This window comes from Paracoccus fontiphilus, assembly GCF_017356265.1.
GTDB lineage: Bacteria > Pseudomonadota > Alphaproteobacteria > Rhodobacterales > Rhodobacteraceae > Paracoccus > Paracoccus fontiphilus.
Window position 1 is genome coordinate 1 of sequence record NZ_JAFNAW010000041.1, and the last position, 55,767, is coordinate 55,767.

Genomic DNA, 55,767 nt, shown 5'->3' on the forward strand with positions numbered 1-55,767 from the left:
TCGACGATCATGTGCCGCTCTACAGGCAGAACGAGATCTTTGCCCGGATGGGCGCCGATATCGCCGATACGACGCTCGTGGACTGGTGTGGTGGGGCGATGAAAGCCCTGGCACCGCTGATCGAAAAGATCGAGGCCGAGATCATGGCCAGCGATCTGCTCCATGCCGATGACACGCCCATCCGGGTCCTCGATCGCAGCAAGAGCGACAAGGGGCTCGGCAAGGGTGTCAGGAAGGGCAGAATTTGGGCTTACGTCCGCGATCAGCGTCCTTGGGCAGGCAAGGCCCCGCCCGGCGCGGTCTATCAGTTCGCCCCGGACTGGAAGGAAGACCATGTCCTCGGCCATCTGAGCCAGGCCGGCGGCATTCTTCAAGCCGACGGCTACAAGGGCTATGCCAAGCTTTATGCCACCGATCTGGAGGGCAAGAGCCAGTTCCGAGAGGCCGCCTGCTGGGCGCATCTGCGCCGTGACTTCCATGATGTCTGGACCTCGACGAAATCCGAAATCGCGCGCGAGGCGCTCGACCGGATCGGCAAGCTCTACGATATCGAGCGCGCCATCAGCGGCAAGCCTGCCGAGCTGCGGCTGGCGGTTCGACAGAAGGAAACCAGGCCCAAGATCGACGCTTTCCGGAACTGGGCCGAAAAGCAGCTGACGCGCATCCCGGGAAAAAGCGATCTGGCCAAGGCCTTCCGCTATGGGCTGAGCCGCTGGTCTGCCCTCACGCTGTTCCTCGAGGACGGACGCATTGCGATTGACAACAATGCGGCCGAGCGTGCCCTGAGACCAATTGGTGTCGGCAGACGAAACTGGTTATTTGCAGGCTCGGACGCGGGTGGCGAAACGCTCGCGCGAGCCCTGACCGTCATTGAAACGGCAAAGATGAACGGCCTGGATCCGCAAGCCTACCTTGCCGATGTCCTGGAACGCATCCACGATCACATGAACAACCGTCTCGGCGAATTGCTGCCCTGGAACTGGGCGCCAGTAGGCACCGTCAAGATCGAGGCCGCGTAAACAGCGCCCGGAAGAGTTCTTCGGACTGCCTCAGACCCTCATCGGTCAGGACAACCGACTTTGCCTTGCTGACCGGATCGGCGATCAGGCCCCGGGCGTGCAGCCGCTCCAGGGCGTCCCAATCAAAGCCTTTCCACGCCCGCCGCTCGTCATGCAGCGTCAACCACATCAGCGCCAGAACGGCCTCGTCGATCTTGTCCCGATCAATCTCCATGGACTGAGCCTACCACGGAGAGCCGTGGTGCGAGACACGACATCATCAACGCCTGTCAATGCAACATGCCCGCGGTGCAAACCGGGTGGTTACGTTCTGTCCCCGACGCCCGTGACATTGCCGACAAGCTGGCCGCGCGTGGGATCAAGCTTCAGCTTGGCACCTCAATCCATGATCCCACCGACCCAATGGGCAAGCTGTTCTTCAACATCCTGGCGACCTTTGCCGAGTTCGAAGCAGACCTCATTCGGATGCGGACCCGCGAGGGCATGGCTGTGGCCCGCGCCAAGGGTAAGCTGCGCGGTAAAAAGCCGAAGCTGTCAGAGCGCCAGCAGCAGGAGCTGCGGCGCATGTATGACACCGGGGAGTATTCCATCAGTGATCTGGCGGAGGTGTTCTCGATTTCGCGGCCGACCGTGTATCGCACCTTGGGCCGGCAAGCAGCGGCGGCGTGATGACGGATGATCCAAAGCCTCCGCGCCCCCCGTCGCTGAAAAGCGAGACTCGCCAGACGAACTGGCGCCGCACCAACCTGCCGAAGTCTCAGGCCCATCTCGCGGTTCAGCGGGCGCTCATGTCCGGCGCACTGGAAAAGCAGGGCTGCGAGGTCTGTGGCGCGGCAAGGGTCGATGCCCACCACGACCGATACGACGAACCCTTGAACGTGCGGTGGCTCTGCCGCAGCCATCACGTCAAGCTGCACCACTACGGCGAGGATATGTTTCCGATTGGCCGACCGCAGGCGGGATTAGAGGGCGAGTGAGAGCAGAATGACGGCACGACCTGTCGATTGGGAGGCACTGCGCGATCAATGCGCAGAGGTGCTGTGGCGTGAGGTTTCAGCGCCCCAACTTCCAAACGTCTGCCGCCGTATCGGCCTTGATCCTGAAAAAACACAGGCAGAGCCAATCAACAGCAAGCGAGCCTATGTAAAATCGCTTCTAGGTGCCGTGGATAACAAGGCTACTCTGGCTGTCGCACGCAAAATCGTAGAAAATTACGACGATTTTCAGCTTCGAGAAGCGGTCAACAAAATTGACGAAGCTAGCGGAAGTATCGGCGCAACGGAAGAGCGTCGCTGCATCTTCTGATTGCGGGTTCAGTGAGAGCAATCAGGCTCTAGCGTAGTGCTGCGTCGTTGCAGATCGTACTCTGTCGTAGAATATCGTGCAAAATCGTAGAAATGGTTGCGGGGGCGCGCAACCTACGAGACCGACACTCGATCCAAGCGGCCATCTGACCGACCGTATATAGCCGCCTGAAAGCACCTGAGGCGTCCGATCAATCGTGTTGAAATCTCCGCACGAAACGCGGAAATCCCAACATAACTTATGGGCACCTCGATTTTTGACCGCTTGCGCTGTTCTTTGGCCAGTTCGACGGCTTGAGGAACACATGACGTGTCTGGGCAGGGTGTGGCGTGTTGGCTTCGCGGGCTTTACGGGCGGAGGACAGCGCCGCCTTTCGGCCCTTACGGGCTGACTTCGGCGCCCCGGATCACGCTGGGCAGGGGTTCAGGCGGCGCAGCTGGACGAGGCGACGCATGTTGTAGGCGAGGTTCTTCATCCCAATCTTGGCCTTCGCCCGCACCAGGCCGATGGTGCGCAACAGCGTGCCGCCCATGTCGTTGGTCTGCGCGCCGAAGACATGCTCGACCCGTGCGCGCACTGCGGATTTCGTGCGGTTGCTGCCTTTAGCCTGTTCGGTAAGCGGCTTGCCTCGCTTGCCCTTGCGGTGGATGTGGCTCTTCAGCTTGCACGCGCGCAGCCTGGCTTCCATCTCTACGGACCGATACGCCGGATCAGCCCAGACCCCTGCGCCAGTGTTGCCCCGCATCAGCAGATGATCCACTGCCTGGCTGTCATGCAGGGCCGCATCGCTGACGTGGTAACGGCGCACCAGCTTGTGCTGGCGGTCCACGTTAACGTGGTTTTTGTAGCCGTAGTGGGATTTCCCGTGCTTCTTGGTCCAGCGGGCATCCACGTCCTTCTGCGATCGCTTGGCGGGCTTTTCGGCCCAGCCCTCGGGCTCCTCGCCGGCCTTGATCGCCCGGTTTTCATCTCGCGTGTTGTGGTTCTTCGGCACCGGCACGATGGAGGCATCCAAGATCTGGCCGCCCCGCGCGATGTAGCCTTGCCGCGCCAGATAGCCGTCGAACTGCTGAAACAGCGCCTCGACCATGCCCGCCTGTGCCAGCCCCTCGCGATAAAGCCAGACGGTCTTTGCATCGGGCACGCGGTCCTCCAGCCCCAGACCAAGGAACCGCATGAAGGACAGCCGGTCGCGGACCTGATACTCGATCTGGTCGTCGGACAGGTTGTAGAGGGCACCCAACACCAGCGTCTTGAACATCACCACCGCGTCCATGGGCTTGCGCCCCGCCCGCGATTTGCGCTCCGCCTCCGGCTTGCGCCAGACCCGCTCCAGCGTCGGTCGGAACTCCTCCCAGGGCACAATGGCGTCGATCTCGACCAGCGGGTCCTTCTTGGCGTCTAGGCTCACGTAGCGGTCCGAAAGATCAAAGAAACCCATCTGCGCCATCGTCACGCTCCAGCAGCCGAATGCCCCGTGCGTCCTACCCCGGCGGCCCGGTTAGCGCAATTTTTCGAGGTGCCCTTATACAGGATCGCAGTTGGCAAGCTGACTTGGATAGTGGTCTAGATGGGACGCCAGCCGAATACCCCATCTGAACAACCAGGCAGCATTGCGTTCATCAGGGCGGTTTGCAGCATCTGTCGCTGATCCGCCTCGGGGATAGCCAGCAAATCCGCAGGCCCGAAAATCGCACGATGGGTCACGAAACCGCTGAGAAGGCTAAGCGCGAAATGCGCCCGTCCCGGATCCGCATGGCCAAACGCCCTGCTTAGAGGCAGGGCTAGTGACGTGCCAAAGAATTGCGCAATGATCGCCCGCGCCTCGCTGCAGAGGCTGGACTGTGTCAGTAAATGAAGCGGCCTGACATCTTCTACCTTGCGCGGATCACGCAGGAAGGCCAGATCGCAGATCCGGTTGATCATGGTCGCGCCATCGGGGCCCCCTGCGGCGATGTCATCGAGGGGCGCAAGCGCCAGCAAGGCCTGACGGAATATCTCGGCCTTCGACCCGAAGGCGCGATGGACATAGGCCACATCGACCCCAGCCGCGGCGGCGATGTCGCGCAGGCTGGTGTCGGAATAGGGCATCCGCGCGAAAAGCAGCATCGCCGATGCAAGAATGCGTTCTTTCCCGGTTGCCTGCCCCGGCATGCGGTCGGTCGAGTTGGCTGAGTTGAGCGTCCTTGGCATGGGTGGCTTGTGTTCGTCCGGTGGCTTCGACGCGAAGAAACTGAAAATGCTGCCCCGGAGCAGAGGTGCGGCAAGGTGCAGCCCACACCGGGTCGTGTTGTTTAGCTGGTTTTTCAACAGCAAACAACCAGCAGCCGCTTTTGCGCGACAATACAGGGTTTTACCCTGTCATTGAGCGTTGACAACAGGGGAGCGTAGGGCGAAAACCGCATCGGGACATGCGCGAAGCATCCATCAGCACAGCAATCAGAGGCAGATCATGGCAAAGCCCGGCAGAAACACCATTATTCTGGGCGGCCTGGCCGTTGTCGCCGTGCTTGGCTGGCTGGCCTGGGACCGGCTGCAACCCGCCGGTCTGCCGGCGGGTTTTGCCAGCGCCAATGGCCGGATCGAGGCGACCGAGGTGGATATCGCGGCGCTCACCGGCGGCCGAATCGCCGAAATCACCGCTGCCGAAGGTGACATGGTCAGCGCAGGCGATGTGCTGGTGCAGATGGACGTGGTGCAGCTGAACGCACAAAAACGTCAGGCCGAAGCGCAGCTTGCCCGCGCCGAAATCGGCGTCGAGACAGCAAGGGCGCTGGTCGCTCAGGCCGAGGCACAAGAGCGCGCGGCCCGGGCCGCGGTTGATCAGGCAGGCTCGGTTGCCGATGCCGCGTCGCGCAGGCTTGAACGCTCTGAGCAGCTTGCAAAGACCAGTGCGATCTCGCAGCAGGTGCTGGATGATGACCGCGCCCGGGACGCCCAGGCCCGCGCCGGTGTGGCCTCGGCCGAAGCCAGCCATGCGGCAGCGCTGGCGGGGGTCAGCAGCGCGCAGGCGCAGGTGGTCGATGCAAGTGCGGCCGTCGAGGCGGCAAAGGCGTCGATTGATGCGATCCAGGCCTCTCTGGACGACGCCACGCTGAAAGCGCCGCGCACGGGCCGGATCCAGTATCGCATCGCACAAGAGGGCGAGATTGTCGGCTCTGGCGGGCGGATCCTCAGCCTTGTCGATCTGGGCGATGTCTATATGACGGTTTTTCTGCCGACATCGCAGGTCGGCCGGGTGCAGGTCGGATCAGAGGTGCGCCTTGTCATGGATGCGGCGCGGGAATTCGTGATCCCGGCCACGGTTTCCTATGTTGCCGATGTGGCGCAGTTCACGCCAAAGACGGTCGAGACCGCCGATGAGCGCGAAAAGCTGATGTTCCGCGTCCGTGCCCGCATCGACCCCGAGCTGCTGTCGCGGCATATCGAGGATGTCAAAACCGGCCTGCCGGGCATGGCCTATCTGCGGCTTGATCCGGATGCCGCCTGGCCTGACTTTCTTTCCAATGTCGTGAAATGACCGGCTCAGTTGCCGGGGTCTCCGGCCTGACGCTGCGCTATGGCAAGGTCACGGCGCTTGACAATGTGACGCTGGAGATCCCTGAGGGGCGCATGGTCGGGCTGATCGGGCCAGACGGGGTCGGAAAGTCCAGCCTTCTGTCGCTGCTGGCCGGGGCACGTGTGATCCAGCAGGGCAAGGTCGAGGTTCTGGGCGGCGATATGCGCGATGTGGCGCATCGCAACCGCGTCTGCCCCCGCACCGCCTATATGCCGCAGGGTCTGGGCAAGAACCTCTACCCGACGCTTTCGGTCGAAGAGAACCTTGATTTCTTCGGCTCGCTTTTCGGTCATGACAAGGCCGAACGCGAGCGGCGGATTACCGATCTGCTGGCTGCGACCGGCATGACGCCGTTCCGGTCGCGCCCGGCGTCAAAGCTGTCGGGCGGCATGAAGCAAAAGCTGGGTCTGTGCTGCGCGCTGATCCATGATCCCGATTTCCTGATTCTTGACGAGCCGACCACCGGCGTCGATCCGCTGTCGCGCCGCCAGTTCTGGGATCTGATCGACCGCATCCGCGCGACACGGCCGGGGATGAGCGTGATCACCGCCACCGCCTATATGGAAGAGGCCGCGCGCTTCGACTGGCTGGTTGCGATGAATGCGGGCCGGGTGCTGGCCACCGGCACCACCAACGATCTGCTGTCGCGGACCGGGGCCGACACGCTTGATGCAGCCTTCATCGAGCTTTTGCCCGAAGAAGACCGGGGCGAAGACAGTGCCGTGGTGATCCCGCCGCGGACCACCGATGACAGCGATATCGCCATCGAGGCCGAGGGGCTGACGCAGCGCTTTGGCGATTTCGTGGCGGTCGACAATGTTTCCTTCCGCATCCCCAGGGGTGAGATTTTCGGCTTTCTGGGTTCGAACGGCTGCGGCAAGACGACGACGATGAAGATGCTCACCGGGCTTCTGGAGCCGAGTGAGGGCCGGGCAAAGCTTTTCGGCCATGAGGTCGATGCAAGCGATCTGTCGGTGCGCCGCCGGGTCGGGTTCATGTCGCAGGCCTTCTCGCTCTATTCCGAGCTGACGGTGCGTCAGAACCTTGATCTGCACGCGCGGCTTTTCGATATGGCGGCCGAGAAGATCCCCGCCAGGGTTGACGAGATGATCGCCCGGTTCGATCTGGGCGACGTGACCGACAGCCTGCCCGAGGCGTTGCCGCTGGGTATCCGCCAGCGGCTTTCGCTGGCGGTGGCGATGATCCATGCGCCCGAGATCCTGATCCTTGACGAGCCGACCTCGGGGGTGGACCCGGTGGCGCGCAACGGCTTCTGGCGTATTCTGGCGGAACTTTCGCGCAAGGATGGCGTGACGATCTTTGTCTCGACCCATTTCATGAACGAGGCGGAATGGTGCGACCGCATCAGCCTGATGCATGCGGGCAAGGTGCTGGTCTCGGACACCGCCGAGGGGATCACGAAAGCCAAAGGTTGCGCCACGCTGGAAGACGCGTTCATCGCCTATCTTGAAGAGGCGATTGGCGAGACGGCACCCGCCCCCGCCGCTGCGCCCGAGGCCGCGCCCGAGGCCCCCGCAGCCGGGGTGACCCATCACGCGCAGCAATCCGGCTTCAGCCTGCGGCGACTGCTTAGCTATTCGCAGCTGGAAAGCCTGCAATTGCAGCGCGATCCGATCCGGCTGACCATGGCGTTGGTCGGCAGCCTTCTTCTGATGATCGTGGTGGGGCTGGGCATCAACATGGATGTCGAGGATCTGACCTTCGCCACCCTTGACCGCGACCAGACCACCACCAGCCGCAATTATATCGCCGATATTGCGGGATCGCGCTATTTCATCGAACAGCCGGCCCTGACAAGTTACGACGAGATCGACGCAAGAATGCGCTCGGGCGAGCTGGCGCTGGCGATCGAGATCCCGCCCGGCTTTGCCGCCGATATCGCGGCAGGCAGGGATGTGCAGGTCGGGGCCTGGTTCGACGGCGCCAACCCCAGCCGCGCCAATACGGTGCAGGGCTATGTGCAGGGCATGCATGCCGACTGGATCACACGTCAGGCGCGTCAGCTTTACGGTGACAAGGCGAGCGGCGGCAGTTTCGAACTGGTGACCCGATACCGCTACAACCCCGACGTGCGCAGCCTGAATGCGATGGTCCCGGCGATCATCCCGCTGCTTTTGCTGATGATCCCGGCGATCCTGACCACGCTTTCGGTCGCGCGTGAACGCGAACTGGGCTCGATCATCAATTTCTACGTCACGCCGGTGACGCGGCTGGAATTTCTGCTTGGCAAACAGCTGCCCTATATCGCGCTGGCCATGCTGAATTTCTTCCTGATGATGGCCATGGCGGTCACATTCTTCGCAGTGCCCTTCAACGGCAGTTTTCTGGGCTTTACCCTTTCGGCGCTGATCTATGTCACCGCGACCACGGCGCTTGGTTTTCTGGTGTCGGTCTTCATCGCAAGTCAGGTCGCGGCGCTGTTCGCGACCGCCATGCTGACGATGATCCCGGCGGTCAGCTATTCGGGTTTGATCTACCCGGTCTCTTCGCTGTCGGGTTTTGGCCGGGTTCTGGGCGAGATCTACCCCTCGACCTGGTTTATCACCGCCGCGCGGGGGGCTTTCTCCAAGGCCTTCGGAATGGCGGAACTGGCCGGGCCGATGCTGGCCATGGGCATCGCCATTCCGGTGATTATCGGGCTGGCGGCGGCCTTCCTGGAAAAACAGGCGAAGTGAGGGGCGGATGAACCTGCGCAACACCTTCAATCTGGGCGTCAAGGAATTGCGCGGGCTCTGGCGCGATCCGGTGATGCTGGTGCTGATCGTCTATTCCTTTTCGCTCTCGATCTGGACCTCTGCGAACGTCTCGCCCGAGGCGCTGACGAATGCCGCGATCTCGATCGTGGATGAGGATCAGTCGCATCTCTCCGCCCGCATCACCTCGGCCTTTTATCCGCCCTATTTTGTCGAGCCGCAGATGACCACGACGGCCGAGATGGATCGGCGGATGGATCAGGGGCTGGATACTTTTGCGCTGAACATCCCACCGGATTTCGCGCGCGATGTGCTGGCCGGAAAAAACCCGGCGATCCAGCTGAATATCGACGCGACAAGGATGAGCCAGGCCTTCACCGGCGGCGGCTATATCCAGCAGATCGTGTCCTCCGAGGTTTCGGAATATGTGGCGGGCTACCGGGCCGAGACCGCGCTGCCGGTCGATCTGGCGCTCCGCGCGCGGTATAATCCCTCGCTGGATCCGAAGTGGTTCGGCGCGATTTCCGCCGTGATCCGGTCGATCACCATGCTGTCGCTGGTGCTGACCGGCGCGGCGCTGATCCGCGAAAAGGAACATGGCACGGTCGAGCACCTGCTGGTCATGCCCGTCACCCCGACCGAGATCATGTTTTCCAAGATCTGGTCGATGGGGCTGGTGGTGCTGCTGGGGTCGATCTTTTCGCTAAGTGTTGTGGTGCAGGCGCTGATGGCGGTTCCGGTGCAGGGCTCGGTCGTGCTGTTTCTTGCGGGCGCGGTGCTGATGGTTTTCGCCATGACGGGGCTTGGAATTTTCCTTGCCACCATCGCCGGGTCGATGCCGCAATTCGCGCTTTTGCTGATGATGGCGCTTTTGCCGCTGCAGGTGCTGTCAGGCGCGATGACGCCGCGGGAATCCATGCCAGAGATCATCCAGACCATCATGCTTGCAGCCCCCAACACGCATTTCATCATCCTCTCGCAGGGCATCTTGTTCCGAGGTGCGGGGCTTGACGTGGTCTGGCCCCAGTTCGCGGCGCTGGCGGCGATCGGGGTGGCGCTGTTCTGGCTGGCACTGATACGATTCAAGAAATTCCTGCGGTAAGGCATATGTTGGGCCGCCTGCTTCTGATCCTGACGCTTGCGCTTGCAGGCTGCGCTGCGCGTCCGGGGCCGGAAGTTCTGGCCCCCGATGCCGGTGCCCTGCCCGAGGGCGCCCGCCTTGTCCGGGTGCTGACCATGACCACCCGCGCGCCCGAGGCAAATCTGCCGGGGGCCTTTGGCGACTCTCGCTCCATCCGGCCAAGCTGGCTGGAATACGAGGTCTCGGTGCCGCCTGGCCATCGGCCGGGAAAGATTGAATGGCCGGATCGCAATGGCAGCAGCGCCGACCGGAATTTCGTGGTGCGCAGCCGGCAGACGCTTAGCCGTGACGCCTTTGCAAAGCGTCTCTCGCGCGAGGGGGTCGGGCTTTATGTCCACGGCTTCAACACCCGCTTTCATGAGGCCTTGTTCCGCACCGCGCAGCTTTCGGTCGATGCGCAAATCGAGGAAAAGCCCGTCCTTTTTACATGGCCCTCGGCAGGCTATCCGGGCGCCTATCTGGCTGATCGTGACGCGTCTGACTTTTCCCGCGCGGCGCTTGCCGATCTGCTGCGGCTTTTGACAAAGGGTCGGTCCGCTTCCGACGCGGTGCCGGTGCTGGCTCACAGCATGGGCGCGCGGCTGACGATGGAGACGCTGGTGCAACTGCGTCTTGCCGGGCGGGACGATGTGCTGGACCGGATCGAGGTCATCCTTGCCGCCCCGGATATTGATATCGATCTTTTCCGCGCCCAGATGGTCAGCCTTGGGCCGATGAAGCATCCCATCACGGTGCTCGTCTCCTCGGACGATCTGGCGCTGAAACTGTCGTCGCAGCTTTCGGCACGTCGGATACGGCTTGGGCTTGTCGATGTGCGTGATCCGGCGGTCCAGCGCCTGGCGGTCGCGACCGGAATACGGATCGTGGATATTACCGATATTCCGACCGATGATCCCGCCCACAGCCGCTATGTCGGCCTGCTTTCCGGCGAGGCCGGGGCTGTGGTTGAAAACACCCTTTTCGGTGAGGTACGCTTGGCGGGGGCCTTTGTCTTCAATCAGGTCGGTGGTGTCTTCACTGGCATCGGTGATGTGCTGGCGGATTGAGGCCGCGGCCTTGGCCCGGCGTTGGTGCCAGCGGCATTGGCCGGGTCATGGCCTCGACGTCGCGCCGTTTTGCCGGTAATCGTCCATGATGATCAGGGCAGGGACAGGGGATTCCGTGTCCGCCGCCGGACGCCGATGCTTTGCCTGTTCAGTCCGGGGGCGGCTGTTTCGGCGGTTTGACGGCGCTTTACGACATGTCGTCGGCATCGGGCCTTGGGCGCAATGCCTATGTTCAAGAAAAATCTTGAACTCTTTGATTTCAATCAACACTCGTTGATAGTTCTGTGCTAACTTCCGCCGGTAAATTGGAGACGCGACATGGCCCTTACTCCCAAATCAGATGGCTCGGGTGCAACCGGCGATGAAAGCCTTGGCATCGAGGCTTTTCAGGCCGTTGACCGCATACGAGAGGCGCTCTCGGGACAGCTCAGCGGCGGGGTCTCGCCCGGCTCGCTGATGATGGCCTATGTCGACTGGGCCTTTCATCTGGCGCAGGCACCGGGCAAGCAGATGGAACTGGGCGTCAAGGCGGGCCGCAAATGGCAGCGTCTCATGGCGCATCTGATGGCCTCGGCGATGGATCCGCAGGCCGCGCCGGTCATCACGCCCTTGCCGGGCGACCGCCGTTTCGCCGGTGAAGCCTGGGCGAAACCGCCCTTCAGCTGGATGTCGCAGGCTTTCCTGCTGCAGCAGCAATGGCTGCATAACGTCACCCATGAGGTTCCGGGCGTGACGAAGCACCACGAGGATGTGGTGTCTTTTGCCGCGAAACAGATCCTTGATGTCTGTGCGCCTTCGAACAACCCTTTTACCAATCCCGAGGTTGTGGCACGGACCTGGGCTACCGGAGGCATGAACCTTGTGAAGGGCTGGCAGAACTGGCTGCAGGACGTCGTCCGCCAGATCCGGCAGGAGCCGCCAGAGGGTGTCGAGGCCTTTACACCGGGTCGCGATGTGGCGGTGACGCCGGGCAAGGTAATCTTCCGCAACCACCTGATCGAACTGATCCAGTATACGCCCACGACAGAAACCGTGCACCCCGAGCCGGTGCTGATCGTTCCGGCCTGGATCATGAAATACTATATCCTCGACCTCAGCCCGGAGAATTCACTGATCCGCTGGCTGGTGGCGCAGGGCCACACGGTTTTCGCCATTTCCTGGCGCAATCCGGGTGCAGAGGATCGTGATCTGACGCTGGAGGATTATCGCCGGCTGGGCGTGATGGCCGCGTTGGATGAGATCACCCGTCTAATGCCCGATCAGAAAATCCACGCCACCGGCTATTGTCTGGGTGGCACTTTGCTGTCGATCGCGGCGGCTGCCATGGCGGGGAAGGGGGACGCGCGTCTCGCCTCGCTGACGCTGCTTGCCGCGCAGGTCGATTTCGCCGAACCGGGCGAGCTTGCGTTGTTCATCGACCCAAGCCAGCTGCATCTTCTTGAAAGCATGATGTGGAACCGCGGCTATCTCTCTGCCGATCAGATGGCGGGGGCGTTTCAGCTTTTGCGCTCGAATGACCTCATCTGGTCCCGGATGGTGCGCGATTACATGATGGGCGAGCGGACGGCGATGAATGATCTCATGGCCTGGAATGCCGACAGCACCCGGATGCCCTATCGGATGCATGCCGAATATCTGCGCAGGCTTTATCTGAATAATGAGCTTTCTTCGGGACGCTTCACCGCCGGGGGCAAGACAGTTCTGTTGCAGAACATCCGGGTGCCGATCTTTGCCGTCGGGACCGAGCGCGATCATGTCGCACCCTGGAAGTCGGTCTACAAAATCCACCAGTTCACCGATTGCGAGGTGACTTTCGCGCTGACGTCGGGCGGGCATAATGCGGGGATCGTCTCTCCTCCCGGTCACCCGCGCCGCCGCTACCGGCTGGCGACCCGCGCCCATGACGACGCGCTTTTGCCGCCCGAGACCTGGGTCGAGGCCAATCCTGCAACCGAGGGTTCGTGGTGGACGCCCTGGCAGGCCTGGCTTGCCGCGCGTTCGGGTGCCCCCGCCGCGCCGCCCGCAATGGGCAACGCGCTGGCAGATGCGCCCGGCACATATGTTTTCCAGAGGTGACAAGATGACCGGCACTCTGACCAACTATCTGTTTCACCAGATGAAAATCGGCGACCGCGCCAGTCTTGTCCGCCACGTCGGTCCCAAGGATATTGAATTGTTCGCCGCTGTTTCCGGCGACGCCAACCCCGCGCATCTGGATGCCGGTTTCGCCGCCCATGGGCCGTTTGGCCATGTCGTGGTGCACGGCATGTGGACTGCGGCGCTGATTTCGGCGGTGCTGGGCACCCGCCTGCCGGGGCCGGGGACGATCTATCTCGACCAGCAGATCCGCTTTAACAAGCCGGTTTCGCCAGGCGATACCATCACCGCCGAAGTTGAAGTGGCCGAGCTGATCGAGGGCAAGAACCGTGTCCGCCTGACGACCACCGCCCGCAATCAGCGGGGCGAGGTGGTGCTTTCGGGCGAGGCGCTGGTGCTGGCCCCGGTCGAGCAGGTGACCTGGGTGCCGGGTGACCTTCCCGAGGCGGTGGTCCTGCCGAAGGGGCGCTGGCAGGGCTTTGTCGAAGAGGCCCGCGCATTGCCCCCGGTGCGGGCGGCGGTGGTGCATCCCTGTTCGAAATCCGCGATCCTTGGCGCGATCGAGGTGCGCGACGAAGGCCTGCTTGACCCGATCCTGATCGGTCCCGGCGCAAAGATTCGCGCGGCGGCCGCCGAGGCCGGGGTCTCGCTTGACGGCTTCCGGATCGAGGAGACAGAGCACAGCCATGCAGCGGCGGCGCGGGCGGTGGAACTGGCGGCCTGTGGCAAGGTCCAGGTGTTGGTCAAGGGCAGCCTGCATTCCGATGAACTGCTTGCGGCGGTGGTTTCGAAAAGCGGCGGCCTGCGCACCGAACGCCGGATCAGCCATGTCTATGCGATGGATGTGCCCGCCTATCGCAAGCCGGTGATCGTCACCGATGCCGCGATCAATATCGCACCGACATTAGAGCATAAGCGCGACATCTGCCAGAATGCCGTCGATCTGATGCGGCTTCTGGGGCGCGATCAGCCGAAGGTCGCGGTGCTGGCGGCGGTCGAGACGGTGAACGCGACGATGCCCGCCACGCTGGATGCCGCCGCGCTGACGGTGATGGCGGCTCGAGGCCAGATCACGGGCGCGCTGGTTGACGGGCCGCTGGCCTTCGACAATGCGATCAGCCCCGAGGCGGTGGCGACGAAGGGCATCGTCTCGCAGGTGGCGGGCGAGGCCGATATTCTTCTGGTGCCGGATCTCGAGGCCGGGAACATGCTTGCCAAACAGCTGATCTATTTCGCGGGCGCCACGGCCGCGGGGCTGGTTCTGGGCGCACGGGTGCCAATCGTTCTGACAAGCCGGGCGGATCCTTTATCGGCCCGCATCGCCTCGGCTGCGCTGGCCAAGCTGGTCGCGGTCCGCAAAGCGGAGGGGAAGGCGTGACCCGCGATCTGATCCTGACATTCAACACCGGATCCTCGACTATCAAGCTGGGGTTTTACGCACTGGAGGCCGCCGCGCCGCGCCCGCTGGCCTCGGGCGTGATCGATTTCCGCGATGAGCCTTTCGAAGTGCGCCTGACGCGCGAGGGCAAGACCTTTTCAGGCCCGATCACAGCGGATCCCGGCGATCTGACAGCCGTGCTGAACCAGGCTTTTGCCTGGCTGGCCGGGCATTTCAATCTTTCGCGCCTTGCGGTGATCGGCCATCGGGTTGTGCATGGCGGCGATGTCTTCACAGGACCAGCCCGGATCACCGATCAGGTGATCGCGCAGATCGACGCGCTGGCGCGGCTTGCGCCGCTGCATCAGCCGCAAAGCCTTGCGCTGATCCGGGCGATGCGGGGGCTTTACCCCGATGTGCCACAGACAGCCTCTTTCGACACGGCGTTTCATGCCACCAACCCGCCCCTGATCCGCCGCTTTGCCCTGCCGCGCGCGCTTTATGATCAGGGGATCAAGCGCTATGGCTTTCATGGTCTCTCCTACCGCTATATCGCCGGGCAACTGGGCGATCTGGCCACCGATGCAAAGGTGGTCGCCGCACATCTGGGCAGCGGCGCAAGCCTTTGTGCGATCCGGGGCGGCAAGAGCATCGACAGCTCGATGGGGTTTTCGACGCTGGACGGCATCCCGATGGCGACGCGTTCGGGTGCGCTGGACCCCGGCGTGATCCTGCATCTGATGGGCGAAATGGGGCAAAGCCTGAAACAGGTCGAGACCATGCTCTATCGTGAAAGCGGCCTTCTGGGCGTGTCGGGTTTCGAGGCTGACAGCCGCGAGCTGATGGCCAGCACGCGCCCAGAGGCTGCCGAGGCGATCGACCTCTTTTGCCTGCGCATCGCGGGCGAGGTGGCACGGTTGGCGACCAGCATGGGCGGGATCGATGCGCTGGTCTTCACGGCAGGAATCGGCGAGCATCAGCCCGGTATCCGCGCCCGTGTCGCCGCGCGGCTGGCCTGGCTTGGGGCAGAGCTTGACCCCGATGCCAATGAAGCAGGGTCGCGCAGGATCAGCACCGCCGCCAGCCGGGTGCAGCTTCTTGTCATTCCGACCGATGAGGAAAGCATCATCGCCCAGGAGGCCGTCAGCGAAGAGGCAGCGACATGATTGATCTGAAAGGCAAACGCGGCCTCGTGGTTGGCGTGGCGAATGAGGCCAGCATCGCCGCCGGTTGCGCCAGGGCCTTTCGCGCGGCGGGGGCAGAGCTGGCGCTGACCTTTCTTAATGAAAAGGCCCGGCCATGGGTCGAACCCGTGGCGCAGGAAGTGGGTGCGCCGCTGTTCCTTCCTTGCGATGTGCGTGAACCCGGCCAGTTGGAAGCCGTGTTTGACCGCATTACCGCTGAATGGGGGCGGCTTGATTTTCTGCTTCATGCCATCGCCTTCGCCCCGCGCGAGGATCTGCACACCAGCGTTGTCAACGCTTCGGCCGAAGGTTTTGCGACGGCGATGGATATCTCTTGCCACTCCTTCCTGCGCATGGCGCGGCTGGCGCGGCCTTTGATGCAGGCGGGTGGTTCGCTGATCACGGTCAGCTTTTACGGCGCGGATCGGGTGGTCGAGAATTACAACCTCATGGGTCCGGTAAAGGCCGCGCTGGAGGCTTCGGTCCGCTATGCGGCGGCCGATCTGGCGGGCGAAGGGATTCGTGCCTTTTCGCTTTCAACCGGTCCGGTCAAGACCCGCGCCGCCTCGGGGATCGACCGGTTCGATGCGCTGATGGATAAGATTCGCGCCCGTACGCCTGCGGGAAAACTGGTAAGCATCGAAGAGATCGGTACGCTGGCGGCCTTTCTGGCAACCGAGGCCGCAAGTCCCATGAGCGGATCGGTGGTCTATGCCGATAACGGATTTCACACCACCGCCTGAGGCAGGCGCGGGGCCCCGCCCTTGACCGGAAGGCGGATCCGGGGCAAAGCGGAATCAACATCAGTTGACAGCATTCTGACAGGCGCCGCCGCGTGACCTTCTTTACGGTTCATCCCTTCCATTCCTTCAATCTTGCCGTGGTCTTGCTGATCGCGGGCAAGATCCTGACCCTGAACATTGATCTTCTGCGCCGCTATTCGATCCCCGAGCCGGTGGCGGGCGGCTTTCTCTGTATCGCGGTAACGGGGCTCCTCTGGGCGCTGTTCGATCTGAAGGTCTCATTCGAGGTGGGGATCCGTGATTTCCTGCTGCTGGTGTTCTTTGCCGGTATCGGGCTGAAATCCGATATCCGCACGCTGCTTGCGGGGGGCAGGCCGTTGGTGATCCTGTTGATCCTTGCGACCAGCTTCATCCTTTTGCAGAACTTCGCGGGGATGGGGCTGGCGAGGCTCTTTGGAATGGAGCCGAAGGCCGGGCTGATGGTCGGCTCGGTTTCGCTGACCGGCGGCGTTGGCACCACGCTGGCCTGGGCACCGATATTCGCCGAAAAGCTGGGGATCACGAATGCGCTGGAACTGGGGGTCGCGGCCAATACTGTCGGGCTAATCGCGGCCTGTGTGATCGGCGGGCCGATTGCGGCGCTCCTGATCCGGCGGGGCGGGCTGAAGGCGGAAAACAAGCGCGATCTGGACATCGGCGTTCCGAATGAGGGGCGCGCGGTCCGGATGGATTACTTCTGCATCCTCTGGTCGATCCTGGCGCTGAATGTCACCGTGCTGATCGGGCTGGCGCTGCATGAGGCGATCACGGCGGCCGGCGTCACGCTTCCAGCCTTTGTCAGCTGCCTTGTCGCGGGGATCGTGCTGCGCAACCTTTTGCCGCTGGCCCCGAGGCGGTTAGTGCGGCGGATCTGGCCTGGGGTCGATGATGCGCTGGCGCTGATCTCGGATCTGTCACTCGGGCTTTTCCTGATCATGGCGCTGATGGGCCTGCAGGTCTGGGAGCTGAACGGCGTCCTTCTGTTCATTACCGCCGCCCTTGTGATGCAGATCCTGCTGACGGTCGGATTCACGATTTGGGTCGTGTTCCCCGCGATGGGGCGCGATTATGAGGCGGCGGTGATCTCGGCCGGGTTTGGCGGTATCACGCTCGGCTCAACCGCCACCGCCATCGCCAATATGACCGCCGTGGCGCAGCAACATGGCGCGGCGCACCGGGCCTTTGTGATCGTGCCGCTGGTCTGCGGCTTTTTCATCGATATCGTCAACGCGCTGATCATCTCGGCGCTGGTCGGCTAGTGTCGCGTTGCCCTTAAATGGGCTCTGCCTCAATCTGTGTGGCGCACTATCCTGAGAACGGGAAGATTCAGGAGGGATAGTGATGATTTCAAGGAAGCACTGGTCGCCCGGGAGCGATGTTGGTCGTGTCGCGAATGCTGTGGAAACTCCCTGGCAGCGTGCTCCGAGCATGTGAAGCTTCGGCCTGTTAGGCGGCGAGGTCAAGGGGCATGGGCTCGAGGGGCTGAGAGAGGGTTTCCCAGCCATCGACCTTGCGCATCTGGATCTGGCCGGAGGCGAGCAGCGCCCAGAGCAGCATGGGCACGGTCTCTGCGGAGGGCAGCACGGTCTGGGTCTTGATGCGGCGGCGGAACTCCCCGTTCAGGCGCTCGATGGCGTTGGTGGTCCGGGCCGATTTCCATTGCGAGGGGTCGAGCCGTGTGAAGGTGAAGAGCCGGTCGCCTGCTTCCTCCAGGCTGTCGGCCACCGCTCGGCACTTCAGGCGCCATTTGCGGAGGAAGGCCTTGCGGCGCGTCTCAATCCCGGCGGCGGTGTCGGCGTAAATCATGTCGCGGTAGTCCTCGGTCAACTCGTCTTGGAGGTGCTTCGGCGCGTGGGCCAGGAGGTTGCGGTGCTTGTGAACCGTGCAGCGCTGGATCGGCAGGTCCTCGCCCCACAGCGCCACGAGCGCGGCCTCCAACCCCGGGGCACCGTCAACGATCACGAATTCAGGCCACTTCAAACCGCGGGCATCAAGGTCATCCAGGAACTGACGCCAGGCGGCCGTGCTCTCGCCACCCATGTTCCTGATGGATAACAGCACCTTCTGTCCGTCGCGGCGCACACCGATGGCGGCCAGAACAGAAATGTTCGTGGCTTTCCGGTCCAGTCGGGTCTTGATCACGGTGCCGTCGAGGATCAGGCGGACAATGTCTTCATCGGCCAGACTGCGCGCACACCAGGCGTCCCAGTCCACCTTGACCTTGCGCCAGGCGCGGCTGACCACGTCCTTGCTGACCGCGCCCTCGAAAAGCCCGAACAGCGCCCGCTTGACCCGGCGCGTGTTGGTTCCGGAGAGGTAGACTGCCGCGATCAGGGCCTCGGCCTTCTTCGTCAGCCGCTGGTAACGGGGCAGCGCCTTCGAGCGCCACTCCGTCACCTTGCCAGCATCATCCTCAATCCGGGCGCGCGGCACCCGCACTGTCTCGGTACCGAAGGTGCCAGTGAGTTGCCGCTCCCGGTGCCCGTGGCGATACCCTTTCGCCGAGCCGCCGCTCCGGTCGTAACGAAGGCGGCCGAGAAAGCTCGCGAGTTCTTCTTCGAAAACGGCTTCGATGGTCGCGCGGACGTGGCTCCGCAGCCGCTCCTCGATCGGATCGAAACCGGCCTCTCCGGCCAGTAGCGCAAAGCTCGCGGTGTCGGTAATCTGGTTCATGGCGTGATCTCCCTGGCGGTTGCCGCCGCCGGTTGGGTGGGTGTCAGTTCACCCGGAGATTACGCCGCCCTCAAATTTCCACCAACTCCCCGACACGACCGCGATGTTTCCGTTCAAAGCGTTGAGCGGCGCGATTCCGGCGGGTGGACTGTATCCGGCAGTCTGACACCAAACGGCATCTGCCCAGACTGTGGATTGCAATCGCGACGTCGTCACGGCTGGCGGCGTAGGCGGCTGCAGGATTATCCCGCCCATGGTGACGGGGTTACTGTAACCCTCTGGGTTTGCCGTTGGCGATGTTTGGCACCCGCCTGCCCGCGCCGGACTTTCTCGGACCAGATCGGCTCGATTGCGCGTCCTTTTGCGCGGCGCACTTCGCGTGTCGGGGAAATTGTCAGCCATCTTGGGCACGCGACCGGCGGGCGGCCTGCCGAGCGGCTCTTGCACCGCTTGGGCCTTGGGGTCAGTGATGACACGGTGCTTAGGCAGCTGAAGAACCGTGCTCAAGACACTGCCGAGCCGCCGACCGTCATCGGGATCGACGACTGGAGCTGGCGGAAGTCGCAGACCTACGGCACGATCATCGTCGATCTGGAGCGTCGCGCGGTCATCGATGTTCTCGAAGATCGTGATGTGGTCACCTGCACCGACTGGCTGAAACGACATCCCGAGGTGGAAGTGATCAGCAGAGATCGCTGCGGTCTCTACGCCCAGGCTGCCCGGCAAGGCGCGCCGCAAGCGGAACAGGTCGCCGACCGGTTTCATACCGTGCAGAACCTGCGGCAGGCTATCGAGGAGCAGATGAACCTTCACGGCCGTGCGACCGGCAGGGCGCTGCTGTCCGACGCCGACAATATCACCGCAGAGGGAAGCCTTCTGAAGTCCCGCCTTGCGCACAGGACGTCTCGGGAAGAGATTTTCACCACCATCCATGCGCTTCGAAATCAGGGGCTTACCTGCAGCGAGATTGGGCGGCGAACAGGGTTCCCTCGTCGCAGCATCGCGAAATGGCTGCAGTTCGAGACGCCGCCGGACCGCAGGCGGGCAGCTTTGAAGCCGACTTCGCCGTGGTACTTTGAAGAGTTCCTGAGCCAAAGCTGGAAGGGCGGAATTCGAACTGGAAGCGCCCTGTTCCGTCTGATCCGAGAGCGTGGCTACGAGGGGAGCCCGACGCATTTGCAGCGGCTGCTGGCGGGGTGGCGCAGAGCCGAAAAGCAAGCGAAGGGCCCTGCCTTGGAGCACCAGATCCTGGAACCGGTCCGGGACCCGGAAACGGGGCACGCGATCTCCCCGGTCATCGCGGCAGCGCTGTGTATCAAACCCCGCGGAAAACTCACCCCGGATCAGGCGCGGAAAGTCGACGCGCTCAAGGCTGGCTCTCCCGCCTTCGCAACGATGCGCTGCCTCGTCATGCGGTTCAACGGTATCCTGCGTGGCCGCGAGGCAGACCCGCTCCCTGCATGGATCGACGACGCGATCGAAACCGACCTGGCGCCCATCGTGCGCTTCGCACGCACATTGAACCGGGATTTCGATGCGGTAAAAAACGCTATCGAGATGCCCTGGAGCAACGGCCAAGCAGAAGGTCAGATTAATCGTCTGAAGACCCTCAAACGCGCCATGTACGGCCGAGCCGGGCAAGAACTGTTGAGGGCAAGAATGCTGCCCCTCCGCCACACAGATTGAGGCAGAGCCTATTTCTGGGCCAGATGCCACAGAATCGCGCCGGATTCGAAAATGGCGCGGCCCTCGGCACGATCCACGATGGTCGGGATCTTGCCGTTCGGGTTCAGCTTCAGATAGTCGGGCGCCTTCTGTTCCTGCCGTCCGAAATCGACCAGCGTCAGGTCATAGGGAACGCCTGCCTCCTCCAGAAAGATCACCGGCTTGTAGCCGTTCATCGTGGCGGCGGTGTAAAGATGGATGTCGGTCCGGGTCATGACGCTGGTTCTTGCGTGTGGGGGCGTGGGGCGGCGGTCAGGCCGGAACAACCGCAAAGATGTCCCGAAGATGTGCGTCGAACCGCGCAAGATCCGAGGCGATGTCGGGCTTTTTCATCACGTCAAAGGCGGCAAAGCTGGGCAGCGGGGTCATGCCGAAGAATCTGGCGTTCAGGTGCAAGGGGCGCAACAGATCGTCCAGCGACATGCCCTGAAAAGAATGGCTGGGCGGGATCGTCGAAGGCTTCGGCCGGGGCGTTCAGCGTGGCCGACAGCAGATAGCTGGTACCCTGCAAGCTGCCGCCCGTGCCGTAATTGGCCTTGGGATCCCGGGCGTGGCGGCCATCCCCGGCACACAGGCGTCCGTCCATGCCCGCGGTATAGACCTCATCCATGTATTTCTTGAACGTCCAGGGCGCGCCCATCCAGTTGACCGGAAACTGCATTATGACGGTGTCGGCCCAGACATGGTTGTCGACCTCGGCCTGGACATCATAGCCCTCATCAATCGTGGTCACGCGGACCTCGTGACCCAGGGATGTCAGCAGCGATCTGGCACGGTCGGTCAGCGTGGCATTCAGCCGCCCGGGCGCGAAGTCGTAGGGCTGCGTTCCGTTCACGATCAGGATTTTTGTCATGGGTCGGGTTCCTTGGGTCCGTCATGTTGCATCGCCGCCCCTTGACCCGGGGCGGGCTTGCGATGAAATGCGCAGGACGGAAACCTAAATCAACCAGTATACTTTTGGTAACCTAAAGGCGCCGCGATGAGGAGGGTCCGATGAAGGCAAGGATAGGTCATGATGCGCAGGGTCGCCGCATCGCCCATGATGTCTGCACCGAGCCATGCCCGATAGAACGCGGGATGCGGATCATCGGCGGCAAGTGGACCGGCTCGATCCTGTGGCATCTGCGCGACGGGCCGGTGCGCTTTAACGATCTGGCGCGGATGATTGGCGGCGCGTCGAAGAAGATGATCACCGAACGCCTGCGTCAGTTGGAGGCGCAGGGCCTGATCACCCGGCATGTGCTGGATACCGCCCCCGTCTCGGTTCAGTATCAGATCACCGCGACCGGCCTGACCGCCATCGGGTTTCTGGACGAGATCCGAAAATGGAGCGAGAGCCTGCGCGAGGCCGGGCAACCCTGATCGGCGGGTTCAGGATTGCCGCGTTGCGCGGATCAGAAGCGGGTGATGACGGTTGCGCCGACCGATTGGAACTTGTCCATATCCATCAACGCCTGTGGCGCATCTGCCAGGGCGATCCGATCGCCGACCAGCCGCGCGGGGTTCAGCTTGCCGCTGCTGACCAGGTCCAGCATCGCGCCATAGCGATGCGCCTGCATCCCGTGAGAGCCCAGAAGCTGGATTTCCTGCCCGACGATCCTGGGCATCGGGATTGCGGGCGCAGCGTGTTCGCCCAGCATCAGGCCCACCTGAACATGCTTGCCGCGCGGACGCAGGCACAGGATCGAATTGGTCATCGTCACCGGATGCCCCAGCGCATCAAGCGATACATGCGCACCGCCACGGGTGATATCGCGGATGGCGCCGGGCACGTCCGCCTCGCGCCCGTCGATCGCCGCGACGGCCCCCAGTTCACGGGCGAAGTTCAGTTTCGCCGGATCAAGATCGACGCCGATGACATTTGCCCCGGCTGCCGCAGCGATCATCACGGCCGATAGTCCGACCCCGCCGCAGCCGTGGATCGCGACCCATTGGCCCGCGCTGACCCTGCCCTGATCGATCACCGCCCGGAACGATGTAGCAAAGCGACAACCAAGGCTGGCCGCCGTGGCGAAATCCATACTGTCGGGCAGCGCGACAAGGTTCAGATCGGCCTGATGGATGCCGACATATTCGGCAAAGGATCCCCAATGGGTGAAACCGGGCTGTTCCTGATGCAAGCAGACCTGCTGCTGACCCGCGTGACATTCCGAACAGCTGCCGCAGCCGCAAATGAAGGGCACCGTGACCTTGTCGCCGACCTTCCAGTTCGTGACATCCTTGCCCACCGCCTCGACGATGCCCGCCAGTTCGTGTCCCGGCACATGGGGCAGGTCGATATCGTCGTCATGGCCCATCCATCCGTGCCAGTCGCTGCGACAGACACCCGTGGCGGCGACCTTCAGCACGACCCCATCTGGCTGAGGCGCGGGATCCTTCGCCGTGACCAGCCGCGGGGCTTCCTGAAATTTTTCGAACATGACGGCTTTCATCGCGACCTCGTGCTGATTGAGTTTCGGTGGCGATCATAGGAAGTGCAGCGGCAAATCCATTGCCATTCCTGGCCTGATATTCGAATAATGGGGCAATATCTTTTCTGTTGTGACGAATTTGAAGGGATTTCTGCCCATGCCTGATATCGATGTCGTCAATGCCCAGCTCTTGTCGCTGTTGCAGGATGATGGCCGCATGACCAATGCCAGACTGTCCGAGCATCTGGGTATGAGCGAGACGCCCTGCTGGCGCCGCCTGAAGCGGCTTGAGGAAAGCGGTGTCATCGAGGGCTATCAGGCCAATCTGAATCGCCGCAAGCTGGGGTTGGGTGTGATGGCGTTCGTGCAGCTGCGCTGTTCGGAACATGATCAGGCCGCCACGGCCGAGTTTCAGCGCATCGTGCAGACCACGCCGAACATCCTGTCCTGCCATAACACGACCGGCGCAGATGATTTTCTGCTGATCGTCGTGGCGCGTGATCTGGATGATTACAGCAGCTTCGTGGACAGTACCCTGCGGCGGCTTCCGGGCGTGACCAGCATCCGTTCGAACCTGTCGCTGAAAGAGATGAAGGCTTCCAGCAAGCTGCCCGTCGCCGCGCGGTAAACCCGGTCAGCTCGGTTGCGGGCTGACGGCATCTTTCGGCGCTGCCGCCGACAGGAAAAAATCGACTGCCGCGTCCAGAACCTGCAGCCTGTCTGTCGTCACCGTCAGTTCGCCCATTTCGAACAGCGAATCCCATGCATGCGGCAGCAGGACGGATTCGCAGAAATGCCGGGCCAGAAACCCGGCATCGCCCTGTAACTGACCCTGCGCAATCAGGCGCTCCATCACCAGCTGAACCATCTCAAGCCCCGGTCGACGCCAGCGCCGTTCCATCATCTCGGCCAGATCGGGCGCGGCCTGGCATTCCGAAATCACCAGCCGCAGCATCATGACCGAGTCGCGGTCCATGATCGCGTTCAGCATGGCGCGGGCCAGTTGCCGCAACATCTGATCCGCCGGGCCGTCAGCGGCGGCAAGCTGGCGCGGGGTCTGCAACTTGCGTTCGGTGAAGGCGGTCACGACAGCCTCCAGCAACGCCTTCTTGTCGGGAAAGCGGGCATAGATGGTCTGCTTGGATCCGCCAAAGCGCCGTGCGACATCCTGCATGGTCGTGGCCCCGTAACCCTTGCCAAGAAACAGCGCGGTTGCGGCCTCGACGATCCTTTCCGCCGCTTCGGCCGAAGGGGGCCTGCCGCGCAAACGGCAGCCTCGGGTCAGTTCCTTGATTTCGGCTTTCACTTTGACGGGAACCTCGCTAAAGAATTCCGAAACTGCCCGGTTCCGTAATTGTCTAGCCAAGATCCGCTGAAGTTTGAAGGCATATCGCACATGATTTCGCAATTTTCCGGAACACGGGCTGTGACCCGGCTGCGCGTGCGGCCCGGTCGTCGCCATAACGCGCCGGGGCCATGAGGGCGGCATCCGTCCAGACGCCCGCCACCTTTCCCCCATTTCAGGTTTCACTTCGAAGGTTTCTCATGAGATCACTCTCTCTTCTTGTTTCCGGGCTGCTTGCGCTGCTCTGCGCCGTCCCGGCCTTGGCGCAGGAGGATCTGCGACCGGCCAAGCTGATGGTGGTGCAGCCGTCGCAGGATGTCGTCAGTCGCCGTTTCTTTGGCCGGATCACGGCGCGGAATACCGTCGATCTGTCCTTCCGCGCCGGAGGTCAGATCGAGAAACTGCCCATCCGTGAAGGCGAATTCGTCAAGCAGGGCGATCTGCTTGGCAAATTGGATACCGGTCCCTTCGAACGCGCGGTGCGCGAGGCGCAGGCCCAGCTGGATCAGGCCGAAAGACAGTTGAAACGCGTGACCGAACTGGGTGCCGGGATCGTGCCGCAGGCCGATATCGACGATGCCCGCACCGCCCGCGACGTGGCGCAGGTCGGCTATGACGATGCGGTCGAAAACCTTGAGGACGCGGCCCTGATCGCGCCGTTCGACGCGCTGATCTCGCAGCGTCTGGCGGACCGTTATGCGACCATCGCGGCGGGCGAGCCGATCGTGCGCGCCCATGACATGAGCGAGGTCCAGATCGAGATAAAGGCCCCCGAAATCCTGTTTCGCAAGTTCGGCGAACAGCCGGAATTCGCGGCCAAGGCGCGGCTGACTCATGACGGCCCGCTGTATCCGCTGGAATTTCGCGAACTGACCGCCGAGGCGACCGAGGTGGGCCAGACCTATCGCGTGTCCTTCGCGCTGACGACGGACACGCCCGACCATCTGCTGCCCGGCGCTTCGGCGACCGTGCTGACCGAAATTTCGCGCGCGGATGGCAATGGTGTGGTGATCCTGCCTGCCAGCGCATTGCGTTTCGCGCCTGATGGCACGGCGCAGGTGCTGGTCTTTGCCGCCGATGAGGGCGACGCGCAGACCGGAACGCTGACTGCCCATGACGTGGTGATCGAGCCCGGATCGGGCACCTCTTTCCGCATGATCGAGGGGCCGGAGCACGGCGCGACCATCGTGGCTGCCGGCGCGGCCATGCTGTCCGATGGCGACCGCGTGCGTCGCTTTGGCGGTCTGTCGGATGACGGGGGGCAGCCATGAACCTTGCACGCAAGGCGATCGAAGCCTCGCTGCTGACCTGGCTGCTGATCCTGGGTTGTCTGGGGGGCGGGCTGTGGGGCTATCTGAATGTCGGGCGGCTGGAAGACCCGGCCTTCACGATCAAGACGGCGGTGGTCTTTACCAGCTATCCGGGCGCCACGGCGGCGCAGGTCGCGCGCGAAGTGACCGAGCCGCTGGAATCCGCGATTCAGCAGATGGGCGTGCTGGATACCGTGACCTCATCGAACAAGCCCGGCCAGTCGCGTATCGACGTGGAAATCCTGCCGACGGTCAAGGGCGATGAGCTGCCGCAGGTCTGGGACGAGCTGCGCAACCGCGTCGCCGATGCCGCCGGGCAACTGCCCGAAGGCGCGGCCCAGCCCATCGTCAACGACGATTTCGGCGATGTCTTCGGCATCTATTTCGCCGTGACCGCGCCGGGTTTTTCCGATGCCGAGATCCACGAGATTTCCAGCTTTCTTCGGCGCGAGATCCTGACCGTCGATGGTGTTGCCGACGTGTCGGTCGCGGGCCTGCCCGAAGAGGCGGTCTATGTCATGCCCGACATGGCCATCGCGTCCAATCTGGGCGTCCCGCCCGCCGCGCTGACCCAACAGATCAGGGCCGCCGCGCAGATCGCCTCGGCCGGGTCGCTGGCCGCGGATGGCAAGCGGTTCGATCTGGACGTGCCCCGCAGCACCGACAGCGTGGACGCGCTGCGCGAATTGACCATCAATGTCGGCAGCACGGTCGTTCAGATGACCGATATCGCCACGGTCGAACGGGGCCGCGTCGAAACGCCGCGCCAGATCATCCGTTTTAACGGCCAAGAGGCGTTCACCCTGGGTGTCTCCGGGATCGCCTCGGAAAACATTGTCGATATCGGCAATCGCGTGGATGCAAAGCTGCAGGACCTGCGCGGCGATCTTCCTCATGGCGTTGAATTTCACCCGATCTATCAGCAGCATGTCGTGGTCGATGAATCCTCGACCGGGTTTCTGAAGAACCTGGCCATGTCGGTCGCGCTGGTGGTGATCGTGCTGGCGGTGTTCATGGGGTGGCGGTCTGCGGTGGTTGTCGGCGCGACGCTGTTTCTGAACGTGATCGGCACCTTCTTCTTCATGGCGCTTGGCGGCATCGAGATGGAGCGGATCTCGCTTGGGGCGCTGATTATCGCCATGGGGATGCTGGTCGACAATTCGATCGTCGTGGCCGAGGCGATGCAGATCAAGATGCAGGGCGGCAAAACGTCCCGCGAGGCGGCGGATGAGGGCGCAAGCCGCATTCAGTTGCCGCTGCTGGGCGCGACCGTCATCGGGATCATGGCCTTTGCCGGGATCGGTCTTTCGCCCGACGCGACCGGCGAATTCCTGTTCTCGCTGTTCGCCGTCGTCGGGATCTCACTGTTGCTATCCTGGGTATTGGCGCTGACCGTCACGCCGCTGCTGGCGCATTACGTGTTCAAGCGTGGCAACGAAGGCGATGACGGCTATTCCGGCCCGATCTTCAACGCCTATCGCAAGGTGCTGGGCTTGTCTTTGCGCGTGCGCTGGCTGTTTCTGGCCGGTATGGTCGTGGTGACGGCATTGTGCTATCGCGGCTTTGCTCAGGTTCCGCAGCAGTTCTTTCCCGACAGCAACACGCCGATCTTCTACGCCCATTACAAGCTGCCGCAGGGCAGCGACATTCAGGCGGTATCGCGCGATTTGGAACAGGCCGAGGATTGGCTGCTGCAACGCGATGACGTCACCTCGGTGGCAAGCTTCATCGGCGGTGGCGCCACGCGCTTCATGCTGACCTATTCGCCCGAGGAATCGATGCCGACCTATGGGCATCTGATCATCAGGACCGAAACGCTGGACGCGATCCCGCCCCTGCTGGACGATCTGAATGCCTTTGGCCGCGAGACCTTGTTCGCGGGCGAGTTCCGCACCGAACGCCTGGCCTTCGGGCCGGGCGGCGGGGCGCCGATTCAGGCGCGGATTTCAGGGTCCGATCCGGCGGTGCTGCGCGATCTGGCCCAGCAGGTCAGCGATACATTGAAGGCGCAGGACGCGCCGCTGATGGATATCCGCACGGATTGGCGCGAATACGAACCCGTGCTGGTGCCGCAATATGCCACCCAGCGTGCGCAGACGGCGGGGATCACACGCTCCGACATTGCCGACGCCAGCCTGATGGCGACCGAGGGCATGACCGTTGCCACCTATCAGGAAGGCGACCGGCAGATCCCCATCCGCATCCGGTCGCGCGAATTCGGGGAAACCCCCGATCTGTGGGAGCAGATGATCTATTCCGATGCGGCGGGCGATTACCTGCGGATGGAACAGCTGATCGACCAGATCGACTGGCAGCCGCGCAACACCCTGATTCAGCGGCGTAACCGCGTGCCTACGATCACGGTCGAGGCGGGCCTGCCAAGCGGCACCAACGCCTCGGCGGTCTTTTCCCAGATCCGCGACGCGGTCGAGACCGTGCCGATGCCCAGTGGCTATCGCATGGAATGGGGCGGCGAATATGAAAGCAGCACCGATGCGCAGGAAAGCCTGGGCGGGCAACTGCCGATGACGATCCTGATCATGATCCTGATCTCGATCCTGCTGTTTGGCCGGTTGCGTCAGCCGCTTATCGTCTGGCTGCTGGTGCCGATGGCGGTGAACGGCGTGGTGATCGGCCTGCTGGTCACCGGGTTGCCGTTTTCCTTCACCGCACTGCTGGGCCTTTTATCGCTGTCGGGGATGTTGCTGAAGAACGGCATCGTGCTGGTCGAGGAAATCGATCTGGTCCGCGCCGAGGGCGTGCCCTTCCGCCACGCGATCATCGAGGCATCGACCTCGCGTCTGCGGCCCGTGGTTCTGGCGGCGGCGACGACGATCCTGGGCATGGCACCGTTGTTGTGGGATCCGTTCTTTGCCTCGATGTCGGTGACGATCATGGGCGGGCTGGCCTTTGCGACGATCCTGACCCTGATCGCCGCGCCGACCTTCTACTATGTGCTGTTCAGCCGCGAACATAAGGCCGAGGCCGCGATCCAGCCCACGCTTTAGCACCTGTCATGCCAATCCGCCGTGGCCCCGGATACGGGGCCACGGTTCTTTGAGGGTAAGATCGTCAGCGGCTGGCCGCGCCGATAGGCCAAGAACCTCAGTGCGTTGTCCCGTCACCGCATAGGCGGAAAAGTCCCAGTCCGGATGGGTCCACCGGAATGCGTGCTGCACGTGGTCCACGGTCCCGAACATCATTGAAAACCACGAGCGTTCGGGTCACTTGCCGACCGCCATCGGTAGGGCCAGCGACAATTGTGGAACGAAGGCCACCAACAGCAAGACCGCGACCAGCGGGATCAGGAAAGGCGCGGTCGCCCGGACGCAGCGATCGAATCTGACGCCCGATACCGCCGCCAGCACATACAGGACCAGACCGACAGGCGGTGTCAGCAATCCGATCGTCAGCGCCAGCACGATGACCACGCCCAGATGGACCGGATCGATCCCGACCGAGGTGGCGACTGGCAGCAGCACCGGCACCAGAATGGTGATCGCCGCAACGGTTTCCAGAAACAGCCCAAGCACAAGGACGATCAACAGGATCGCAAGCATCACGAAGGCCGGGCTGTCCGAGATTGACAGGATCGACCCCGAAAGATGGGCCGCGATCTGGTTCGACACCAGTATCCACGCAAAGATCGCCGCGCTGGCGATGATCAGAAGGATCGCCCTGGTGGTCTGCAACGTGTCGAAACTGACGCGCAGAAGATGTCGCCAGATCCAGTCCGACCGTGATAAACTCCGACATGACCGCCTCCCAATTTGGATTGTCGCGATCCCACCTTGGCACATCGATGCCGCCGGGGGGGGGGGCGGTTACAGCATCAGAGCCCATTGTCGTCTATCGGTCCCTGACCTAGGGTCAGGACTCGTTCTCGATCATAGCCAGAAGATGACGGTAGCGGCGAGAAGGATGGCGGAGAAGAATGTCTCGGGGCATCGGTCGTATCGGGTGGCAACGCGCCTCCAGTCCTTGAGGCGCCCGAACATGATCTCGATGCGGTTGCGGCGCTTGTAGCGCCGCTTGTCGTATTTGACCGCCTTCTTGCGGTTCTTCCGGCCGGGAATGCATACCCTTATCCCCTTGTCTTTCAACGCTTCTCGGAACCATTCGGCATCATACCCTCTGTCCGCAAGCATCCAGCCAGCCTTTGGCAAGCTGCTCAGCAGGGCCGCTGCTCCGGTGTAGTCGCTCACTTGCCCGGCCGACATGAAGAACTGGATCGGGCGTCCTTTCGCGTCGGTGACTGCGTGCAGCTTGGTGTTCATGCCGCCTTTCGTTCGCCCGATCTGGCGCCCGCGCCCCCTTTTTTCACCCCAAGGCTCGAGGCCGTGCGATGTGCTTTCAGATAGGTCGCGTCGATCATGATCGTCTTGTGTTCGGCGCTCTCGGCGGCCAGGCCCATCATAATCCGGGCGAAGACCCCGTTCTCGCTCCAGCGTTTCCAGCGGTTGTAGAGCGTCTTGGCGGGCCCGTATTCCCTCGGCGCGTCGCACCATCGCAAACCATTGCGGTTGATGAAGATTATGCCGCTCAGAACACGCCGGTCATCGACGCGGGGCCTGCCATGGCTCTTGGGAAAGAAGGGTTTGAGGCGCGCCATCTGCGCCTCGCTCAGCCAGAAAAGGTTGCTCATCAATCAGGTCTCCTTGCGGGGCCTGAATCACGTCAAACGCCTGAAATCAATGGGTCTGGAGCCTACCTGTCGGGCGCCATCGAGGTCGATGTGGACGCGCTGTCGGACGGCGAAACCGTCCATGTCGCCGGCATCATGGAGCATATCGAGGAAGCCGGCGTCCATTCCGGCGACAGCGCCTGCTGCCTGCCGCCGCATACGCTGGACGCCGCCACCATCGACGAGTTGAAGCGCCAGACGGTCGCCATGGCCCGTGCCCTGAACGTGCGCGGGTTGATGAACGTCCAGTTCGCCATCAAGGACGGCACCATCTACGTGCTGGAGGTCAACCCCCGCGCCTCGCGCACCGTGCCCTTCGTCGCCAAGGCCACCGACAGCGCCATCGCGTCCATCGCGGCGCGGCTGATGGCGGGCGAGCCGATGTCGAACTTCCCCGCCCGCGCGCCCTATCCCGAAGGCGTCGGCCCCGAGGACGACCTGCCCTTCGCCGACCCCCTGACGCTGGCCGACCCCCTCACCCCTTGGTATTCTGTCAAGGAAGCCGTGCTGCCCTTCGCCCGCTTCCCCGGCGTCGACACGCTGCTCGGGCCGGAGATGCGTTCCACCGGCGAGGTCATGGGCTGGGACCGCAACTTCGCCCGCGCCTTCCTGAAGGCGCAGATGGGCGCGGGCACCCACCTGCCGGACGAGGGCCGCGTGTTCATCTCCGTGAAGGAAGCCGACAAGACCGAGGCCTTGGCCCAGGCCGCGCGCGACCTGCTGTCCATGGGCTTCTCGCTTGTCGCCACCAGCGGCACCGCCGACTGGCTGGCCCGGGCCGGGGTCCAGGCCGACCGCGTGAACAAGGTCTACGAAGGCCGTCCGAACATCGTGGACCGTCTGAAGAACGGCGACATCGCGATGGTCCTGAACACCACCGAAGGCGCGCAGGCCATCGCGGACTCGCGCGAGATCCGCGCCGTCGCCCTTTACGACAAGATCCCGTACTTCACCACGGCGGCCGGCAGCATCGCGGCAGTCGCGGCGATCAAGTCGCGGGGCGAGGGCGAGGTCGGCGTGCGGGCGCTGCAGGCCTGAGAGGAGTTTCTCGCCTGGATCCAGCCGCAAACCCAGGCTTTCAGAGGTCCAGCCCTGAAAAGGGAGTGTTCGCTGACCTGTTTTGCGGTGATGAGTCCGAGGACCAGGGATCGACCCCCTGGACCAATCCTCTAAGAACATCTAACAAAACCGTTTGATCTGGTTTAGGCAGATGAGGGCGCAGCCGAGGATCACGAAAGCCTCGTGGATGTCGGCGCGCCGCTCGTAGCGGATGGCGAGGCGGCGAAAGCGGTTGAGCCATGCCAGTGTCCGCTCGACGACCCAACGGTGCCGGCCCAGGCTTTCGCTGCTGTCCATGCCGCGCCGGGCAATGCGCGGCTTGATCGCACGTTTCCGGCATTCGCTCCGGCAGCGGTGATGGTCATAGGCCTTGTCAGCGTGGAGCTTGCCGGGGCGCTTGCGGGGACGGCCACGGCCATGGCGCACGCCAGGCACGGCATCCAGAGCGGGTGCCAGCATCATGCTGTCGTGCCGGTTGGCCGGGCTCAGGCGCACCCCGAGCGGGGTGCCCCGCAGGTCGACCACAAGATGGCGCTTCGTGCCCGGTTTGCCGCGATCCGTGGGGTTCGGGCCGGTCTCGGCACCCCCCTTTTCGCAGCAACGGCGGCGCTATCAAGGGACGCTCGGCTCCAGTCCAGTTGTCCCGCCTCAGAGAGGCGCTCCAGAAGAACGCGATGAAGCCTGGTCCAGACGCCGGCTGCCTGCCAGTCGCGCAGCCTGCGCCAGCAGGTCATGCCGGAGCAGCCAAACTCACGCGGCAGCATCTCCCAGGGAATGCCAGATCGCAGAACGAAAATGATGCCGGCCAACGCCAGCCGGTCATCGCATCGAGGGCGGCCGCCCTTCGGCTTCGGCCGCTCCCTTGGCAGGAGCGGCGCAATGGCCTCCCACAGATCATCGGATACAAGGGGCTTGCTCATGGCCTCTCAACGCATGAGCAGCGGTTTTGTTAGGCGCTCTACGCAATGGCCTCCCACAGATCATCGGATACAAGGGGCTTGCTCATGGCCTCTCAACGCATGAGCAGCGGTTTTGTTAGGCGCTCTTAGACCGGCTGCGATCAGCGACGCAGGCCCAGCTTGCCGATCAGGTCGGTATAGCGGGCTTCGTCCTTCTTCTTCAGGTAGTCCAGCAGCTTGCGGCGCTGCGCCACCAGCTTCAGAAGACCACGACGCGAGTGGTTGTCCTTCTTGTGGGTCTTGAAGTGCTCGGTCAGGGTGGCGATGCGCGACGACAGGATCGCGACCTGCACTTCGGCCGAACCGGTATCGCCGGCCTTGGTGCCGAATTCCTGGATGACGCGGGCTTTTTCTTCAACGGTGATCGACATCGGGATCTCCTTTCAGGAAAGGGGTTATGGCGCAGGCCGGGATGTCGTCCAGCACTGGCCCGTGGAGTGTCCGCCCGGCAGACGCCGGAGGATGCGCGCCTATAAGGGAAAAGCCGCCGAAAGGAAAGGGGGTCGTTATCCGGACAACCGGACGATCACGATGTCCGACGCGGCAAGCCCGCCGGCCTGCAGCATCCGGCCGACGGCCTCGCCGTCGACGGTGATCAGGACGGTGCCGTCCTCGTCCTCGGCCAGATCGATCTTGGCGTCCCGGGCAATGCTGTCGGGCAGGTGCAGGACCATCTCATCCTCGGTCGCGTCGAAGTCGGCGATGACCGGCAGGGTGCCGGGCGCCTGCTGCAGCACGAACTGATCGGCGCCGTCCTGCCCTTCGGCAAAGTCGCCTGCGCCGGGCGCCAGGGTATCGCTTCCCTCGCCACCGTGCATCCAGACCGTGTCGGGATCGCTGTCGCCGACCAGATGGTCGTTGCCGCGCCCGCCGTCCAGGTCGTCCGCGCCGCCGCCCGAGACCAGCACGTCGTCACCGTCATTGCCCGACAGCCAGTCGTTTCCCGTACCTCCGAACAAGGTGTCGCCGCCTTCGCCGCCGTAGAGGGTGTCGTCGTCCTCATCCCCCCAGATGATGTCGTCGCCACCCTGCCCTGCCAGCGAATCGGCGCCCGCGCCGCCCCGGATTTCATCCGCGCCTGCGGCATCATAGGTACCGTCGCCCTGCACCCAGTCGTCGCCCGAACCGGCAGTGATCGTGTCGTCGCCCGCACCGCCCAGCAGGTCGTCGGCACCGGGCCCGCCCTCGATCGCCTCGCTTTCCGCAGGCTCCTCGGGCAGCGGCAGATCCGGCCCCGGTTCGAAAACCCCTTTTTCGGGCATCCCTGAACTGACGCCCCCCACCTCGCCCCTGTCAGGGTCGCCGATGGCAGAGGGCAGGCCGTCCTGATCATCCTCATCCTCGTCCGGGCGCGCCGCGGTCAGGTCCAGCGCCGCGCCGGCTGCGGCAAGGGCCATCAGACTTGCAAGGATGAACATCAGGAAACCCCGCACAAAGTTCGCAAACCGGCTGCAGGAAAGGGTACAACCTGAACGTGTCGTTAACCAAATACTTTGTTAAGGAACGGTTAATTCGCACGAACATGAAAAAACCCGCCGTTCAGGCGGGTTGTTCCGTTTTCACGATGATCCGGACGTTCCGGCCGATCAGCCCTGGCGGGCCTTGAAGCGGCGGTTGGTCTTGTTGATCACGTAGATGCGGCCTTTGCGGCGCACGATCTGGCAGTCGCGGTGCCGGCTCTTGAGCGAGCGGAGCGAGTTGCGAACCTTCATCGGTCTTCTCCATCACGCGGCTCGCAGCCGCAGGAAAACGAAATGCCCCCGACGCGCTTGCCGGGGGCGGCGAAAAAATGGTGGGCGGTACTGGGATCGAACCAGTGGCCACTACGATGTCAACGTAGTGCTCTACCGCTGAGCTAACCGCCCGTTCCTTGGGCCATCCCGTCCGCATCCCGAAGGAAACATTCCGAACCGCCTTTGGTCCGCGTGTCTATATAGGGGGCCTCGGGGGGTTTCAAGCCCTATCGCAGCAAGAAAATAATGGTCTATAAGGTTCCTGAGGAAACCGCCTGCCGGGGTCTGACTTGACCGAATCCGACCTTCCCGTCCTGATCGAACGGCCTGATCGCTGGGTCAGCGGCGTCATTTTCGGTTCACCGCATTCCGGCTGCATCTATCCCGACTGGTTCCTGGAAGGCACCAAGCTGCCGCCCGAAACCCTCCGATCGTCCGAGGACGCCTTCGTGGACCGGCTGATATCGGGCGCCCCGTCCTTCGGCGCCGTGACGATTCGCGCGCAGGTGCCGCGCGCCATCGTGGACCTGAACCGCGCCCCGGACGAGATCGACCCCCTTGTCGTGCGCGGCGTTCCCCGCCACCCGCTGAACCAGCGCACGCTTGCGGGCCTTGGCGTGATCCCGCGCGTCGTGTCGCAGGGCCGGGCGATCCTCGAACGCCCGATAGAGCGCGCCGAGGCCGAGCGCCGCATCAACGCCTATTGGCGGCCCTATCACCAGGCCTTGGCCGCCCTGATCGCCGAGGCGCGCGCCCGGTTCGGCCAGGCGATCCTGATCGACATGCATTCGATGCCCCATGACGCGCTGAACCACCTGCACGGACCCCGCCCCGACATGGTGCTGGGCAACCGCCACGGGCTTTCGGCCGCCGCCCGCGTGTCCGACGCCATCGTCGCCGCCATCGAAAGCGAGGGCTGGCGCATCCGGCGCAATTCGCCCTTCGCGGGCGCCTATATCTGTTCCGCCTATGGCCGGCCCGGCCAGAACGTCCATGTGGTGCAACTGGAAATCAACCGCTCGCTTTACATGGACGAGGCGAGCATCGCCCCCCATGCCGGGTTCGACGACTTCGCGCTGCGGATCGGGCGGGCCGTCCGCAGGCTGGCCGTGCTGGATGCCCGGGGCCAGTCGGAAGCCGGGATCGCCGCGGAATAGAAGGAGAACGGGACCTGGAAGACCTGCCCGGCCTGATCGGCAATGCCCTTGGCCAGAACCTTGCCCTGATCGTCCTGGCCGTCGTGATCCTGATGGCGGTCACCTCATCGGTCAGGATCGTACCCCAGTCGGAAAAATACGTGGTCGAGCGCTTTGGCAGGCTGCATTCGGTTCTGGGGCCGGGCATCAACCTTACCGTTCCCTTTCTTGACCGCGTGGCGCACCGGATCTCGATCCTGGAACGGCAGCTACCGACCAACAGCCAGGACGCCATCACCGCCGACAACGTGCTGGTGCAGGTGGATACCAGCGTCTTCTATCGCATCATCGGGCCGGAAAAGACCGTCTACCGCATCCGCGACATCGACGCGGCCATCGCCACCACGGTTGCGGGCATCGTCCGGTCCGAGATCGGCTCGATGGAACTGGACGGGGTCCAGTCGAACCGCGCCCAAGTCATCACCCGCATCCGCGAATCGCTGGCCAATGTCGTCGACGACTGGGGGATCGAGGTCACGCGGGCCGAGATCCTGGACGTGAACCTGGACCAGGCCACCCGCGCCGCCATGCTGCAGCAGCTGAACGCCGAACGCGCGCGCCGTGCCCAGGTGACCGAGGCCGAAGGCAAGCGCCGCGCCGTCGAACTGGCCGCCGATGGCGAACTTTACGCCGCCGAGCAGCTTGCCAAGGCCAAGCGCGTCCTGGCCGACGCCGAGGCTTACGCCACCGCCGCCATTGCCGAGGCGATTTCCAGGAACGGGCTGGAGGCCGCGCAATACCAGGTCGCGCTGAAGCAGGTCGAGGCGCTGACCGAGGTCGGCAAGGGCCAGGGCAAGCAGGTCGCTCTGATGCCCGCTGCCGCGCTTGATGCCTTCACCGACGCCTTCGGCCTTTTGCGTGGGCGGTCATCGTGATGAGCGGCTGGCTGTGGCTGATCGCGGCCTTCCTGCTGGCGGGGGTAGAGCTGCTGGTGCCCGGCTGGGCCTTCATGGGGCTTGCGGCCTCGGTCGGGCTGATGGGCGTGCTGATGCTGACGGGGCTGTGGACGGCAGGCCTGCCGGTGACGCTGGTGGCGACGGCGGTCCTGTCGGCGGCGGCCTGGCTGCTGTTCCGCCGCCTCTGGCCGACGAGCCAGGGCGAAAAGCGCATCTGGGACCGCGACATCAACGAATGACGGCGCGAGAGGATGCCGGGAGCGGGTATTTGGACAACGAAGAAGCCGCGTTCCATGGCGCCAAGCTGGTCCTGACCCAAGGGGGGCGGCTGCTGACCTATCTGCGCGACGACCGGCCCGGACTGCCTTTTCCGGACCATTGGGATCTGCCCGGCGGCGGGCGCGAGGGAGGCGAATCCCCCCTTCGATGCGCCCTGCGCGAGTTGCACGAGGAATTCGGGCTTTGCCTGCCGCCGTCGCGCCTGACAGGCCGTGCCTTTGCGTCGCGCCAGTTTCCCGGCTGGCGATCCTGGCTGTTCGCGGGGACCCTGACTGCCGCGGATGTCGCGGGTATCCGGTTTGGCGACGAGGGGCGGGAATGGCGGATGATGCCGCTGGCGGATTTCGTCAGCCATCCGCGTGCGATCCCGCAGTTCCGGGATCTGGTCGCAGAGCTTACCGCATCGCCGCCACGGTCCGCACCAAGGGCCGCAGCGCATCCCCCTTGACCATCCAGCTTGTCGCGAAGGCGAAGGTGGCGATGGTTTCCAGCCAGAAGACCGGGCGCAATCCTTGCAGCCGGTTTTCCAGCCCGGTGGCGAACATCACCCCGACCAGACCGATGCTGACAAGGATCGTCCAGCCGCAGATCCGGTAGATGCGGTTCGAGGCGTCCTTCTCGGCCCCGTCCACCGTGCCCTTGGTGAACAGCACGAGGCAATAGACCGCCAGCGCGCCGAAGAACACCGCCGCGGCCGTCAGATGCACGAGCGAGGACAGGTCGGCCCCCAGCAGGCACTGCAGCATCGTGCAGCTTGTTCCCACGGAAGGCTCGGCGGGCGCCTTGGCGGGACTTGTCGGCACCAGAGCCACAAGCGCAATGGCGACCGCCGCGACCCTTGCCGTCGTCCTGTCGCTGACCAGATCGCCCGCGTCGGGGCGGAACCCCTCGTAGCTCCAGAGAAAGACCGCCTGCGCGATCAGGGTGCCCACGAAGACCTCTCGCATGGGGGTATAGTAGGCCGAGGAGATGCTGGTCAGGATGCCGCCGCTGGAAAGGCCGTAGGCCAGCAAGGCAAGGGGCAGGAAGAAGCCCAGCGCCCCGATGGCCCGCCTGACGGCCAGGAACGACAGCACCAGGTCGTTATGGGATTTCTGCCAGATACCGTGATCGTCCGCCATCGCACCCCCTCCCGGTTTCGGGCAAGGTTGCGCGGATGGCGCGGACGGTCAATCGTCAGTCGCGCATCTCGGCCAGGATCGCCCGGGCTGCGGCGCGGGGATCGGTGGCTTGCCAGATGGGGCGGCCGACAACGATGTGATCGACCCCAGCCGCAATGGCGCTGGCGGGAGTTTCCACCCGCTTCTGATCGCCCAGGTCGGCGCCCGCGGGACGCACCCCCGGCGTCACGATCAGCCGCGATCCCGGCAGGGCGCGGATCGCCGTGGCCTCTCTGGGGGAGCAGATGATGCCGTCGGCCCCGGCCTCGAAGGCGCGGGCGGCGCGTTCCACGGTGATGTCGTGGATGTCGCCCGGCTGGATCATGCCCGCGTCCAAGTCGGCCCGCTCCAGCGATGTCAGGATGGTGACGGCAAGGATCTTCAGCTTCGATCCGGCGGCGCCTTCCTTTGCGGCGCGCACCACATGCGGATCGCCATGCACGGTCAGGAAATCCAGGTCGAACCGGGCCAGCCCGCGCACGGCCGATTCCACCGTGGCGCCGATGTCGAACAGCTTCATGTCCAGGAAGATGCGCTTGCCGTGTTCCTCTTTCAGTTCCTGCGCAAGCGCCAGGCCGCCGCCGGTCAGCATTCCCAGGCCGATCTTGTAGAAGCCGGCGGCGTCGCCCAGCTTTTCCACAAGCTCCAGCCCCGCCAGTGCGTTCGGCACATCCAGCGCCACGATCAGCCGGTCATCCATGCTGCCATCCTTGTCCCTGAAATCGCGGCGTTATGGCACATCGCCAGGCCGCTTGAAAGCGCTGCAAGACTTACCAGATGATAGTCGAAGACCCGAACCGGGGCGCGCCGACAGGGCGCCCGCGACGCGGGGGCTAACACAAGGAGAATGTGCCGATGAACATGGAAAAGTTCACCGAGCGGTCTCGCGGCTTCATGCAGGCCGCCCAGACCATCGCGATCCGCGAGGAAAACCAGCGGGTCGTCCCCGAACATCTGCTGAAGGCGCTGATGGACGACGACCAGGGGCTGTCGTCGAACCTCATCACCCGCGCGGGCGGCGATGCCCGGCGCGTCAAGGAAGCCGTCGATCTGGCCGTGGGAAAGCTGCCCAAGGTCAAGGGCGGCAACAACCAGGTCTATGTGGACCCCAGCCTGGTGCGTGTCCTGGACGAGGCCGAGCAGGTGGCGAAAAAGGCGGGCGACAGCTTCGTGCCGGCCGAGCGCATCCTGATGGCGCTGGCGATGGTCAACACCAACGCCCGCGATGCATTGTCGGCCGGTGGCGTGAATGCGCAGAACCTCAATGCCGCGATCAACGACATCCGCAAGGGCCGGACGGCGGACAGCGCCAGTGCCGAGGACAGCTACGAGGCGCTGGAGAAATACGCCCGCGACCTGACCCAGGCGGCGCGCGACGGCAAGATCGACCCGATCATCGGCCGGGACGAGGAAATCCGCCGCGCCATGCAGGTGCTGTCGCGCCGCACCAAGAACAACCCGGTGCTGATCGGCGAACCCGGCGTGGGCAAGACCGCCATCGCCGAGGGGCTGGCCCTGCGTATCGTCAACGGCGACGTGCCTGAATCGCTGCGCGACAAGAAGCTGATGGCGCTGGACATGGGCGCGCTGATCGCCGGATCGAAATATCGCGGCGAGTTCGAGGAACGGCTGAAGTCGATCCTGAAGGAGATCGAGAACGCTGCCGGTGAAATCATCCTGTTCATCGACGAGCTGCACACCCTTGTCGGCGCGGGCAAGACCGACGGCGCGATGGATGCCGCGAACCTGATCAAGCCGGCCTTGGCGCGGGGCGAACTGCACTGCGTCGGTGCAACCACGCTGGACGAATACCGCAAGTATATCGAAAAGGACGCGGCGCTCGCCCGGCGCTTCCAGCCGGTCATGGTCGAGGAGCCGACGGTCGAGGACACGATCAGCATCCTGCGCGGCATCAAGGAGAAGTACGAGCTTCACCACGGCGTCCGCATTTCCGACGCGGCCCTGGTCGCGGCGGCCACGCTGAGCCACCGCTACATCACCGACCGTTTCCTGCCCGACAAGGCCATCGACCTGATGGACGAGGCGGCCTCGCGCCTGCGCATGGAAGTGGACAGCAAGCCCGAGGAACTGGACGCGCTCGACCGCCAGATCCTGCAGATGCAGATCGAGGCCGAGGCGCTGAAGAAGGAAGACGACGCGGCATCCAAGGACCGGCTGGAACGACTGGAAAAGGACCTGTCCGACCTCCAGCAGCGCAGCGCCGAGATGACCGCGCGCTGGCAGGCCGAACGCGACAAGCTGGAAGGTTCGCGCAACCTCAAGGAGCAGCTTGACCGCGCGCGGGCCGAGCTGGACCAGGCCAAGCGCGAGGGCAACCTCGCCCGTGCTGGGGAACTGTCCTACGGCATCATCCCCGGCCTGGAAAAGCAGCTTTCCGAAGCCGAATCCGGCGACGGGCTGATGGTCGAGGAAGCCGTGCGCCCCGAGCAGATCGCCGAGGTCGTGGAACGCTGGACCGGCATCCCCACCAGCAAGATGCTGGAAGGCGAGCGCGAGAAGCTTCTGAAGATGGAGGAACAGATCGGCGCCCGCGTCATCGGCCAGCAAGAGGCCGTGGTGGCGGTGTCGAATGCCGTCCGCCGCGCGCGGGCGGGCCTGAACGACGAGAACCGCCCGCTGGGCAGCTTCCTGTTCCTTGGGCCCACCGGCGTCGGAAAGACCGAACTGACCAAGGCGCTTGCCGAATACATGTTCGACGACGACAGCGCCATGGTCCGCATCGACATGTCCGAGTTCATGGAAAAACATTCCGTGGCGCGTCTGATCGGCGCCCCTCCGGGCTATGTCGGCTATGACGAGGGCGGCGTGCTGACCGAGGCCGTGCGGCGGCGTCCCTATCAGGTGATCCTGTTCGACGAGGTCGAGAAGGCCCACCCGGACGTGTTCAACGTGCTGCTGCAGGTTCTGGACGACGGCGTCCTGACCGATGGCCAGGGCCGGACGGTGGACTTCAAGCAGACGCTGATCATCCTGACCTCGAACCTCGGGTCTCAGGCGCTGTCGCATCTGCCGGAAGGGTCGGATTCGACCGATGCCCGCCATCAGGTGATGGAAGCGGTCCGGGCGCATTTCCGGCCCGAATTCCTGAACCGCCTGGACGAGATCATCATCTTCCGCCGCCTGTCGCGGCAGAACATGGACGGGATCGTCTCCATCCAGTTGCGGCGCCTGGAACAGCGTCTGGCCGGTCGCAAGATCGCGCTGGATCTGGATGACGACGCGCGCAAGTGGCTGGCGGACCAGGGCTATGACCCGGTCTTCGGCGCCCGTCCGCTGAGGCGGGTGATCCAGCGTGCCCTGCAGGACCCCCTGGCCGAACTGCTGCTGTCGGGCGAGGTTCTGGACGGGCAGACGGTGCAAGTCGGCGCGGGCCATGACGGGCTGATCGTCGGAAGCCGCATCGGCCGTGCCGGTCACAAGCTGGGCGCGGTCGGCGAAGGGCCGAAGCCGGACGCGACCGTCCACTAAGCCGGCGCAAGACAGGACGCGGGGCGATTGCGCGCCCCGCGTTCTTCATTCCGAAGACCGCCAGAGACGGCGCGGGAGGAGGGACGGGTCTCTGGCGGCATGGCGGCCAAGGCCGCCAGGTTCGGGAGGAGATGGAACAGACTCACACGTTCCACAAAACCAGAATACGCGCGTGGCGGGAAAGTTTCAGCCCTGCCCGCCGCAATCCGTGACGCATCGCGGGGAACAGGGATGCCGTGCCATTCCGGTCAGCGAACTGCCCGGAAAAGCATCAGCCTTGCGATCAGGCCGTCCTGCCCGCCAGTCGCGCCACGCCCATGACCTCCAGCACCTTGGCTTCGATATGGGCGGCGTTCAGGGCCGAGCTGTCATACATGGCGAAGGGCGCGTCGTGGTCGACGAAGCGGTCGGGCAGCACCATCGACCGGAAGCGCAGCCCGCCGTCGAAGACCCCCTCGTCTGCCAGAAGCTGCGCGACATGGCTGCCGAAGCCGCCGACCGCGCCTTCCTCCAGCGTGATCAGCGCGTCATGGGTGGCAGCCAGCCGCAGGATCAGGTCGCGATCCAGCGGCTTGGCAAAGCGCGCATCGGCCACGGTGGGGGTGATGCCGCGCGCGCCCAGGGCCTCGCAGGCTTTCGCAGCCTCGGACAGGCGGGTGCCGAAGGACAGCAGGGCGACACCCTTGCCCTCGCGGACGATGCGGCCCTTGCCGATCTCCAGCACCTGCCCGCGTTCGGGCATCTCGACGCCGGTGCCCTCGCCGCGCGGGAAGCGGAAGGCGATGGGGCCGCTGTCATGGGCGGCGGCCGTGGCGACCATGTGCACCAGTTCCGCCTCGTCGGCGGCGGCCATGACGACCATGCCGGGCAGGTTCGCCAGGAAGGCGATGTCATAGGCCCCGGCATGGGTCGGCCCGTCCTGGCCCACCAGCCCGGCGCGGTCGATGGCAAAGCGCACGGGCAGGTTCTGGACCGCCACGTCATGGACCACCTGGTCATAGCCGCGCTGCAGGAAGGTGGAATAGATCGCGCAGAAGGGCTTCATGCCGCCCGCCGCAAGCCCCGCCGCGAAGGTCACGGCGTGCTGTTCGGCGATGCCCACGTCAAAGGTCCGGCGGGGGAAGCGTTCGGCGAACTGCTTGAGACCCGTTCCGTCCGGCATGGCGGCGGTGATGCCCACGATCTTCTCGTTGCGCCCGGCCTCGTCGATCAGGGCTTGGGCGAAGACGGCGGTATAGCTGGGGGCGTTCGATTTCGCCTTGGCCTGCACGCCCGTCACCATGTCGAACTTGCCCGTGGCATGGCCACGATCCGCCGCGTTCTCGGCCGGGGCGTAGCCCTTGCCCTTTTTCGTCACCGCGTGGATCAGCACCGGGCCGGTCGCGCGCGCCTTGACCGTGCGCAGCAGCGGCAGAAGCTGGTCCAGGTCGTGCCCGTCGACAGGGCCGATATAGGAGAATCCCAGTTCCTCGAACAAAGTGCCGCCGATAGTCATGCCCTTCAGCATTTCCTTGGCCCGGCGCGCGCCCTCCTGAAAGGGCGGCGGCAACAGGCCCACGGCGCCCTTCGCGGCGGCCTTCAGGTCCTGGAAGGGACGGCGGGTGTAAAGGCTGGTCAGGTAGGACGACAGCGCGCCCACCGGCGGGGCGATCGACATCTCGTTGTCGTTCAGGATGACGATCAGCCGCTTGCCCAGGTGGCCCGCGTTGTTCAGCGCCTCGAAGGCCATGCCCGCGCTCATGGCGCCGTCGCCGATCACCGCGATGGCGTCGCCCGGATCCCCGCCCAGGTCGCGCGCCACGGCAAATCCCAAGGCCGCGCTGATCGAGGTGCTGGAATGACCCGCCCCGAAGGGGTCATAAGGGCTTTCGGCGCGCTTGGTGAAGCCTGCAAGCCCGCCGCCCATGCGCAGGGTGCGGATGCGGTCCCGCCTGCCGGTCAGAATCTTGTGGGGATAGCACTGGTGGCCCACATCCCAGATGATCTTGTCGCGCGGCGTGTCGAAGACCGCGTGCAGCGCCACGGTCAGTTCCACCACGCCCAGGCCCGCGCCCAGATGCCCGCCGGTGACGCTGACCGCGCTGATCGTTTCCGACCGCAGTTCGTCGGCCAACTGGTGCAGCTCGCGGTCGCTCAGCGACTTCAGGTCCGAGGGCAGCTTGACCCGGTCGAGGATCGGCGTCTTGTAAGTGTCGGTCATGGGCTGGCCCTCTCAGGCATTGCGGGCGGGCGTCGTTCAGGTGTCACGTTCGATAACGAAACGCGCCAAGTGGCGCAAGTTTCCGGCCCGGGGACCGTAAGGCACCAGCGCGGCATCGGCTGCGGCGATCAGCCGCGCGGCCTCGGCCCGCGCGCCGTCCAGGCCCAGCAGGGACACGAAGGTGGCCTTGCCCGCCGCCACATCCTTGCCGACGCGCTTGCCGGTCACATCTTCGTTGCCGGTCACGTCCAGGATGTCGTCGGCGATCTGGAAGGCCAGGCCCACCGCATCGGCATAGGCGGCCAGCGGCGCGGGATCGGCATCCGCGATCAGCGGCCCGGCCAGGGCGGCAAAGCGGATCAGCGCGCCGGTCTTGCCGCCTTGCAGTTGGGTGATCTGGTCCAGCGTCAGCGGCGCGGCTGCCGTTTCGGCGGCGATGTCGAGCGCCTGCCCCCAAACCATGCCTGCGCCGCCCACCGCCTGCGCGAACGCCGCGACCAGCCGCACGCGCGCGGCGGGATCGCCAACCGCAGGATCGGCCAGCAGCCCGAAGGCGAGCGTCTGCAGCGCATCGCCCGCCAGGATCGCGGTGGCCTCGGACCATTTCACATGGACGGTCGGAAGGCCCCGGCGCAGGTCGTCGTCGTCCATGGCCGGCAGATCGTCATGGACCAGCGAGTAGGCGTGCAGCGCCTCGACCGCCGCGGCGACGGGCAGCGCGGCATCGTCGGCCACGCCATGCAGGCGGGCCGATTCCATGACCAGAAAGGCCCGGACGCGCTTGCCGCCCGTGCAGGCATAGGCCATGGCGTCGCGCAATTCGCCCGGCGGCAGGGCGGCAATGGCCCGGTCGAGCGCGGCCTGGACCTGCGCCTTCACGGCCTGCAATCGGTCCTGCATCACAGCCCCTCGGCCGGTTCCGTTCCCGTGGGCTGGCCATTGGCCGCGAGGGTAATCTTTTCCACCCGGTCCTCGGCCTCGCGCAGGCGTTTTTCGCAATGCTGGCGCAGGGCAGCACCGCGTTCGTAAAGGCGGATCGATTCGTCCAGCGTCGCGTCGCCGGTTTCCAGCTTGCCGACCGTGGCCTCCAACTCCTTCATGGCTTCCTCGAAGCTCATGGTCGCGATGTCGTTCATGTTCCGGCCTCCAGCAGCACTTGGACATGGGCGCGGACGGACCGGCCCAAAGCCGAAAGATCATAGCCACCTTCCAGGCAGGATACCACCGGGGCCGACAGATCCGCCGCCACCTCGCAGATCATGCGGGTGACGGCGGCGAAATCGCCGTCGTCCCATTCCAGTTGCGCCAGGGGATCGGCGGCATGGGCATCGAACCCCGCCGAGACGATCACCAGTTGCGGCCGGAAATCGCGGGCGCGCGCCAGGATGCCGCGCCAGGCCGCCAGCCCTGCCGCGCCGTCCGATCCGGGCCGCAGCGGCACGTTCACCACCTGGCCATGCGCGCCGGTTTCGCTTGCCGACCCCGTGCCGGGGTAAAGCGGCATCTGGTGGGTCGAGGCGAAGAAGGCGCGCCCTTCGTCCCACAGCAGATCCTGCGTGCCGTTGCCGTGATGGACGTCGAAGTCCAGCACCGCCACGCGGTCCAGCCCGTGATGGTCCAGGGCGCGCATGGCCGCGATGGCCGCATTGCCGAAGAGGCAGAAGCCCATCGGCTTTTCGCGCTCGGCATGGTGGCCGGGCGGGCGCATGGCGACGAAGGCATTCGCGGCCTCGTCCGCCAGAACGGCATCGACTGCGGCGACGGCCCCGCCCGCGCCGCGCAGGGCGGCATCCAGGCTGCCCGGCGACAGGTGCGTGTCGGCGTCCAGCATCTGCCAGCCTTCCTCGGGGATTGCGGCGCGGATGCGCTCCAGGTAGCGCAAGGGATGGCAGCGCAGGATGTCGGCTTCCTCCGCGCGCGGCGCCTCGCGCCGGTCCAGGGGCAGGTCGGCCAGCGCCTCGATCACGGCGGCGTATCGGGCCACCTGCTCGGGGTGGCCGGGGGGCGTGATATGGCGTTCGGCATCGGGGTGGGTGAACAGGGCCGTCATTCAGACCTCCATCTTGCCCAGCAGGGGCAGGTCGTCCTCGGGGCCGACGCTGTGGCGTTCGATCATGCGGTGGACAAGGGGATCGCCCTCGCCCTGATGCAGGGCGCGGAGCGCCACGGCCACCTCGGCGTCGGACTTGGTGCGGCGCAGGTTGTGGCGGACATATTCGTCCCAGGTGGCGATGTGATAGCTTTCGGACCACAGGTCGGGATGTTCCAGGTCGCGCAGAAGGGCCCAGTTCCGCGCGCCGTCGCGGCGGCGGATGTTGCGGCGCAGGCCCATCAGGCGCAGGAACTCGGGCGTGTCGGTCTGGGCGATGCGGTAATCCACCATCACCATGATCGGCCCGGACCGGCCGCGCAGATCCAGCCGCAGCGCGGGTTCGCGAAAGCGGTTGACCGGGTCCAGGTCGGCGGTGCCGAATTCCGGCGCCTTGAACCAGAAGCCGACGACCGCACCCGCCAGCAGCACCAGGCCTGCGGCCGTCAGCGCATCGCCCAGCCCATGCGCCCCGGCGATGCCGCCCCAGACCCAGGAACCCGCCGCCATGCCGCCGAACGTCGCCGTCTGGTAAAGCGCCAGCGCGCGGGCCACGACCCAGCGGGGGGTGGACAGTTGCACCGTCACGTTGAACAGCGACAAGGCCAGCACCCAGGACGCCCCGGCGGGCAGCAGCGCCAGGGCGTGCAGCCAGATGCTTTGCGTCTGCCCCAGCACGACCGCCGACAGCGCAAAGCCCGCGAAGGCCATGCGCACGATGTTCTCGTTGTTGAAGCGCGCCCGGATGCGGGGGTTCAGGGCCGCCCCGACGATGGCGCCGATGCCGTAGCAGCCCAGAAGGCCGCCGAACAGCATGGACCCGCCCTCGGGGTGGCTTTTGGCAACCAGCGGCAGCAGCGCCAGGACCGACACGGCGGCAAAGCCGAACAGGGCGCCGCGCCCGATCACCTTCATCAGGTTCGGCGACAGGAAGACATAGCGCAGGCCGGCGGCGACGGCGGGCATGAACGCCTCGGGCGGGGCGGTGCGCGGGGCGATGTTCGGGCGCCAGCGGAACAGGGCGCCCAGCAGGGGAACATAGCTGGCCGCGTTGACGGCAAAGGCCGCTGCCGCGCCGAATCCCGCGACGATGAAGCCGCCCGCGGCGGGCCCCACGCTGCGCATCAGGTTGAACCCGACCGAGTTCAGCGTGACCGCCGCCGGCAGGTCGGCGCGCGGAACCAAGTCGCCCATGCTGGCCTGCCAGGGCGGGTTGTACAGCGCCTGCCCCGCTCCGATCAGGAAGGTGAAGGCCAGAAGCAGCCAGGGCGTCAGCCAGCCCTGCCAGGCGACCACCGCCAGCAGGACGGACACCGCCGCCATGAAGCATTGCGCGAACAACAGGATCGCCTTGCGGTCGAAGATGTCCGCCAGCGCGCCCGAGGCCAGCGCCAGCAGCATGATCGGCAGCGTGTTCGACGCCTGCACCAGCGCGATCAGCGTGGCGCTGTCGGTCAGCTGCGTCATCAGCCAGGCCGCGCCGACCGCCTGGACCAGGCCGCCGAAATTCGAGATCAGCGTGGCGCCCCACAGCAGGCGGAAGTCGTGATACCGAAACGGAGCAAGGGCTGACGGGGATGGGGGCCGGGATGCTGTCTGGTCGGTCACGGGAACTGTCGCTCTGGCTTCGGGGTGCAGCCTGGCCTGCCGGGTGGCCGGGGGCAATCTGCGGTCAGGTTAGCGCGCTTGCAGGTGGCAATGAAACCAAAGCAAACGATAAGTTGTTCCACCGTCAGTCAATCTTGAACGGACTGCCGCCCTTTCGCCACAACATAAGGATTGCCGTCTGCCGGACAGGGCCGCAAGGCTTGACGCCCGGTGCATGTGACGGGCTGATGAAACTCTGCGCGAATCACTCGCCGGTTCTGCTGCCGGTCGTGATCTGGACGAAATATTACCCGCTGCTGGCGCCGGTCCTTGCCGTGACGCCGAAGGCCATGAAGGAAGATGATGATGCGTCTCGTTACCCTGTTCACGGCGGTTGCCCTGGGGCTTGCCGCATGTGGAAGCAGCCAGCCGATCACGCTGGCCAACCCCACGGTGCCCGAAGCCTACCAGGCCCGGACGGATACTGGCCCGAACGGAGAGCCGATCCAGATCCCCGCCGTCCGCGCCGCCTATCTGAACGAGCGCAACCAGCGCCAGCAGGTGCCCTACAACGGTCCCGAGGCCCCGGGCACGATCGTGGTCGATCCCTATGCCCGCGTTCTGTACCACGTCCAGCCGGGCGGCCAGGCGATGCGCTATGGCGTGGCCGTGGGCCGGGCGGGCACCGGCTATGCCGGGACCGCGACGATCGCGCGCAAGGCCACCTGGCCCAGCTGGCGCCCGACCGACAACATGATCCGCACCCAGCCGGACCTGTATGCGCAGTTCGCGGGCGGGCTTTCCGGCGGGATGCACAACCCGCTGGGGTCGCGGGCGCTGTATCTCTATGAAGGCGGGCGCGACACCTATTACCGCATCCACGGCACCATGGACCCGTCGTCCATCGGCAAGGCGACCTCGGCGGGCTGCATCCGGCTGTTCAACCAGGACATCATGGACCTGTTCGGCCAGGTCAGCACCGGAGCGACGGTCCATGTCCGCAGCGAGGCCGAGAGCGTCCGCCTGGAAGGCCCGATGACCGAGACGCCGGAAGGCTATGTCGTCCCGGCGGGCCAGCCGCAGACCGCGATGGCCGCCATGCCCTCGCAGCAGTTGACCGATCCTTATGCGGTCACGACGGTCTCGACCCCGGCCAGCGCGCCGGTCACGACGATCTCTCCGGTGGAAAGCGCCGTGCAATAGGCGGACGGCCTTGCGACAACCTTGGCCCCGGCTTGCGCCGGGGCCTTTCCAATTGCAAAACCGAAGAATCTTCTTCACCATCCGCCGCAAAATCAGGCCACGTGCCGAGGGAACAGCGATGCCCAACTATACCAAGCTGGAACAGGAACTGCTGACGGCCGAGCAGCGCGCCTTGACCGACATCAGCCGTGGCGCGGCCCTGGGAGGCCTGGACGACACCGCCTTGGCGACGCTGATCGCGGATCTGGAGAGCGCGGTCGCGAGCGCCGCCCCCGTGGGCGAGGACGGGCAGGTCTCGGCCAGGGAACTGCTGTCCGCCGCCCTGCGCCGCGCCAATGCCCAGCAGCGCAAGCGCAAGCAGGCGCCGCAGGCCGCTGCGGCAGATACAGCGCCCGCAAGGCCCGCCGCCGCGGCGAAAGCCGCGAAACGCGCCCCGGCATCGCCCGCGCGAAAGCCCGCGGGCCGCGAAAAGGCCGAGACCCGCAAGCCCGACCTGCGCACCGGCTTGCGCCGCGTGGCCAAGGCCGGGACCAAGTCCGCCGCGGCCAAGGCAACCCCCGCCAAGGCGGAAGCGAAGCTTGCCGCCGAACCGAAGCCCGCGGCAAAGGCCGCGCCGACGCCGAAGGCTGCCGCCAAGCCCAAGTCCGCGCCGAAGGCTGCGGCACCCGGACCCGTGGTTGCGGCGGCAGCTCCGTCCGCGTCTGCGCCGGTGGGGGCGGACGATGCCAAGGCCGCGCGCAAGGCGGAACGCAAGGCCGCCAAGCAGGCCGAAAAGGACGCCCGCAAGGTCGAAAGGAAGGCTACCAAGAAGGCCGAGAAAGCTGCCCGCAAGGACGCCGAGAAGGCCGCAAGGAAGGCCGAGCGCAAGGCCGGCAAGGCAGACAAGTCCGGCAAGAAGGCGGGCAAGGCCAAGTCGTCCGACGGCGCCTGACCCCCGGCCGGCGATGATGTTCCTGCCCCGATCCCCTTGCCGTGGCCTGGCCCGACTGGTCGGGCGAACGCTTGCCGTTCTTGCCCTCGCGGCGCCGCTCCATGCCTTTCCCGCCGTCGATGCCATCGAGGGCCGCCCGCCCGCCCGCCAGTCGGAACAGCTGCGCTGCACCGATGACGGGCGCGACTGCGTCCGGCTGGGCCATTACGCCGCCGATGTCTGCATGTTGATCGAGCGCAACGCCCTTCAGCGCGGGCTGGACCCGAACTTCCTTGCCCGCCTTCTGTGGAAGGAAAGCCGGTTCGAGCCGGGGGCGGTCAGCCCCGTGGGCGCCCTCGGCATCGCGCAGTTCATGCCCGGCACGGCCGAGCTTTACGACCTGCACGACCCCTTCAACCCCGCGCAAGCGATCCACAAGTCGGCCTGGTACCTGCGTCACCTGGCCGACACCTTCGGCAATATCGGGCTTGCGGCCGTCGCCTATAACGGCGGCGAGAACCGGGCCGCGCGCTTCATCAACCAGAACGGCGGCCTGCCCTACGAGACGCAGGACTATGTCGCCGCCATCACCGGCTTCGAGGCTCTGCGCTGGCGCGACAACCCGCCCCCGCCGGCCGAGCTGAAGCTGGCGCTGGACCCCGACATGGCGTTCCGCCCGGCCTGCGAAAAGCTGGCGGGCGACCGCAAGCTGCGCGAGTTCATGATCCAGCCCAAGGTCTTTCCCTGGGGCGTGATCGTGGCCAGCCATCCCAACCAGTCCGGCGCGATCCGCCAGGTCGCCAGCCTGAACCGCAGCCTGCGCCCCATCCTGGGCGACAAGCAGGTGGGCTATGTCCGCAAGCGCATCACGGGAATGCCGCGCGCGGTCTATACCGCCCAGGTCGGCTGGGACAGCAAGTCCGAGGCCAACCGCTTCTGCGCGCGCTTCCGGCAGTTGGGCGGGCGCTGCATCGTTCTGAGGAACTGACCCGTTACAGGCCGTTCAGCCGGGCGAAGGTCTGGTCATAGCGCCCTTCGGCCTCGGCCCTGGACAGGAAGTCCAGCCGCCTGACGCCGACCAGCGGCGGCGTCGGGTTCTGATCCAGAATCCCCATCGCCTCGTCGATGAAGTCATCCAGCGGCATGGCGGTCGGGTCGGTGGCGTGTCCCGGCATCAGGTCGGTCTGGACGGCGGGGGGCGCAAGCTCCAGCACCTCGATGGCCGTGTCGCGCAACTGGACGCGCAGCGACTGCGACCAGGAATGGATCGCGGCCTTTGTGGCGCAATAGGTCGGCGTCCGCGTCAGCGGCATGAAGGCCAGCCCCGACGATACCGTCATGATCGTCGCGCGCGGCTGTTCCAGCAGATGCGGCATCAGCGCCGCCGTCAGCCGGATCGGGCCCAGCAGGTTGGTGGCGATCGTCGCCTCGGCCGTGTCCAGGAAATCGCCCGTCACGTCCTCGGCCACCATGATGCCCGCGTTGTGGATCACGACGTTCAGGCCGGGATGGTCCGCCACCACCCGCGCCGCGAAGGCGCGGATCGCCCCGGCATCGGTGACGTCCAGCGCATGGTCGATCATGCCGGGATGATCCGCCGTGATCCGGTCCAGCAGCGCCGTTCGGCGCCCGGTGACGATGACGGTGTTGCCCGCCGCATGGAACCGCTGCGCCAGGGCAAGCCCGATGCCCGAGGTGCCGCCGGTCAGAAGGATGGTGTTTCCGCTGGTCTGCATGGGTCTTCCTTTCCCGTTTGCCTGTGGTCATATGGGGCAAATCGCTTTCTTCCGGGAAGAAGGCACTGGAAAGATTTATACTTACCGTTCGGAGAGTGCATCCATGTCCGCGCCGCTCTTGTCCGCCATCGACCCGCGCGTCACGCAACTGGTCAACGACCTGATCGGCCGCGTGGCCGACAAGTGGACCATGCTGATCCTGGAAGCCTTGACCGAGGGCGGCGAGATGCGCTTTTCCGCCATCGGCCGAGCGGTGCCAGGCATCAGCCAGAAGATGCTGACCCAGACCCTGCGGCAGATGGAGCGCGACGGGCTGCTGACCCGCACCGTCCATCCGGTCATCCCGCCGCGCGTGGACTATCGCCTGACCGACCTGGGCCTTGGCCTGGCCGAGGCATTCTGCGGCGTCTGGCAATGGGCCGAAGCGCATCTTGATCGGATCGAGGCCGCGCGGTCCGCGTTCGACGCACGATCCTAAAGGAAGCTTTGCGGATCGATGTCCACCGACAGCCGCAGGTTGCTCGGCGGCTTGTGCGGGGCCAGCCAGTCGGCGATGGCGGCCTGGATCGGCGCCTGCCGGGGCGCATGGATCAGCATCCGCACCCGGTGGCGGCCCCGGATGCGCGCGATGGGCGCGGGGGCCGGTCCCCAAAGCTGGGCGCCCGCCTCCACCAGCGGCGCGGCATGGGCGGCCAGGTGGCGGGCGAAGTCGGAAACGATGCCAAGATCGGGATGGGACAGGATGATCCCCGCCAGCCGTCCGAAGGGGGGCATTCCGGTGGCCTGGCGCGCGGCGGCCTCGGCGTTCCAGAAGGCCTCGTCCTCGCCCGACAGGATCGCGCGGATCACCGGATGGTTGGGCTGGTGGGTTTGCAGCATCGCCACCCCCGGCGCCGCGCCCCCTTGCCGCCCGGCCCGGCCCGCGACCTGCCGCATCAGTTGAAAGCTGCGCTCGGCCGCGCGCAGGTCGGCGCCCTGCAGGCCCAGGTCGGCGTCGATCACGCCCACCAGCGTCAGGCGCGGGAAATTGTGGCCCTTGGCGACGATCTGCGTGCCGATGATGATCTGCGTGTCGCCATTGGCGATTTCCGCAATCGTGTCCTTCAGCGCGCGGGCCGAATGGAACAGGTCCGACGACAGCACCGTGGCCTTGGCGTCGGGAAAACGCGCCGCGACCTCCTCGGCGATGCGTTCCACGCCGGGGCCGATGGGGGCCAGCTTGCCTTCCACCTTGCAGGACGGACAGGCCGTGGGAATGGGGCGCGTTTCGCCGCATTGGTGGCAGACCAGACGGTTCTGGAAGCGGTGCTCCACCATCCGCGCGTCGCATTGGTGGCAGCCGATCTGCTCGCCGCAGGCCCGGCACAGCATGACGGGCGCATAGCCGCGCCGGTTCAGGAACAGCAGCGACTGTTCCCCCTTGGCCAGCCGCGATTCGACCGAGGCCGCCAATGTGGGCGAGATCCAGCGGCCCCCCGGCATCTCCTCGGCCCGCAGGTCGATGGCGGCCATGTCGGGCAGTTCCGCCGTGCCATAGCGCGACCGCAGATCCAGGCGCCGGTACTTGCCGCTGGCCGCGTTCACCCAGCTTTCCACCGAGGGCGTGGCCGAGGCCAGCACCACCTGCGCCCCGTTGATGGAGGCGCGCAGCACCGCCATGTCGCGGGCGCTGTAATAGACCACGTCCTCCTGCTTGTAGCTGCTGTCGTGCTCCTCATCGACGACAATCAGGCCCAGGTCGCGGAAGGGCAGGAACAACGCCGACCGCGCGCCCACGACCAACCCCACCTCGCCGCGCCCGGCCATGTGCCACAGGCGGCGGCGTTCGCTGCGGGTGATGCCGCTGTGCCATTCGCCGGGACGCGCGCCAAAGCGGGCCTCGACCCGGTCCAGGAACTCGGCCGAGAGCGCGATTTCCGGCAGCAGGACCAGCGCCTGACGGCCCTTCGCCAAACATTCGGCGACGGCTTCCAGATACACCTCGGTCTTGCCCGACCCGGTGACGCCGCGCAGCAGGGTGGTGCCGTAGCCGCCGCCCCGGATCGCCTCGCGGAGCGCATCCGCCGCCGCCTGCTGCTGGGCGTCCAGCGGCTTGCCGGGACGCGAGGCATCGAGGCGCGGATAGGGCAGGTCGCGGGGGGCCTGAACCTCAGCCAGCGTGCCCGCCGCGACCAGGCCCTTGACCACCGCCGTGCCGACCCCCGCCAGTTGCGCCAGCTCGGACGCAGCAAAGCTGGCGCCGCCGTGGTCGGCCACCACCTGCATCACGCGTTCGCGCGCCTCGGTCATGCGCGTGGGCGGGGCGCCGCCCGGCACGATCACGCGGCGGGCGGCGGGGGGCTGGTCCAGGTCGGGCGCGCGCGTCGCCATGCGCAGCATCAGCGGCAGGGGCGTCAGGGTATAGTCGGCGGCCCGCGTCAGGAAATCGAGGAACCGCGCGTCGAAAGGTTCCGCATCCAGCACGCGCGCCACCGGGCGCAGCTTGGCCAGGTCGAAATCGCCCACCCCCTCGCCCCAGACCAGGCCCAGCACCCGGCGCGGTCCCAGCGGCACCAGCACCAGTTGCCCCTGGGCCACGCCGCCCTCGGGGGCCAGATAGTCCAGCACGCCCACCGGCTCGACCGTGAGGACCGCGATCCGGGCGCGCGGAGGGAAAAAGGCGGGAAGGGTTTTCATCGCCCTTGATAAAGCCCTGCGCCGCCCGCGTTGCAAGCCCGCCCTTCCGGCGGGCATGGTTTTGCGCTATCACGCGCACGAACCGATCAAGGAGCCGGGACCATGAAATTCTTTGTCGATACCGCCGATGTGGATGCCATCCGCGAGTTGAACGATCTGGGCATGGTCGATGGCGTGACCACCAACCCGTCGCTGATCCTGAAGGCCGGCCGCAACATCGAGGAAGTCACCCGCGAGATCTGCGAGATGGTCAGCGGCCCCGTCAGCGCCGAGGTCGTGGCCGACAAGGCCGAGGACATGATCCGCGAAGGCCGCCACCTGGCGCAGATCGCGCCCAACATCGCCATCAAGGTGCCGCTGACCTGGGACGGGCTGAAGGCCTGCCGGACCTTCGCCGACGAAGGCCACATGGTCAACGTGACGCTGTGCTTCACCGCCGCCCAGGCCATCCTGGCCGCCAAGGCGGGCGCCACCTTCATCAGCCCCTTCGTGGGCCGGCTGGACGACATCGGCCTGGACGGCGTGGACCTGATCGCCGACATCCGCGAGATCTACGACAACTATGGGTACGAGACCCAGATCCTCGCCGCCTCGATCCGCTCGGTGAACCACATCGTCGAGGTGGGCAAGATCGGCGCCGACGTGATCACCGCACCCCCTTCCGTGATCAAGTCGATGGCGAAACATGTCTTGACGGACAAGGGGCTTGAGCAGTTCACTGCCGACTGGGCAAAGACCGGTCAGAAGATCGGCGGGTAACGCGAAGGGGCAGGCATGACGGCGGAACAGCAGGCGGTTCTGGACGCGGAAACGCGCGACAAGCTTCTGGCCGATCCCGGCGTCATCCTGGCCGACCGCGACCTGATGCGCGCCCTTGTCGCGGCCCGCGAGGCCGAGGTGGGCGACAACGTCATCGACATCCGCGGCCGCGCGATGGAGGCGCTGGAAACGCGCCTCGACCGGCTGGAGTCCCAGCATGAAAGCGTGATCGCCGCCGCCTTCGACAACCAGTCGGGCACGGCGGTGATCCACCGCGCCGTGATCGGGCTGCTGGAAACGGCCGATCTGGCGGAACTGGTGGACAGCCTGCAATCCGACATCGCCCCCCTGCTGCGAATCGAGACGCTGCGGCTGGTCGTCGAACCCGACCCCGCCATCCCCGGCCTGCCCGAGGATGCGGTCGTTGTCCCCGAAGGCGCCATCGGCCGGATCGTCGCCGCCGGGCGGCGCACGCCGCGGGGCGACGACATCGTGCTGCGCCCGGCCTCGCCCATCACGCAGGTCATGCATGGCCGCGTCGTCGCGTCCGAGGCGCTGCTGCCCATCGACCTGGGCGCCCGGCGCCCGCGCGCCATGCTGCTGATGGGCAGCGCCGACAAGACCCGCTTCATGCCCGCCCATGGCACCGACCTGCTGCGCTTCTTCGCGCAGGTCTTCCGGCTGGTGCTGCTGTCCCGGCTGCGCCCATGACCGTGCCCGCGGCGCCCGAGCTGCTGGCCCTTGCCCCGGCCATGGCCGATGTCCTGGCCCGCTGGCTGGAGGTCGAGGCCGCGACCCGCGATCGGTCCCCCCACACCGTCACCGCCTATCGCGGCGACCTGCTGGCTTTCCTGGCCTTTTTGGGCGGTCACCACGGGCAGGCCGCGACGCCGAAATCGCTGGCCGAGCTGCGTCAGACCGACATGCGCGCCTTTGCCGCCGCCGAACGCGCGCGGGGCCTGGGCGCGCGGTCGCTGGCCCGGCGGCAATCGGCGGTGCGCAGCTTCCTGCGTTGGATGTCCGACCGCGAGGGCTATGACCTGTCCGCCGCCCTGTCCACGCGCAGTCCGAAATACATCCGGTCCCTGCCCCGCCCTCTGACCCCGGACCAGGCGCGGGACACGCTGGACATGGTGGCCCTGGGCCATGACACGCCCTGGGTGGCGGCGCGCGACGTGGCGGTGATGACGCTGCTCTGGGGGTCTGGCCTGCGCATTTCCGAAGCGCTGGGGCTGAACGGCGCCGACTGGCCGTTCCGCGACAGCCTGACCATCACCGGCAAGGGCGGGCGGCAGCGCCATGTTCCCGTCCTGCCCGTGGCCCGCGACGCCGTGGCCGAATACCTGCGCCAATGCCCTTGGCGGCTGGCCCCTGACGGGCCGCTGTTCCGGGGCGTGCGCGGCGGGCGGCTGTCGACCGGGTCCGTGGACGCGACGATGCGCGCCGCCCGCGCGGCGCTGGGC

At 65.3% G+C, this 55,767-nt stretch carries 52 protein-coding genes, 1 tRNA gene and 2 pseudogenes; 31 read left to right on the forward strand and 24 right to left on the reverse strand.

Annotated elements, in window-relative coordinates; genetic code table 11:
* Positions 1-1,019: IS66 family transposase (tnpC, locus tag J0F76_RS13585; protein ID WP_207470251.1), on the forward strand; the 1,019-nt coding region annotated here is incomplete at its 5' end.
* Here tnpC and J0F76_RS13590 read toward each other — a convergent pair.
* Complete coding sequence (locus J0F76_RS13590) at positions 1,000-1,233, reverse strand: DUF6429 family protein (protein ID WP_207470252.1); 234 nt, start codon at positions 1,231-1,233, stop codon at positions 1,000-1,002. The genes tnpC and J0F76_RS13590 overlap by 20 nt on opposite strands.
* A 65-nt stretch (positions 1,234-1,298) precedes the next feature.
* Here J0F76_RS13590 and J0F76_RS13595 point away from each other — a divergent pair, with 65 nt between their 5' ends.
* From J0F76_RS13595 to J0F76_RS13605, 3 genes are read left to right on the forward strand one after another with little or no spacing between them, the layout of a single operon-like run.
* Entirely contained in the window at positions 1,299-1,688 is a 390-nt protein-coding gene (locus tag J0F76_RS13595) for a recombinase family protein (RefSeq protein WP_207470253.1), read from the forward strand.
* A complete protein-coding gene (locus tag J0F76_RS13600; protein WP_136652215.1) occupies positions 1,688-1,996 on the forward strand; it encodes a hypothetical protein in 309 nt (102 codons plus the stop codon). The genes J0F76_RS13595 and J0F76_RS13600 overlap by 1 nt, the downstream gene beginning before the upstream one ends.
* A gap of 7 nt (positions 1,997-2,003) precedes the next feature.
* Positions 2,004-2,324, forward strand: coding sequence for a hypothetical protein (locus J0F76_RS13605; protein WP_136652216.1), 321 nt, complete (start codon positions 2,004-2,006; stop codon positions 2,322-2,324).
* A 406-nt stretch (positions 2,325-2,730) separates the two neighbouring features.
* Here J0F76_RS13605 and J0F76_RS13610 read toward each other — a convergent pair whose 3' ends face one another.
* Entirely contained in the window at positions 2,731-3,774 is a 1,044-nt protein-coding gene (locus tag J0F76_RS13610) for an IS5 family transposase (RefSeq protein WP_103175182.1), read from the reverse strand.
* A gap of 116 nt (positions 3,775-3,890) precedes the next feature.
* Positions 3,891-4,640 carry a TetR/AcrR family transcriptional regulator gene (locus tag J0F76_RS13615; RefSeq protein WP_131023394.1) on the reverse strand — a complete coding sequence of 250 codons (750 nt, stop codon included), beginning with the start codon at positions 4,638-4,640 and terminating at the stop codon, positions 3,891-3,893.
* A 136-nt stretch (positions 4,641-4,776) separates the two neighbouring features.
* Between J0F76_RS13615 and J0F76_RS13620 the strand changes: the two genes are divergently transcribed.
* The 9 genes from J0F76_RS13620 to gltS all read left to right on the forward strand — a co-directional run bounded on the left by J0F76_RS13620 (position 4,777) and on the right by gltS (position 17,484).
* Entirely contained in the window at positions 4,777-5,844 is a 1,068-nt protein-coding gene (locus J0F76_RS13620; RefSeq protein ID WP_036707939.1) for an HlyD family secretion protein, read from the forward strand.
* On the forward strand, positions 5,841-8,579 hold the full coding sequence (rbbA, locus tag J0F76_RS13625; RefSeq protein ID WP_207470258.1) for a ribosome-associated ATPase/putative transporter RbbA: 2,739 nt from the start codon (positions 5,841-5,843) through the stop codon (positions 8,577-8,579). The genes J0F76_RS13620 and rbbA overlap by 4 nt, the downstream gene beginning before the upstream one ends.
* Positions 8,580-8,586: 7 nt before the next feature.
* On the forward strand, positions 8,587-9,699 hold the full coding sequence (locus tag J0F76_RS13630; protein WP_050527161.1) for an ABC transporter permease: 1,113 nt from the start codon (positions 8,587-8,589) through the stop codon (positions 9,697-9,699).
* Between the two features lie 8 nt (positions 9,700-9,707).
* Entirely contained in the window at positions 9,708-10,784 is a 1,077-nt protein-coding gene (locus J0F76_RS13635; RefSeq protein ID WP_207470259.1) for an alpha/beta hydrolase, read from the forward strand.
* Between the two features lie 318 nt (positions 10,785-11,102).
* Positions 11,103-12,860: a PHA/PHB synthase family protein gene (locus J0F76_RS13640; protein ID WP_051693716.1), complete on the forward strand. Its 1,758-nt coding sequence runs from the start codon at positions 11,103-11,105 to the stop codon at positions 12,858-12,860.
* A 4-nt stretch (positions 12,861-12,864) separates the two neighbouring features.
* A complete protein-coding gene (locus J0F76_RS13645; protein WP_089258481.1) occupies positions 12,865-14,259 on the forward strand; it encodes a bifunctional enoyl-CoA hydratase/phosphate acetyltransferase in 1,395 nt (464 codons plus the stop codon).
* Positions 14,256-15,425 (forward strand): acetate/propionate family kinase, encoded by a 1,170-nt coding sequence (locus tag J0F76_RS13650; RefSeq protein WP_035745643.1) that lies wholly within the window; start codon positions 14,256-14,258, stop codon positions 15,423-15,425. The genes J0F76_RS13645 and J0F76_RS13650 overlap by 4 nt, the downstream gene beginning before the upstream one ends.
* Positions 15,422-16,186 carry an enoyl-ACP reductase FabI gene (gene fabI, locus J0F76_RS13655; protein WP_035745640.1) on the forward strand — a complete coding sequence of 255 codons (765 nt, stop codon included), beginning with the start codon at positions 15,422-15,424 and terminating at the stop codon, positions 16,184-16,186. The genes J0F76_RS13650 and fabI overlap by 4 nt, the downstream gene beginning before the upstream one ends.
* Before the next feature lie 92 nt (positions 16,187-16,278).
* Positions 16,279-17,484: a sodium/glutamate symporter gene (gltS, locus tag J0F76_RS13660; protein WP_099649423.1), complete on the forward strand. Its 1,206-nt coding sequence runs from the start codon at positions 16,279-16,281 to the stop codon at positions 17,482-17,484.
* A 187-nt stretch (positions 17,485-17,671) separates the two neighbouring features.
* Here gltS and J0F76_RS13665 read toward each other — a convergent pair whose 3' ends face one another.
* Complete coding sequence (locus tag J0F76_RS13665; protein WP_076611693.1) at positions 17,672-18,898, reverse strand: IS256-like element ISPaes3 family transposase; 1,227 nt, start codon at positions 18,896-18,898, stop codon at positions 17,672-17,674.
* 36 nt (positions 18,899-18,934) lie between these two features.
* Here J0F76_RS13665 and J0F76_RS13670 point away from each other — a divergent pair, with 36 nt between their 5' ends.
* Positions 18,935-20,584: an ISL3 family transposase gene (locus J0F76_RS13670; protein WP_423227375.1), complete on the forward strand. Its 1,650-nt coding sequence runs from the start codon at positions 18,935-18,937 to the stop codon at positions 20,582-20,584.
* 8 nt (positions 20,585-20,592) lie between these two features.
* Here the strand turns inward: J0F76_RS13670 and J0F76_RS13675 are convergent, their stop codons facing one another.
* Together J0F76_RS13675 and J0F76_RS13680 are read right to left on the reverse strand one after the other, a co-directional pair.
* Positions 20,593-20,838 (reverse strand): glutathione S-transferase N-terminal domain-containing protein, encoded by a 246-nt coding sequence (locus tag J0F76_RS13675; RefSeq protein ID WP_242690207.1) that lies wholly within the window; start codon positions 20,836-20,838, stop codon positions 20,593-20,595.
* 122 nt (positions 20,839-20,960) lie between these two features.
* On the reverse strand, positions 20,961-21,476 hold the full coding sequence (locus J0F76_RS13680; protein WP_242690209.1) for an NAD(P)H-dependent oxidoreductase: 516 nt from the start codon (positions 21,474-21,476) through the stop codon (positions 20,961-20,963).
* 140 nt (positions 21,477-21,616) lie between these two features.
* Here J0F76_RS13680 and J0F76_RS13685 point away from each other — a divergent pair, with 140 nt between their 5' ends.
* A complete protein-coding gene (locus J0F76_RS13685) occupies positions 21,617-21,985 on the forward strand; it encodes a winged helix-turn-helix transcriptional regulator (protein ID WP_207470261.1) in 369 nt (122 codons plus the stop codon).
* Between the two features lie 32 nt (positions 21,986-22,017).
* Here J0F76_RS13685 and J0F76_RS13690 read toward each other — a convergent pair whose 3' ends face one another.
* On the reverse strand, positions 22,018-23,055 hold the full coding sequence (locus J0F76_RS13690) for a zinc-dependent alcohol dehydrogenase family protein (protein ID WP_207470262.1): 1,038 nt from the start codon (positions 23,053-23,055) through the stop codon (positions 22,018-22,020).
* Positions 23,056-23,164: 109 nt separating this feature from the next.
* On the opposite strand from J0F76_RS13690, the gene J0F76_RS13695 reads away from it, so the two are divergent.
* A complete protein-coding gene (locus J0F76_RS13695) occupies positions 23,165-23,662 on the forward strand; it encodes an Lrp/AsnC family transcriptional regulator (protein WP_341351599.1) in 498 nt (165 codons plus the stop codon).
* Positions 23,663-23,668: 6 nt separating this feature from the next.
* On the opposite strand, the gene J0F76_RS13700 is transcribed toward J0F76_RS13695, so the two are convergent.
* Positions 23,669-24,496 carry a TetR/AcrR family transcriptional regulator gene (locus J0F76_RS13700; RefSeq protein WP_207470263.1) on the reverse strand — a complete coding sequence of 276 codons (828 nt, stop codon included), beginning with the start codon at positions 24,494-24,496 and terminating at the stop codon, positions 23,669-23,671.
* Positions 24,497-24,579: 83 nt separating this feature from the next.
* On the opposite strand from J0F76_RS13700, the gene J0F76_RS13705 reads away from it, so the two are divergent.
* Positions 24,580-25,650: an efflux RND transporter periplasmic adaptor subunit gene (locus J0F76_RS13705; RefSeq protein ID WP_207470264.1), complete on the forward strand. Its 1,071-nt coding sequence runs from the start codon at positions 24,580-24,582 to the stop codon at positions 25,648-25,650.
* Complete coding sequence (locus J0F76_RS13710; protein WP_207470265.1) at positions 25,647-28,697, forward strand: efflux RND transporter permease subunit; 3,051 nt, start codon at positions 25,647-25,649, stop codon at positions 28,695-28,697. Before J0F76_RS13705 ends, J0F76_RS13710 begins: the two co-directional genes overlap by 4 nt.
* A 216-nt stretch (positions 28,698-28,913) precedes the next feature.
* On the opposite strand, the gene J0F76_RS13715 is transcribed toward J0F76_RS13710, so the two are convergent.
* Both J0F76_RS13715 and J0F76_RS13720 read right to left on the reverse strand, forming a co-directional pair.
* Positions 28,914-29,489: an SLC13 family permease gene (locus J0F76_RS13715; protein ID WP_207470267.1), complete on the reverse strand. Its 576-nt coding sequence runs from the start codon at positions 29,487-29,489 to the stop codon at positions 28,914-28,916.
* A gap of 87 nt (positions 29,490-29,576) precedes the next feature.
* Positions 29,577-30,334 (reverse strand): IS5 family transposase gene (locus tag J0F76_RS13720; RefSeq protein ID WP_207470269.1). Its coding sequence is split into 2 segments (ribosomal slippage): positions 29,577-29,998 and positions 29,998-30,334, totalling 759 coding nucleotides; the frame shifts between segments, so codons are not numbered across the junction.
* 60 nt (positions 30,335-30,394) lie between these two features.
* Between J0F76_RS13720 and J0F76_RS13725 the strand changes: the two are divergent.
* A pseudogene (locus J0F76_RS13725) lies at positions 30,395-31,411 on the forward strand (ATP-binding protein); the annotation flags it as partial.
* A gap of 141 nt (positions 31,412-31,552) precedes the next feature.
* Here the strand turns inward: J0F76_RS13725 and J0F76_RS13730 are convergent.
* The 5 genes and pseudogenes from J0F76_RS13730 to J0F76_RS13750 all read right to left on the reverse strand — a co-directional run bounded on the left by J0F76_RS13730 (position 31,553) and on the right by J0F76_RS13750 (position 34,256).
* Positions 31,553-32,352, reverse strand: a pseudogene (locus J0F76_RS13730) (IS5 family transposase).
* Positions 32,353-32,492: 140 nt separating this feature from the next.
* Positions 32,493-32,762: a 30S ribosomal protein S15 gene (gene rpsO, locus J0F76_RS13735; RefSeq protein ID WP_207101770.1), complete on the reverse strand. Its 270-nt coding sequence runs from the start codon at positions 32,760-32,762 to the stop codon at positions 32,493-32,495.
* Positions 32,763-32,897: 135 nt separating this feature from the next.
* Positions 32,898-33,809, reverse strand: a complete 912-nt coding sequence (locus tag J0F76_RS21185; protein WP_278250434.1) for a calcium-binding protein — start codon at positions 33,807-33,809, stop codon at positions 32,898-32,900.
* A gap of 168 nt (positions 33,810-33,977) precedes the next feature.
* Positions 33,978-34,103 carry a type B 50S ribosomal protein L36 gene (gene ykgO / locus J0F76_RS13745; protein WP_028725484.1) on the reverse strand — a complete coding sequence of 42 codons (126 nt, stop codon included), beginning with the start codon at positions 34,101-34,103 and terminating at the stop codon, positions 33,978-33,980.
* Between the two features lie 78 nt (positions 34,104-34,181).
* A tRNA-Val gene (locus J0F76_RS13750) sits at positions 34,182-34,256 on the reverse strand.
* Between the two features lie 158 nt (positions 34,257-34,414).
* On the opposite strand from J0F76_RS13750, the gene J0F76_RS13755 reads away from it, so the two are divergent.
* The 4 genes from J0F76_RS13755 to J0F76_RS13770 all read left to right on the forward strand — a co-directional run bounded on the left by J0F76_RS13755 (position 34,415) and on the right by J0F76_RS13770 (position 36,943).
* The gene (locus J0F76_RS13755; protein ID WP_207470272.1) at positions 34,415-35,281 is read left to right on the forward strand and encodes an N-formylglutamate amidohydrolase; all 867 of its coding nucleotides are present in this window, start codon (positions 34,415-34,417) and stop codon (positions 35,279-35,281) included.
* Positions 35,282-35,373: 92 nt separating this feature from the next.
* On the forward strand, positions 35,374-36,195 hold the full coding sequence (locus J0F76_RS13760; protein WP_207470311.1) for an SPFH domain-containing protein: 822 nt from the start codon (positions 35,374-35,376) through the stop codon (positions 36,193-36,195).
* Entirely contained in the window at positions 36,195-36,455 is a 261-nt protein-coding gene (locus J0F76_RS13765) for an NfeD family protein (protein ID WP_242690212.1), read from the forward strand. The genes J0F76_RS13760 and J0F76_RS13765 overlap by 1 nt, the downstream gene beginning before the upstream one ends.
* 29 nt (positions 36,456-36,484) lie before the next feature.
* A complete protein-coding gene (locus J0F76_RS13770; RefSeq protein ID WP_242690213.1) occupies positions 36,485-36,943 on the forward strand; it encodes an NUDIX hydrolase in 459 nt (152 codons plus the stop codon).
* On the opposite strand, the gene J0F76_RS13775 is transcribed toward J0F76_RS13770, so the two are convergent.
* Both J0F76_RS13775 and pyrF read right to left on the reverse strand, forming a co-directional pair.
* Positions 36,891-37,616 (reverse strand): hypothetical protein, encoded by a 726-nt coding sequence (locus J0F76_RS13775; RefSeq protein WP_207470275.1) that lies wholly within the window; start codon positions 37,614-37,616, stop codon positions 36,891-36,893. The two genes, J0F76_RS13770 and J0F76_RS13775, sit on opposite strands and share 53 nt — an antisense overlap.
* Positions 37,617-37,671: 55 nt before the next feature.
* Complete coding sequence (gene pyrF / locus J0F76_RS13780; RefSeq protein WP_207470276.1) at positions 37,672-38,355, reverse strand: orotidine-5'-phosphate decarboxylase; 684 nt, start codon at positions 38,353-38,355, stop codon at positions 37,672-37,674.
* A 155-nt stretch (positions 38,356-38,510) separates the two neighbouring features.
* Between pyrF and clpB the strand changes: the two genes are divergently transcribed.
* Entirely contained in the window at positions 38,511-41,144 is a 2,634-nt protein-coding gene (gene clpB / locus J0F76_RS13785) for an ATP-dependent chaperone ClpB (RefSeq protein WP_207470277.1), read from the forward strand.
* 283 nt (positions 41,145-41,427) lie between these two features.
* On the opposite strand, the gene dxs is transcribed toward clpB, so the two are convergent.
* The 5 genes from dxs to J0F76_RS13810 are packed head-to-tail and all read right to left on the reverse strand — an operon-like array spanning position 41,428 to position 47,041.
* Complete coding sequence (gene dxs / locus J0F76_RS13790) at positions 41,428-43,344, reverse strand: 1-deoxy-D-xylulose-5-phosphate synthase (RefSeq protein WP_207470279.1); 1,917 nt, start codon at positions 43,342-43,344, stop codon at positions 41,428-41,430.
* Positions 43,345-43,380: 36 nt separating this feature from the next.
* Positions 43,381-44,244: a polyprenyl synthetase family protein gene (locus tag J0F76_RS13795; RefSeq protein WP_207470280.1), complete on the reverse strand. Its 864-nt coding sequence runs from the start codon at positions 44,242-44,244 to the stop codon at positions 43,381-43,383.
* Positions 44,244-44,480: an exodeoxyribonuclease VII small subunit gene (locus tag J0F76_RS13800; RefSeq protein ID WP_207470282.1), complete on the reverse strand. Its 237-nt coding sequence runs from the start codon at positions 44,478-44,480 to the stop codon at positions 44,244-44,246. Before J0F76_RS13800 ends, J0F76_RS13795 begins: the two co-directional genes overlap by 1 nt.
* Positions 44,477-45,394, reverse strand: a complete 918-nt coding sequence (locus J0F76_RS13805; protein ID WP_207470284.1) for a histone deacetylase family protein — start codon at positions 45,392-45,394, stop codon at positions 44,477-44,479. Before J0F76_RS13805 ends, J0F76_RS13800 begins: the two co-directional genes overlap by 4 nt.
* Positions 45,395-47,041, reverse strand: coding sequence for an MFS transporter (locus tag J0F76_RS13810; protein WP_207470286.1), 1,647 nt, complete (start codon positions 47,039-47,041; stop codon positions 45,395-45,397). It lies immediately after the preceding gene.
* Positions 47,042-47,386: 345 nt separating this feature from the next.
* Between J0F76_RS13810 and J0F76_RS13815 the strand changes: the two genes are divergently transcribed.
* The 3 genes from J0F76_RS13815 (at position 47,387) to J0F76_RS13825 (ending at position 50,121) form a co-directional block, all read left to right on the forward strand.
* The gene (locus J0F76_RS13815; RefSeq protein ID WP_207470288.1) at positions 47,387-48,223 is read left to right on the forward strand and encodes a L,D-transpeptidase family protein; all 837 of its coding nucleotides are present in this window, start codon (positions 47,387-47,389) and stop codon (positions 48,221-48,223) included.
* Positions 48,224-48,341: 118 nt separating this feature from the next.
* Positions 48,342-49,154, forward strand: coding sequence for a hypothetical protein (locus tag J0F76_RS13820; RefSeq protein WP_207470290.1), 813 nt, complete (start codon positions 48,342-48,344; stop codon positions 49,152-49,154).
* Between the two features lie 13 nt (positions 49,155-49,167).
* The gene (locus J0F76_RS13825; protein ID WP_242690214.1) at positions 49,168-50,121 is read left to right on the forward strand and encodes a lytic transglycosylase domain-containing protein; all 954 of its coding nucleotides are present in this window, start codon (positions 49,168-49,170) and stop codon (positions 50,119-50,121) included.
* 4 nt (positions 50,122-50,125) lie between these two features.
* Here J0F76_RS13825 and J0F76_RS13830 read toward each other — a convergent pair whose 3' ends face one another.
* Positions 50,126-50,869, reverse strand: coding sequence for an SDR family oxidoreductase (locus J0F76_RS13830; protein WP_207470292.1), 744 nt, complete (start codon positions 50,867-50,869; stop codon positions 50,126-50,128).
* 103 nt (positions 50,870-50,972) lie between these two features.
* Between J0F76_RS13830 and J0F76_RS13835 the strand changes: the two genes are divergently transcribed.
* Positions 50,973-51,347, forward strand: coding sequence for a winged helix-turn-helix transcriptional regulator (locus tag J0F76_RS13835; protein ID WP_207470294.1), 375 nt, complete (start codon positions 50,973-50,975; stop codon positions 51,345-51,347).
* Here the strand turns inward: J0F76_RS13835 and J0F76_RS13840 are convergent.
* Positions 51,344-53,545: a primosomal protein N' gene (locus tag J0F76_RS13840; RefSeq protein ID WP_207470296.1), complete on the reverse strand. Its 2,202-nt coding sequence runs from the start codon at positions 53,543-53,545 to the stop codon at positions 51,344-51,346. The two genes, J0F76_RS13835 and J0F76_RS13840, sit on opposite strands and share 4 nt — an antisense overlap.
* Positions 53,546-53,647: 102 nt before the next feature.
* Between J0F76_RS13840 and fsa the strand changes: the two genes are divergently transcribed.
* The 3 genes from fsa to J0F76_RS13855 all read left to right on the forward strand — a co-directional run.
* Positions 53,648-54,304, forward strand: a complete 657-nt coding sequence (fsa, locus tag J0F76_RS13845; RefSeq protein WP_207470298.1) for a fructose-6-phosphate aldolase — start codon at positions 53,648-53,650, stop codon at positions 54,302-54,304.
* Positions 54,305-54,319: 15 nt separating this feature from the next.
* The gene (locus J0F76_RS13850; RefSeq protein WP_207470300.1) at positions 54,320-55,015 is read left to right on the forward strand and encodes a DUF484 family protein; all 696 of its coding nucleotides are present in this window, start codon (positions 54,320-54,322) and stop codon (positions 55,013-55,015) included.
* Positions 55,012-55,767 (forward strand): site-specific integrase (locus J0F76_RS13855; RefSeq protein WP_207470303.1); only part of this gene is annotated, 756 nt, incomplete at its 3' end. The genes J0F76_RS13850 and J0F76_RS13855, both read left to right, overlap by 4 nt.

Coding starts and splice junctions, on each gene's coding strand:
- J0F76_RS13600 (WP_136652215.1), top strand. CDS start 1,688: ATGACGGATGATCCAAAGCCTCCGCGCCCCCCGTCGCTGAAAAGCGAG.
- J0F76_RS13820 (WP_207470290.1), top strand. CDS start 48,342: ATGCCCAACTATACCAAGCTGGAACAGGAACTGCTGACGGCCGAGCAG.
- J0F76_RS13775 (WP_207470275.1), bottom strand. CDS start 37,616: ATGGCGGACGATCACGGTATCTGGCAGAAATCCCATAACGACCTGGTG.
- J0F76_RS13830 (WP_207470292.1), bottom strand. CDS start 50,869: ATGCAGACCAGCGGAAACACCATCCTTCTGACCGGCGGCACCTCGGGC.
- clpB (WP_207470277.1), top strand. CDS start 38,511: ATGAACATGGAAAAGTTCACCGAGCGGTCTCGCGGCTTCATGCAGGCC.
- J0F76_RS13800 (WP_207470282.1), bottom strand. CDS start 44,480: ATGAACGACATCGCGACCATGAGCTTCGAGGAAGCCATGAAGGAGTTG.
- J0F76_RS13700 (WP_207470263.1), bottom strand. CDS start 24,496: ATGGCGACGACCGGGCCGCACGCGCAGCCGGGTCACAGCCCGTGTTCC.
- fsa (WP_207470298.1), top strand. CDS start 53,648: ATGAAATTCTTTGTCGATACCGCCGATGTGGATGCCATCCGCGAGTTG.
- J0F76_RS13690 (WP_207470262.1), bottom strand. CDS start 23,055: ATGAAAGCCGTCATGTTCGAAAAATTTCAGGAAGCCCCGCGGCTGGTC.
- fabI (WP_035745640.1), top strand. CDS start 15,422: ATGATTGATCTGAAAGGCAAACGCGGCCTCGTGGTTGGCGTGGCGAAT.
- J0F76_RS21185 (WP_278250434.1), bottom strand. CDS start 33,809: ATGTTCATCCTTGCAAGTCTGATGGCCCTTGCCGCAGCCGGCGCGGCG.
- J0F76_RS13815 (WP_207470288.1), top strand. CDS start 47,387: ATGCGTCTCGTTACCCTGTTCACGGCGGTTGCCCTGGGGCTTGCCGCA.
- J0F76_RS13795 (WP_207470280.1), bottom strand. CDS start 44,244: ATGCAGGACCGATTGCAGGCCGTGAAGGCGCAGGTCCAGGCCGCGCTC.
- pyrF (WP_207470276.1), bottom strand. CDS start 38,355: ATGGATGACCGGCTGATCGTGGCGCTGGATGTGCCGAACGCACTGGCG.
- J0F76_RS13630 (WP_050527161.1), top strand. CDS start 8,587: ATGAACCTGCGCAACACCTTCAATCTGGGCGTCAAGGAATTGCGCGGG.
- J0F76_RS13680 (WP_242690209.1), bottom strand. CDS start 21,476: ATGACAAAAATCCTGATCGTGAACGGAACGCAGCCCTACGACTTCGCG.
- J0F76_RS13665 (WP_076611693.1), bottom strand. CDS start 18,898: ATGAACCAGATTACCGACACCGCGAGCTTTGCGCTACTGGCCGGAGAG.
- J0F76_RS13675 (WP_242690207.1), bottom strand. CDS start 20,838: ATGACCCGGACCGACATCCATCTTTACACCGCCGCCACGATGAACGGC.
- J0F76_RS13595 (WP_207470253.1), top strand. CDS start 1,299: ATGCCCGCGGTGCAAACCGGGTGGTTACGTTCTGTCCCCGACGCCCGT.
- J0F76_RS13645 (WP_089258481.1), top strand. CDS start 12,865: ATGACCGGCACTCTGACCAACTATCTGTTTCACCAGATGAAAATCGGC.
- J0F76_RS13805 (WP_207470284.1), bottom strand. CDS start 45,394: ATGACGGCCCTGTTCACCCACCCCGATGCCGAACGCCATATCACGCCC.
- ykgO (WP_028725484.1), bottom strand. CDS start 34,103: ATGAAGGTTCGCAACTCGCTCCGCTCGCTCAAGAGCCGGCACCGCGAC.
- J0F76_RS13710 (WP_207470265.1), top strand. CDS start 25,647: ATGAACCTTGCACGCAAGGCGATCGAAGCCTCGCTGCTGACCTGGCTG.
- J0F76_RS13705 (WP_207470264.1), top strand. CDS start 24,580: ATGAGATCACTCTCTCTTCTTGTTTCCGGGCTGCTTGCGCTGCTCTGC.
- J0F76_RS13765 (WP_242690212.1), top strand. CDS start 36,195: ATGAGCGGCTGGCTGTGGCTGATCGCGGCCTTCCTGCTGGCGGGGGTA.
- J0F76_RS13685 (WP_207470261.1), top strand. CDS start 21,617: ATGAAGGCAAGGATAGGTCATGATGCGCAGGGTCGCCGCATCGCCCAT.
- rbbA (WP_207470258.1), top strand. CDS start 5,841: ATGACCGGCTCAGTTGCCGGGGTCTCCGGCCTGACGCTGCGCTATGGC.
- dxs (WP_207470279.1), bottom strand. CDS start 43,344: ATGACCGACACTTACAAGACGCCGATCCTCGACCGGGTCAAGCTGCCC.
- J0F76_RS13760 (WP_207470311.1), top strand. CDS start 35,374: ATGGCGGTCACCTCATCGGTCAGGATCGTACCCCAGTCGGAAAAATAC.
- J0F76_RS13850 (WP_207470300.1), top strand. CDS start 54,320: ATGACGGCGGAACAGCAGGCGGTTCTGGACGCGGAAACGCGCGACAAG.
- J0F76_RS13840 (WP_207470296.1), bottom strand. CDS start 53,545: ATGAAAACCCTTCCCGCCTTTTTCCCTCCGCGCGCCCGGATCGCGGTC.
- rpsO (WP_207101770.1), bottom strand. CDS start 32,762: ATGTCGATCACCGTTGAAGAAAAAGCCCGCGTCATCCAGGAATTCGGC.
- J0F76_RS13620 (WP_036707939.1), top strand. CDS start 4,777: ATGGCAAAGCCCGGCAGAAACACCATTATTCTGGGCGGCCTGGCCGTT.
- J0F76_RS13640 (WP_051693716.1), top strand. CDS start 11,103: ATGGCCCTTACTCCCAAATCAGATGGCTCGGGTGCAACCGGCGATGAA.
- J0F76_RS13835 (WP_207470294.1), top strand. CDS start 50,973: ATGTCCGCGCCGCTCTTGTCCGCCATCGACCCGCGCGTCACGCAACTG.
- J0F76_RS13590 (WP_207470252.1), bottom strand. CDS start 1,233: ATGGAGATTGATCGGGACAAGATCGACGAGGCCGTTCTGGCGCTGATG.
- J0F76_RS13825 (WP_242690214.1), top strand. CDS start 49,168: ATGATGTTCCTGCCCCGATCCCCTTGCCGTGGCCTGGCCCGACTGGTC.
- J0F76_RS13715 (WP_207470267.1), bottom strand. CDS start 29,489: ATGTGCCAAGGTGGGATCGCGACAATCCAAATTGGGAGGCGGTCATGT.
- J0F76_RS13605 (WP_136652216.1), top strand. CDS start 2,004: ATGACGGCACGACCTGTCGATTGGGAGGCACTGCGCGATCAATGCGCA.
- J0F76_RS13610 (WP_103175182.1), bottom strand. CDS start 3,774: ATGGCGCAGATGGGTTTCTTTGATCTTTCGGACCGCTACGTGAGCCTA.